Source organism: Vibrio sp. 10N.222.52.C12, assembly GCF_041474215.1.
GTDB lineage: Bacteria > Pseudomonadota > Gammaproteobacteria > Enterobacterales > Vibrionaceae > Vibrio > Vibrio crassostreae_C.
This window is the reverse complement of the sequence record NZ_JBFRTR010000028.1, coordinates 24,674-79,182: the sequence shown is the minus strand read 5'-3', so window position 1 is coordinate 79,182 and position 54,509 is coordinate 24,674. Positions and strand designations below refer to the sequence as shown.

The 54,509-nt window shown below is 44.1% G+C and carries 47 protein-coding genes and 2 pseudogenes; 28 read left to right on the top strand and 21 right to left on the bottom strand.

Annotated features, from left to right (window positions below; all coding sequences use genetic code 11):
* The first annotated feature begins 257 nt into the window (after window positions 1-257).
* The 5 genes from AB4623_RS06035 (at window position 258) to AB4623_RS06015 (ending at window position 3,022) form a co-directional block, all read left to right on the top strand.
* Entirely contained in the window at window positions 258-1,070 is an 813-nt protein-coding gene (locus AB4623_RS06035; RefSeq protein ID WP_017065382.1) for a hypothetical protein, read from the top strand.
* Window positions 1,071-1,193: 123 nt separating this feature from the next.
* Complete coding sequence (locus tag AB4623_RS06030; protein WP_017065384.1) at window positions 1,194-1,445, top strand: TIGR03643 family protein; 252 nt, start codon at window positions 1,194-1,196, stop codon at window positions 1,443-1,445.
* Window positions 1,446-1,503: 58 nt separating this feature from the next.
* A complete protein-coding gene (locus AB4623_RS06025) occupies window positions 1,504-1,899 on the top strand; it encodes a DUF3465 domain-containing protein (protein WP_017067223.1) in 396 nt (131 codons plus the stop codon).
* A 50-nt stretch (window positions 1,900-1,949) separates the two neighbouring features.
* Entirely contained in the window at window positions 1,950-2,486 is a 537-nt protein-coding gene (locus AB4623_RS06020; RefSeq protein ID WP_372145962.1) for a GNAT family N-acetyltransferase, read from the top strand.
* A gap of 2 nt (window positions 2,487-2,488) precedes the next feature.
* Complete coding sequence (locus AB4623_RS06015; RefSeq protein ID WP_372145964.1) at window positions 2,489-3,022, top strand: GNAT family N-acetyltransferase; 534 nt, start codon at window positions 2,489-2,491, stop codon at window positions 3,020-3,022.
* Between the two features lie 87 nt (window positions 3,023-3,109).
* Here AB4623_RS06015 and AB4623_RS06010 read toward each other — a convergent pair whose 3' ends face one another.
* Window positions 3,110-3,631, bottom strand: coding sequence for a type II secretion system protein (locus AB4623_RS06010; RefSeq protein ID WP_065608044.1), 522 nt, complete (start codon window positions 3,629-3,631; stop codon window positions 3,110-3,112).
* Between the two features lie 204 nt (window positions 3,632-3,835).
* Here AB4623_RS06010 and AB4623_RS06005 point away from each other — a divergent pair, with 204 nt between their 5' ends.
* From AB4623_RS06005 to AB4623_RS05995, 3 genes are all read left to right on the top strand, one after another.
* Window positions 3,836-4,498 (top strand): DNA alkylation repair protein, encoded by a 663-nt coding sequence (locus AB4623_RS06005; protein WP_372145960.1) that lies wholly within the window; start codon window positions 3,836-3,838, stop codon window positions 4,496-4,498.
* 71 nt (window positions 4,499-4,569) lie between these two features.
* The gene (locus tag AB4623_RS06000; RefSeq protein WP_372145958.1) at window positions 4,570-5,331 is read left to right on the top strand and encodes a nucleotidyltransferase domain-containing protein; all 762 of its coding nucleotides are present in this window, start codon (window positions 4,570-4,572) and stop codon (window positions 5,329-5,331) included.
* Window positions 5,332-5,392: 61 nt separating this feature from the next.
* Window positions 5,393-5,764 (top strand): NUDIX hydrolase, encoded by a 372-nt coding sequence (locus tag AB4623_RS05995; RefSeq protein WP_372145956.1) that lies wholly within the window; start codon window positions 5,393-5,395, stop codon window positions 5,762-5,764.
* 189 nt (window positions 5,765-5,953) lie between these two features.
* Here AB4623_RS05995 and rplY read toward each other — a convergent pair whose 3' ends face one another.
* Window positions 5,954-6,232: a 50S ribosomal protein L25 gene (gene rplY, locus AB4623_RS05990; RefSeq protein WP_017060373.1), complete on the bottom strand. Its 279-nt coding sequence runs from the start codon at window positions 6,230-6,232 to the stop codon at window positions 5,954-5,956.
* A 367-nt stretch (window positions 6,233-6,599) separates the two neighbouring features.
* Between rplY and AB4623_RS05985 the strand changes: the two genes are divergently transcribed.
* The 3 genes from AB4623_RS05985 to AB4623_RS05975 all read left to right on the top strand — a co-directional run bounded on the left by AB4623_RS05985 (window position 6,600) and on the right by AB4623_RS05975 (window position 9,264).
* Window positions 6,600-7,328 carry a glycosyltransferase gene (locus AB4623_RS05985; RefSeq protein WP_229647208.1) on the top strand — a complete coding sequence of 243 codons (729 nt, stop codon included), beginning with the start codon at window positions 6,600-6,602 and terminating at the stop codon, window positions 7,326-7,328.
* Between the two features lie 14 nt (window positions 7,329-7,342).
* The gene (locus AB4623_RS05980; protein ID WP_372097160.1) at window positions 7,343-8,662 is read left to right on the top strand and encodes an LssY C-terminal domain-containing protein; all 1,320 of its coding nucleotides are present in this window, start codon (window positions 7,343-7,345) and stop codon (window positions 8,660-8,662) included.
* A 221-nt stretch (window positions 8,663-8,883) separates the two neighbouring features.
* Complete coding sequence (locus tag AB4623_RS05975) at window positions 8,884-9,264, top strand: VOC family protein (RefSeq protein WP_229647210.1); 381 nt, start codon at window positions 8,884-8,886, stop codon at window positions 9,262-9,264.
* Window positions 9,265-9,358: 94 nt separating this feature from the next.
* On the opposite strand, the gene AB4623_RS05970 is transcribed toward AB4623_RS05975, so the two are convergent.
* From AB4623_RS05970 to AB4623_RS05955, 4 genes are all read right to left on the bottom strand, one after another.
* Window positions 9,359-10,705 (bottom strand): ATP-binding protein, encoded by a 1,347-nt coding sequence (locus AB4623_RS05970; RefSeq protein WP_372090616.1) that lies wholly within the window; start codon window positions 10,703-10,705, stop codon window positions 9,359-9,361.
* 104 nt (window positions 10,706-10,809) lie between these two features.
* A complete protein-coding gene (locus AB4623_RS05965; RefSeq protein WP_017060377.1) occupies window positions 10,810-11,469 on the bottom strand; it encodes a response regulator transcription factor in 660 nt (219 codons plus the stop codon).
* 61 nt (window positions 11,470-11,530) lie between these two features.
* A complete protein-coding gene (locus AB4623_RS05960) occupies window positions 11,531-11,929 on the bottom strand; it encodes a PepSY domain-containing protein (RefSeq protein WP_017066076.1) in 399 nt (132 codons plus the stop codon).
* Between the two features lie 180 nt (window positions 11,930-12,109).
* A complete protein-coding gene (locus tag AB4623_RS05955; protein ID WP_017066075.1) occupies window positions 12,110-13,852 on the bottom strand; it encodes a DEAD/DEAH box helicase in 1,743 nt (580 codons plus the stop codon).
* A gap of 97 nt (window positions 13,853-13,949) precedes the next feature.
* Between AB4623_RS05955 and rsuA the strand changes: the two genes are divergently transcribed.
* The 3 genes from rsuA to AB4623_RS05940 all read left to right on the top strand — a co-directional run bounded on the left by rsuA (window position 13,950) and on the right by AB4623_RS05940 (window position 16,722).
* On the top strand, window positions 13,950-14,645 hold the full coding sequence (rsuA, locus tag AB4623_RS05950) for a 16S rRNA pseudouridine(516) synthase RsuA (RefSeq protein WP_017060380.1): 696 nt from the start codon (window positions 13,950-13,952) through the stop codon (window positions 14,643-14,645).
* 200 nt (window positions 14,646-14,845) lie between these two features.
* Window positions 14,846-16,063 carry a Bcr/CflA family multidrug efflux MFS transporter gene (locus AB4623_RS05945; RefSeq protein ID WP_372145954.1) on the top strand — a complete coding sequence of 406 codons (1,218 nt, stop codon included), beginning with the start codon at window positions 14,846-14,848 and terminating at the stop codon, window positions 16,061-16,063.
* Window positions 16,063-16,722, top strand: coding sequence for a DUF2913 family protein (locus tag AB4623_RS05940; RefSeq protein WP_017060382.1), 660 nt, complete (start codon window positions 16,063-16,065; stop codon window positions 16,720-16,722). The genes AB4623_RS05945 and AB4623_RS05940 overlap by 1 nt, the downstream gene beginning before the upstream one ends.
* 124 nt (window positions 16,723-16,846) lie before the next feature.
* Here AB4623_RS05940 and AB4623_RS05935 read toward each other — a convergent pair whose 3' ends face one another.
* Window positions 16,847-18,277: a DUF2867 domain-containing protein gene (locus AB4623_RS05935; RefSeq protein ID WP_017065397.1), complete on the bottom strand. Its 1,431-nt coding sequence runs from the start codon at window positions 18,275-18,277 to the stop codon at window positions 16,847-16,849.
* A 98-nt stretch (window positions 18,278-18,375) separates the two neighbouring features.
* Between AB4623_RS05935 and AB4623_RS05930 the strand changes: the two genes are divergently transcribed.
* From AB4623_RS05930 to nhaA, 5 genes are all read left to right on the top strand, one after another.
* Window positions 18,376-19,749, top strand: coding sequence for an MATE family efflux transporter (locus AB4623_RS05930; protein ID WP_017060384.1), 1,374 nt, complete (start codon window positions 18,376-18,378; stop codon window positions 19,747-19,749).
* Window positions 19,750-19,871: 122 nt separating this feature from the next.
* Window positions 19,872-20,543, top strand: a complete 672-nt coding sequence (locus tag AB4623_RS05925) for an ABC transporter ATP-binding protein (protein ID WP_017060385.1) — start codon at window positions 19,872-19,874, stop codon at window positions 20,541-20,543.
* Window positions 20,524-22,977 (top strand): ABC transporter permease, encoded by a 2,454-nt coding sequence (locus AB4623_RS05920; RefSeq protein WP_372145952.1) that lies wholly within the window; start codon window positions 20,524-20,526, stop codon window positions 22,975-22,977. Before AB4623_RS05925 ends, AB4623_RS05920 begins: the two co-directional genes overlap by 20 nt.
* Complete coding sequence (locus AB4623_RS05915) at window positions 22,967-24,115, top strand: lipocalin-like domain-containing protein (RefSeq protein ID WP_017068753.1); 1,149 nt, start codon at window positions 22,967-22,969, stop codon at window positions 24,113-24,115. Before AB4623_RS05920 ends, AB4623_RS05915 begins: the two co-directional genes overlap by 11 nt.
* 275 nt (window positions 24,116-24,390) lie before the next feature.
* Entirely contained in the window at window positions 24,391-25,557 is a 1,167-nt protein-coding gene (nhaA, locus tag AB4623_RS05910; protein ID WP_010441484.1) for a Na+/H+ antiporter NhaA, read from the top strand.
* A 275-nt stretch (window positions 25,558-25,832) separates the two neighbouring features.
* On the opposite strand, the gene AB4623_RS05905 is transcribed toward nhaA, so the two are convergent.
* A complete protein-coding gene (locus AB4623_RS05905; RefSeq protein ID WP_136978082.1) occupies window positions 25,833-26,444 on the bottom strand; it encodes an OmpA family protein in 612 nt (203 codons plus the stop codon).
* Window positions 26,444-27,751 (bottom strand): TolC family outer membrane protein, encoded by a 1,308-nt coding sequence (locus AB4623_RS05900; protein ID WP_102333196.1) that lies wholly within the window; start codon window positions 27,749-27,751, stop codon window positions 26,444-26,446. Before AB4623_RS05900 ends, AB4623_RS05905 begins: the two co-directional genes overlap by 1 nt.
* A gap of 767 nt (window positions 27,752-28,518) precedes the next feature.
* Here AB4623_RS05900 and AB4623_RS05895 point away from each other — a divergent pair.
* The 3 genes from AB4623_RS05895 to fabV all read left to right on the top strand — a co-directional run bounded on the left by AB4623_RS05895 (window position 28,519) and on the right by fabV (window position 32,898).
* Window positions 28,519-29,148 carry a TetR/AcrR family transcriptional regulator gene (locus tag AB4623_RS05895; RefSeq protein WP_017065403.1) on the top strand — a complete coding sequence of 210 codons (630 nt, stop codon included), beginning with the start codon at window positions 28,519-28,521 and terminating at the stop codon, window positions 29,146-29,148.
* Window positions 29,149-29,203: 55 nt separating this feature from the next.
* Window positions 29,204-31,486, top strand: a complete 2,283-nt coding sequence (locus AB4623_RS05890; RefSeq protein WP_017071963.1) for an acyl-CoA dehydrogenase — start codon at window positions 29,204-29,206, stop codon at window positions 31,484-31,486.
* 209 nt (window positions 31,487-31,695) lie between these two features.
* Window positions 31,696-32,898 (top strand): enoyl-ACP reductase FabV, encoded by a 1,203-nt coding sequence (gene fabV / locus AB4623_RS05885; RefSeq protein WP_017060392.1) that lies wholly within the window; start codon window positions 31,696-31,698, stop codon window positions 32,896-32,898.
* Between the two features lie 306 nt (window positions 32,899-33,204).
* Here the strand turns inward: fabV and AB4623_RS05880 are convergent, their stop codons facing one another.
* On the bottom strand, window positions 33,205-34,887 hold the full coding sequence (locus tag AB4623_RS05880; RefSeq protein ID WP_017060395.1) for an aspartate:alanine antiporter: 1,683 nt from the start codon (window positions 34,885-34,887) through the stop codon (window positions 33,205-33,207).
* 249 nt (window positions 34,888-35,136) lie between these two features.
* Window positions 35,137-35,400: a GrxA family glutaredoxin gene (locus AB4623_RS05875; protein WP_009847069.1), complete on the bottom strand. Its 264-nt coding sequence runs from the start codon at window positions 35,398-35,400 to the stop codon at window positions 35,137-35,139.
* A gap of 406 nt (window positions 35,401-35,806) precedes the next feature.
* Between AB4623_RS05875 and AB4623_RS05870 the strand changes: the two genes are divergently transcribed.
* Window positions 35,807-37,099: an iron-containing alcohol dehydrogenase gene (locus AB4623_RS05870; protein WP_017060396.1), complete on the top strand. Its 1,293-nt coding sequence runs from the start codon at window positions 35,807-35,809 to the stop codon at window positions 37,097-37,099.
* Between the two features lie 124 nt (window positions 37,100-37,223).
* Here AB4623_RS05870 and AB4623_RS05865 read toward each other — a convergent pair whose 3' ends face one another.
* From AB4623_RS05865 to AB4623_RS05845, 5 genes are all read right to left on the bottom strand, one after another.
* Window positions 37,224-38,078, bottom strand: a complete 855-nt coding sequence (locus tag AB4623_RS05865; RefSeq protein WP_004734686.1) for a MurR/RpiR family transcriptional regulator — start codon at window positions 38,076-38,078, stop codon at window positions 37,224-37,226.
* Window positions 38,079-38,436: 358 nt separating this feature from the next.
* Window positions 38,437-40,080, bottom strand: coding sequence for a pyridoxal-dependent aspartate 1-decarboxylase PanP (panP, locus tag AB4623_RS05860; protein ID WP_017060397.1), 1,644 nt, complete (start codon window positions 40,078-40,080; stop codon window positions 38,437-38,439).
* Window positions 40,081-40,198: 118 nt separating this feature from the next.
* Window positions 40,199-40,726, bottom strand: coding sequence for a hypothetical protein (locus AB4623_RS05855; protein ID WP_017066066.1), 528 nt, complete (start codon window positions 40,724-40,726; stop codon window positions 40,199-40,201).
* A 174-nt stretch (window positions 40,727-40,900) separates the two neighbouring features.
* Window positions 40,901-41,806 (bottom strand): lysine exporter LysO family protein, encoded by a 906-nt coding sequence (locus AB4623_RS05850; RefSeq protein ID WP_102428575.1) that lies wholly within the window; start codon window positions 41,804-41,806, stop codon window positions 40,901-40,903.
* A gap of 54 nt (window positions 41,807-41,860) precedes the next feature.
* Window positions 41,861-42,781: an HDOD domain-containing protein gene (locus tag AB4623_RS05845; protein ID WP_017066065.1), complete on the bottom strand. Its 921-nt coding sequence runs from the start codon at window positions 42,779-42,781 to the stop codon at window positions 41,861-41,863.
* A gap of 358 nt (window positions 42,782-43,139) precedes the next feature.
* On the opposite strand from AB4623_RS05845, the gene AB4623_RS05840 reads away from it, so the two are divergent.
* Complete coding sequence (locus AB4623_RS05840) at window positions 43,140-43,721, top strand: TfoX/Sxy family DNA transformation protein (protein ID WP_017060401.1); 582 nt, start codon at window positions 43,140-43,142, stop codon at window positions 43,719-43,721.
* A gap of 161 nt (window positions 43,722-43,882) precedes the next feature.
* On the opposite strand, the gene AB4623_RS05835 is transcribed toward AB4623_RS05840, so the two are convergent.
* From AB4623_RS05835 to AB4623_RS05825, 3 genes are all read right to left on the bottom strand, one after another.
* Entirely contained in the window at window positions 43,883-44,425 is a 543-nt protein-coding gene (locus tag AB4623_RS05835) for a hypothetical protein (protein WP_017065409.1), read from the bottom strand.
* Window positions 44,426-44,711: 286 nt separating this feature from the next.
* Window positions 44,712-45,209, bottom strand: coding sequence for a response regulator (locus AB4623_RS05830; protein ID WP_017065410.1), 498 nt, complete (start codon window positions 45,207-45,209; stop codon window positions 44,712-44,714).
* Window positions 45,202-47,145, bottom strand: a complete 1,944-nt coding sequence (locus tag AB4623_RS05825; protein ID WP_017060404.1) for an ATP-binding protein — start codon at window positions 47,143-47,145, stop codon at window positions 45,202-45,204. Before AB4623_RS05825 ends, AB4623_RS05830 begins: the two co-directional genes overlap by 8 nt.
* 183 nt (window positions 47,146-47,328) lie before the next feature.
* Here AB4623_RS05825 and AB4623_RS05820 point away from each other — a divergent pair, with 183 nt between their 5' ends.
* From AB4623_RS05820 to AB4623_RS05805, 4 genes and pseudogenes are all read left to right on the top strand, one after another.
* Entirely contained in the window at window positions 47,329-48,591 is a 1,263-nt protein-coding gene (locus AB4623_RS05820; protein WP_017066064.1) for a DUF945 family protein, read from the top strand.
* 163 nt (window positions 48,592-48,754) lie between these two features.
* On the top strand, window positions 48,755-49,849 hold the full coding sequence (gene serC, locus AB4623_RS05815) for a 3-phosphoserine/phosphohydroxythreonine transaminase (RefSeq protein ID WP_017065411.1): 1,095 nt from the start codon (window positions 48,755-48,757) through the stop codon (window positions 49,847-49,849).
* A gap of 351 nt (window positions 49,850-50,200) precedes the next feature.
* Window positions 50,201-50,557 (top strand): annotated as a pseudogene (locus tag AB4623_RS05810) (maltose/maltodextrin-binding protein); the annotation flags it as partial.
* Window positions 50,544-52,268, top strand: a pseudogene (locus AB4623_RS05805) (GGDEF domain-containing protein); the annotation flags it as partial. The pseudogenes AB4623_RS05810 and AB4623_RS05805, both read left to right, overlap by 14 nt.
* A gap of 211 nt (window positions 52,269-52,479) precedes the next feature.
* Here AB4623_RS05805 and AB4623_RS05800 read toward each other — a convergent pair.
* Together AB4623_RS05800 and AB4623_RS05795 are read right to left on the bottom strand one after the other, a co-directional pair.
* Window positions 52,480-53,196 (bottom strand): 3'-5' exonuclease, encoded by a 717-nt coding sequence (locus AB4623_RS05800; protein WP_372052352.1) that lies wholly within the window; start codon window positions 53,194-53,196, stop codon window positions 52,480-52,482.
* A gap of 5 nt (window positions 53,197-53,201) precedes the next feature.
* On the bottom strand, window positions 53,202-54,509 hold a 1,308-nt coding region (locus AB4623_RS05795; protein ID WP_372145949.1), incomplete at its 5' end, for a DUF294 nucleotidyltransferase-like domain-containing protein.

The following is a 54,509-nucleotide window of genomic DNA, read 5'->3' as shown; positions in this document are numbered from 1 at the left end:
AAAAACGTTGAATTGGCTTTACGCGATCAGCTGTCTTAGTGGCTAGATCTGTTAAGGTTAAGGTCTTATAAGCGTTAAGCTCCCATAATCAACAAGGCTCGTCATTGTATGGCGAGCTTTTTATTTTCTGAAAAACACAGGTAGTGCAGGTTACTTTGAGAGGCCAATGCTTATATGTGTAATGGGGGTTGATATGAATCTTAAGTCACGGCGTTTTTGATGCTCTTTGTGGTTTTGAATATAGGGAGAGGGTGGAAATGAATACACGAGTCAGTGAGAGTTCTTTTAAAAGGCTCATCCAGTTAGTTGGTTGTGTTTTGATTATAGTGTTGAGCAATAGTCGACTCTCCAATGCTCAAAGCATCGAGTTTCCTACTTGTGTACAGAGCGAGGTTTTGAATACAGAAATCCACCTTTATGTTGATGAATCGGTGTTAGATGAATATTCCAAAGCATTTATAGCCTCTAAAATAGCGACATGGGAAAGCTATTCGAATCTGGTGTTAAAAAACTCCTGCGTCCCTATGACGAGAAAAGTCACTAAGGTGACTTATACGTCTGAAATCGACAGCCTTTGGTTTCAAGATTTGGGCGCAGCAGAGAGGTTATTAAAACTCTCGATGGAAGAACCGATTCCAGAAACAACAGAAGACGGCGTCCCCATTTTTACTGGGATAGTATTTTCTAATTATAATTTTAGCTTTGAGTCTGATTATTGTGGTATGTCTTCTTCGGTATCCTACTTTTTTTCTTTAGCGATAAACTGCCCTGATTACTTAATGGAGCATGAAATTGGCCATTTAAGTGGTGCTAATCATGACTATAAAACGTTATTGAAAGATTTTGATAGTATAGAAAGTTACATTTCTGGAACGTATCCAAGAGCTCCTCAATATTCCTTCGGTACAATTTGTGCTGACAGAGGCACAGTGATGTCTTATGAGCGAGATGTTATACCTGCATATTCCAGCCCGGACATCAGAGTAGATGGCACAAAGTGCGGGGATAGCAAATACCACAATAATGCGAGAGTGCTTAGAGAGTTCGCACAAGCTTATTTAACCCCATGATTGCCTAGCTGGTAGCCTGTTGTTTTATCGAACGTTATAACGCGTTCAATTCAAAGTGTTTGTCCTGTGATCTTTAAATTTGGAACGAGCGTATTTCTCCCAGTTTATTAAGGAAGAGTATGTATGATGTTATCTAAAGAGAATGAATCAAGAATTATCGAAATGGCGTGGGAAGACCGAACGCCATTTGAGGCAATAGAACTGCAATTTGGTTTAAATGAATCGGAAGTGATTCGTTTTATGCGTAGCCATCTCAAGCTTGGCAGTTTTAAGCTGTGGCGCTCACGTGTTTCTGGGCGCTCGACCAAGCATGTAAAACTGCGCAGTTCGGACGTTTCGAGAGGTTATTGTCCGACTCAGTACAAGCATCGTTAAAAGAGGGGATGCCCAGCCAGTATCCCAAATCAACACACAGATATGGGAAATGAAAGGAATGAAACAATTTTGCGCTCTACTTTTGGTGCTGCTTAGCTTCGGCATCAGTCATGTTCAAGCGAATGATACGCGACTTAAGCAAGCTTACGAAAATCACCAAAGCGACGTTCAGGTGCGCGGATCGGGTACGGTGTATCGAGTACTTCCTGATGATAATAAAGGCTCTCGACATCAGAAATTCATTTTGCGACTCGATAGCGGACAAACCTTGTTAGTCGCACATAATATTGACTTAGCGCCTCGTGTTCAGGGACTGGCAAAGGGCGATCGAGTTGAATTTTATGGTGAATATGAATGGAACAAGAAAGGTGGCGTAATGCACTGGACGCACAAAGACCCTCGTAATCATCACACTCATGGTTGGTTGAAGCATAACGGGAAAGTATACGAGTAAACACCTCCGAGACTTTTCCCTTCAAGGCTATAAGATAAAAAGGAATTTTGATGTTTAAGCTGGAAACTGACAGGTTAATTCTTCGAGATATGAGTATCGAAGACGAGTGTGCCTTTGTTGCGATGTCTCAAGACGCTAAGTATCAGCGTTTCTATGACGAAAGTGATTGCGAACCTAACAAATATCGAGAGCTAACCCAGCTGTTTGTTGAGCAGGCTTCAGAAGTTCCTCGACAGTCCTATCAGCTTGCAGTTGAAAACAAAGATTCGGGGAAGTTTATTGGAACCGTTTGTTTGCGCCTTGAGGGCGATAAACAAGCTTCGATGGGCTGTGCTTTCTCCAGGGAAATTCAGGGAAAAGGGCTTTCTATAGAAGCTTCTGAAGCCCTCGCTGATTTTGGTTTCTCAGAGTTAGGCATATACCGTATCTACGCTGAAACCATCAGCAAGAACTTGGCTGCGATTAAGTTATGTAAGTCACTAGGAATGAAACAAGAAGCGTGTTTTAAAGATCATCGATTCTTCAAAGGTCAATGGTGGGATACAGTTGTGTTGGCGGTTGTTCGATCTGATTGGGGAAAGGCTTAGTGATGGAAAGTGAAAGGCTCAAATTAACCTCTCCATCATTAAAATACAGCGAAGAGATGTTTGAGGTGATAAATGAGTGCAAGGCCGAGTTTTCCCCATTCTTACCTTGGGTTTCTGATTCTCTAACTAAAGAGCAGCTAGAACTTAACATTCAAGATGCTACCAATAATTTCGCCAACTTTACTGGCGAGTTCTGGTTCAATATTATTGAAAAGCAAACAGGGGCATTTATCGGGGCTATTGGCTTTATGATCAGAGACGATACTGTCCCTTACTTTGAAATCGGCTACTGGTTGCAAACATCAAAAACGGGCTTGGGTTACGTGAGTGAAGCTGTCCGAATTATCGAAGAATATGCATTCACTCAAAAAGGTGCGAAAAGAGTCGAAATTAGGATGGCAGGCTCGAATCTTAAAAGTCAGGCCGTGGCCAAACGATGTGGCTATCAACTTGAAGATCGCTTAGCCAATGATCGACGTTTGCCATCAGGAGATATGGACAGCACGCTCGTTTACGCCAAAATAAGCCAGTCTTAAATGTGTGCTGTTGATTCTTAATGTGTGGCACTTTTATTGAGAGAAACCGTAAATTCCCAAGTAATCTGAAAGACCAACATTTAGCGCTTAGTTATCTGGCTCATCGTCTACAGTGACGTCACCATTCATTGAGTTGTAGTAAATGGAGATTCCAGGCACTACTCGATAGTGGTAGATACATTGATCGGTTTGAATGTATTCAGCGATGTAGTCTGTATCTGTAGGCGAATTAAAGCTAGAAACACTAGGGGGATCAAGAAGTAGAGCGCCCCACACCGAAATGCAATCTTCGGTATTGTCCAGTCTTGGAAAGTCTTCTTCTGCGTACCATTGCTGGGCTGGATATCCCCATTCATTGAAATCGAGCTGACCTGTTGCAGATTCATCATAGATAGGTACATTCGTAGATGCACCGCCACCGTTTGAGGTTAAATTTTTTGAATAGGCAAAATCGACACCTGTTTTAAAAGAAGCGCCAGTGCCTTTCACAACTGCAATATGAGAATCAGTACTTACGTTGAGGAACCTTGGAGCAGCAGTTACGGCGAGTATTCCAAGGATCACAATAACGACAACAAGCTCAATAAGTGTAAAACCGTTCTTTTTCATTTAGCACCTCTTTTAAAGGCCGCTAGTATGCATTATAAGTTACTCTTACCAAAGGGAATATCCTTGTTTTAGTGGTAATTTAAATGCTCAATAATGAATGTTGTGATTAAGGTAACTTATATTTTATAAATCCCATGCGTATGGTTTAAGTGCTGTGTATCTCACTTTGATATTAATTTTAGTTCTATGAAGGTTTGGCAATTAATGAATATCGTTGAAACGGTAAAGCTTCATCTTTCAGACGTTGGTTATCCAGAGGCTAGTGTTAAAACAGGGCTGGTTCGATCTATATCGGCGCTCGTTTTTAAAACCATCAAAAATAAAGATATCTCTAATGTTTTGTCCCTGTGTACTCAATTGCTTGAAGAAAGGGATTGGGCGTTAGGTGTTATTGCTTACGACTGGGCTTTTAGAGTAAGAAAACAATATTCGAAAGAAACGTTTCCAATCTTTGAGCATTGGTTAATGGAGTATGTCACTGACTGGAATGATTGTGATGACTTCTGCACTCATGCGTTTGGTGAGTTACTGTCTCAATACAATGAGTTGTTCGAACTCATAACCAAATGGGTCGAGCATTCGAATTTTGCTGTACGTAGAGCTGCTGCTGTCATCTTAATTTATCCGATCAATCAGAATCGATACTCAGCGTTGGCTCCGCTTTGTGTGGCAGATCTATTGCTAGAAGATGGACATGACCTCGTGCAGAAAGGATATGGTTGGATGCTTAAAGTCCTCAGTAAAAAGGAACCTCAACAGGTTATTGGTTATTTAAACGCTAAGCATGCCGCAATACCAAGAGTTGCTTTTCGCTACGCGATTGAAAAGCTGGACGATAAAACTAAGCGAGAGTTAATGTTACTTTAACCACTGGCACTCCTCAAATCATCATCAGAATCCGGTGTGATTAATTATAACGATTAAAATAGGAACCCAAGGTGCAAGAACAAACTAGAGGACTCGATCGAGAAGGGTTCATTCAAAATCTTTATTCGCCAAAGAACATTGCGCCTGAATTTCAAGACGTGGTGTCAGCAGTCGTTGATTCGCTGCTAAGAGAGCTTCCAGGTCAAGTTGATGGTATCTACTTGTATGGAAGCGTGCCTGGAGGAACGGCCATTGTTGGTCGCTCTGATTTGGATGTTTCTATCGTACTCGCTACGCCTGTTGGTCAGAGAGAAAAGGAAGTATTTAACCTACTTTCCGACACCATACCCCAAACCTATCCGCAAGTGACTAAGCTTGATATTGATCCAGGGTATCTCTCAGAGGTTCTGCAGCCCAACGAAGAATTCCATTGGCAGTTTTGGCTCAAGCATTGCTGCTGTTGTGTTTGGGGGAATGATTTATCTAATGAGTTCCCACTATACAAACCAAGCATTGAAATCGCTCAAGATCTCAATGGTGACTTGTCTACTTTTCTTGAGCAAATGCCCTCGAGTTTCAAAACAATGACTGATGCGGATGTCGCTAAGGTGATTGGAAAGAAGTTGGTTCGAGTTGCGTATTACTTTGTGGCTGAGCAAGACGGCAGCTGGTACACCAACCTGAGCCAGTGTGCTGCAGTCGCCAAGCGCTATTACTCCAATCAAAGCGACGATATTGAGCTAGCTCATCAATACGCTCTCGGAAATTTGATATCTAAAACAGAAGCTTTTGAATTGTATGAAAGGCTGAGTAAAAAGCTTGTTGTAAATTAAGCATTAACACAAGCTAGAACAACAAACTTAACTACCTTTGTAACGGCTTTAGGAAAATTAGATGGATGTCCACGAGTGTGTTTCTTTTATCATGCTGAAGGAATCGCAGGTATTACTAGAAAAGCGTAGTGAGTCTAGGGAGACCGATCCCGGTTTAATCACTATACCTGGCGGCCATATTGAACACGGTGAAAACCAGGTTCAGGCGCTGTTTCGTGAACTTGATGAAGAGCTTAATGTTGTTCCGATTGATTACCAATACTTGTGTTCGCTTTACCATCCTACGAAGGAACTTCAGTTGATTCATTATTTTATCGTGAGTGACTGGAAAGGAGATATCACCGCTCAAGAGACTGATGATGTTAAGTGGTATTCACTAGGTTCAGCTCCTGTTGGTATAGCAGCCGATGGTATTGCTTTGAAAGAAGTATAGCGCGTGGGTAGGTATCTTTAGTTTGGATTCGATAAGATGTTTTGGACGTTTTTTGAGGGCTCAAAAACGGTGAAACCCCGATGTTGGTAGCATCGGGGTTTCGAATTTCTAGATTTCTCGACTGGTAAGATCGATTATCTTTTCTATGCAGAAGGCTGGATTAATCCAATCTTATTCCTTGGTAGGGAATTAGATGCGGATGAAGTCCATGTGCTCAACTTTTGGCTTGAACGCGTGACGTTGAACGTCTTGTGGCTTAACCTTAACTTCTGCGCCGTCAATCAGTAAAGTGATTGCTTCGTAGAATTCAGGCTTGTCCATTTGGTTGATCACGTCAGCGTGAACAAGTTCGATAGCTACAGCTTCAGCTTCACCACCGTAGATTACAGCTGGGAATTTACCAGCGTGACGTAGGCGGCGGCTCGCACCTTTACCTAGTTCAGTACGTACTACTGCTTCAAATTTCATAGTTTTACTCTCAAATTAGTAAAAATTAACTTCACACCTCAATGCGACCTTGAGTGTGTGGTAATGCTTAAACATAAAAGTTCATGCTTAAGCGAGCGCGGATACTAACATCACATTCCAATATGAGCAAGTCAGAAGCCCATCTCAAAGTGAATTTCCTTCGATAATGGGTTCGTTTGGAGATAAAACGTTCGCTAACGCTTGTTTAGCGCATTTTACTCCCTTTTACATCGCAATCCTTATCTATTTATATCACTGCTAAATCATCAAGTTAATGAACGGAAAATGAATGTTTGCCTAAGACTTGGTTAAGTCTTAGTTCGTTAATCTTAGTGTTAATTAAACAGCAGAATGAATAGGTGAAAATATGAAACCGGTAAGCATTGTCGTAATTACGCTAAACGAAGAGAAACGCATTAGCCGCTTAATGGAAGAGTTGAGCGTGCAAACCCACCAAGAGTTTGAAGTGATTGTTGTCGACTCGAACAGTGAAGATAACACCAGAGAAGTGGCGCAAGCTTATGAAAACGCGTTGCCAAAATTAACGGTGCATCACATGGAAAACCGTGGTGTGAGCTTTGGCCGAAACACGGGTGCTTCATTGGCGCAATACAACCGAATCCTTTTCTTAGATGCTGACGTGAGCTTGCCTCGAAACTTCCTTGCGAAAGCGCTTTATGAACTAGAAGAGAAGAAGCTTGAAGTGGCGGGTGTGTACATGAGCTCGAAAGGTTTGCCGCTTGTACACAAGTTTGGTTACGGGCTATTTAACGCAGGCTTGTTTACTACTCAGTTCTTTTTCCCGACGGCGATTGGCGCATGTATTTTCTCGACTAAACGGGCGCATGATGAGATCGGCGGTTTTGATGAAGAGATCGTCCTGTGTGAAGATTGTGACTACGTAAAACGTGCGAGCAAAACATGGCGATTTAGATTCCTAAATATGACTTTTGGTTTTGACCCACGTCGCTTAGACCAAGATGGCGTTGTGAAGACAGGCTCTACTTATCTTAAAGCCAATGTAAGACGCTTCTTTAAAGGAGAAATGCGTAATAACGAGATGAACTACAAGTTTGGTCACTACAAAGAACAGTAAGCGTTGAGGTTGTTATGTTTGATGGACTAGGGTTGTTTCTGGGAGCATTGGGTGATGCTCTCATTGGCCCAAACCTATTTGTACCGGGAGAGCCGTTCTTTATCGCAGCGGGCTTTCAACTGTATTCAGGTGCATGGATGGCGTTGGTTTTGGTAATGCTAGGTGGTTTGCTTGGTGACCAAATCAGTTATTTCATTGGTTATAAATATGGTGCTAAGGCGCAACGAAGGCTTATTAAGTTTCGTCCCAAAACCAAAAGGTTAATCGCGCGCTGCCGCTATTTGGTTGCTCGTAAAGGTATATACATCATTCTTTTTGCTCGCTTATTAGGGCCTATCGCTTGGGTAGTGCCATTTATAGCGGGTTCGCATCGTGTACCGTGGCGCAATTTCAGTGTGTTGGCGTTTATCGGCTTGGCCCTTGGTGGAGGGCAGTTCATTGCTTGGGGCATGTTGTTGGCGCACGGCGTTGAAAACTTTCCGTGGCTTAATAGCCTTAAGATATTTATCTCTGAGCACAATAGTTTGATCGTCGGGGTATTCGCGGTATTGGTCTTCACCATTATCGGTTACCGAATGAAGTGGCGACGCTTGGTTCTTAAGTCGAGTGCGCTGATGTTAGCGTGGGTATTGTTTGCGAACTACGCCCACTTTTTTTGGAAAGCGGATGATTTTCAGAATCAACAAGAGACGGATCAAATAAACAAAGTAGACTGGAACTCGGTTACCTATAAAGCATTCCCAGGGAAATCGTCATTCTACTCGGCGCAAGCGATCAACGTCATTTATGTTGGAGTAACCCCAAGAGACTTAATGAAACAATTAGGCTGGATAGAGAATCAAACCTTCTCTCGAAATGAGATTGAATGGGCTGGCTATCTCGCATTGCTTAGAGACAAAACGCCACCTGTATCTGATTTGTATTGGCGAGACAAGCCGCAAGATATGGCGTTTCAATTGCCGGGTAATTTGATGAAGCGCAGCCATATTCGCTGGTGGCGCGCAGGTGTTGATATTAAAACTAACCAGCCTCAGTGGTTAGGCGCAATTAGCTATGATGATGGCCTTAAAGTCACCCCTTATTCTGGCATTGTGACCGTACTTCATAACATTGACCCTAATGTTGATGAAGAGCGAGATAGGCTCGCTAATCAGATACGAGCGTCACTACCAGACATCGAGCTAGACAAGTACCCATTGGCAACGGTGGAAGTGATCAATGAGGAGCATGACTATTACACGGATGGTCGGGTATTAATGATTGGAGCAACGAACCTGAGTAATAGTTCACAAACTTTAAATGTCGCGGTGAACGATATTCAGAGTGATATATAAGGTCGACTCAACGAAGTCTTTCTTCGTAGTGCTCTGGTTTTTCTTAGATATCAACAAACTCGAGCCTTGTTTGAACCCTCAATCAAACAAGGCTTTGCACTATCTGCTTGCCATGTTTATCCAAACATCACCTTCTCTCAAGCAATGCCTCGGCTATAACTTGTTCTACTTTGACTATGCTCATTAAGGGCGAGTAAGCGGCGAAAACTAAGGACAACGTTATGCAAATGAATCCGATTGGTTGGTTTGAAATTTATGTTGATGATATGTCGAGAGCAAAAACTTTCTACGAGTCAGTATTTAAAGTGACGCTGGAAAAGTTGAACAATGAAACGGGAATCGATGTTGAGATGTGGGTATTCCCTTGCGAAATGGAGAGTTACGGTGCCACAGGTGCTTTATGTAAGATGTCCGATGTAAAAGCGGGAGGCAACAGCACCATGGTTTATTTCTCTTGTGAAGACTGTGCGACAGAAGCAAGTTTGGCTGCGGCCAATGGCGGCACGTTACAAGTGCCAAAAATGGACATTGGTGAGCATGGTTTTATTAGTGTAGTTAGCGATACAGAAGGCAATATGATTGGGCTACATTCGATGGGCTAATTATGTTGAAGTGAGCAGTGTTTCGTTGAACCGAGATAAAACTAAGCCCTAACATTACGCTAGGGCTTATTGGTTTCACTTTTACTTAGCTTGTTCAGCCTTTACTTATTTTAAGCACCAGAGAAGCTTTTAAGCCGCCCATTGAGCTCTTGCTGAGCGTTAGGCTGCCTCGGTAACTGTGTGCCATTTCATTTACGATATTAAGCCCTAAGCCTGTTCCTGGTGTGGTTTCATCAAGTCGGACGCCACGTTTGGTCACTTGCTCAAGCTTCTCTTCAGGAATGCCTTGGCCATCATCTTCAATCACCAACTCTATGTTGCCATCGTCGAGTTCATTTGCATGGACGCGAATAATGCTGCCCGCCCACTTGTAACTGTTCTCGAGTAGGTTGCCGACCATTTCATCAAGGTCGGTTTTTTCTACTGCCACTTCAATCTCAGAGTCTAGCTCGTTAATCATGGTGACTTCATTGGCAGCGTAGACTTTATCAAACGCCATTGAGATAGCTTCGACACGCTCACAAGGTGAAGACTTCACCGAAAGAATGTTCATTGCACCTGCCATACGAGCGCGGCCAAGGTGATAATCAATTTGGCTTTGAATCTGATGAATGGGCTGTTGCAGCAGTGCCTTGTCATCCTCTGGAAGTCGCTCTATCTCATTTTTTAGAACTGAAAGCGGTGTTTTCAACGCATGAGATAAGTTACCCGCGTGGTTACGAGCTCGTTCTAATAACTCTTGATAGTGAAAGAGCAGGGCATTGAGGTCAGAGACTAATGGAGAAACCTCTTTCGGGTAGTTATCGCTTAACCCTTGTTGCTCGCCGTTTCTTAGCATTACCAGTTCGCGTTGCATCTTGCTGAGCGGTAATAACGACCAACTGACTTGAATACCGATCAACATCAGCACGCCAACAAACAGCAACATTAGGATCAACCAGACTTGACCAGTAAGCTCTGTCAGTGTGGATTCTAATGGATCTTCATCAATACCAATGGTGATCGTGACAGGGTCGCTCAGTTCAGGCAGGTAGATATCTTGCTCGATGTAAATCAGCTTTTCCTTCTCTGGCCCTTTGACTGATGTGTGAATCGGTGAACGCTTGATGGTGAGGTCTTTATCCCATAGCGAGCGAGATCGAATGATCTGCTCTTGGGTAGCGGCGCGCCAATAAATACCACTGTAGGGCTGGTTGAACCTAGGATCAGACAGACGCTCTGCCATGATCAGGTTACCACTGTCATTGGTTTCGATATTGGCGGTTAACTCATCCATGGTTAAGCCAAGCTGCTGCTTCATGTCATCGACGAGGTAGTCGTTAACCAGTTTCGGAATCCCGACACCAGCCGCTAATATCATCGCACCTAGCCAAAAAGCCGCAGCAAGGAGCAAGCGGCTTTTTAAACTGATGTTTTTAAGTGTTCGTTTCTTTAGATTCATGCATTTCCAACCTGCCTTTGCTCATCGTAACTTATCGTATTGCGATGATCAGAACAGGCTGTCCACTTAATTAATGGTTGCTCTTGGCGTGATTGACGACTGAGCTATTCAGCATTCAGTTGGTAGCCAAGGCCACGAACGGTTTTGATGATCTTTGGTGCGATTTTCTTACGAATACGACCGATGAACACTTCAACCGTGTTTGAGTCTCGGTCGAAGTCTTGCTTGTAGATATGCTCAACCAACTCAGTGCGCGAGATAACCTTGTTTTGGTTATGCATGAAGTACGCGACAACTTTATATTCCAGCGCCGTGAGGCTAACTGCTTGACCTTGCCACAACACTTTAGAACTGCGTGTGTCTAGGCTTAGATCACCGATTTGAAGTATCGGAGCAGCACTGCCTGATGCTCGGCGCAGTTGAGCTCGGATACGGGCAATCAGCTCGACCATCTCAAATGGCTTAGTTAGGTAGTCATCAGCACCGGCGTTCAAGCCCTCAACACGTTGAGTTAGCGTGTCACGAGCACTTAAGATAATCACTGGCGTGTTGATGTTTTCGTCTCGAATGCCTTTTAATACCGTTAGGCCGTCAAGCTTAGGTAAACCTAAATCGAGGACAATCGCGTCCCATTCTTCTGACGTTGCACGGTAGAGTGCGTCGATACCATCTTGAGAGAGCTCTGGAACCCAGTCGGCCCCCTCAAGTGTTTCAATAATTTGTTGGCCCAAACGAGGCTCATCTTCAACGACTAAAATTTTCATAATTGTTCTTCTAATTTCTTCTAATGACTGTTCGTCGTGCTTAGCTCTTCGTCGTACGTAACTAGTCGCCGTGTTTAATTGCGTCTTTAAAGTTGCGGCCTTTGATCATAAGCATTTCTAACGTCTCAGCGTTGTATTCGACTTTGATGATGTTGTTTTGGTAATTGATTTTTAGTTCATACACCCAAATGTCGTCATCTTCTTCTAGTTCTACTTTAATGATTCTGCCATGAAGATCGTTTTCAACCGCCGCATACATTTCTGAGAAAGGGCGAATGTAGCCTTCTCGTACGGCTTCATAGACTTCGTCTTGATCTTCTTCAAATTCGATGCTGGTTCCTGCTTTATGAACGTCCTGCACTAATTCATGACCATTATGATGTGAGTCAGCCCATGCGCCAGCAGAAACAAATAAGCCTAAGCTTATAGAAAACAAAGAAATCATAGCTTTACTAAACATAGCGAATCCTAGAGAAGGTTGATAGCGTTCAGTATAAAAAAGTAATTCTGAACAGAAAGTGAACCTGATTAATAATGAGAATTTGATACCGAAAAACTTAACGCTTAAATGGCGCAGGCTTTAATACATAAGATTAATTGCCGAGTGTTAAGAACGTAAGACTTACTTTTATTCTTAACCTTAACGCTGCTGTAGTTCGTCTTCGAATATCTTGTCTCTCATTTTCCAAAAGCGTCCGACTTTACGGGCAATCACGAATTGAGGTGGGCGGAATCTATGTTGGTGAGCAACCACTTTCGTCGGTGAGGCTTCTTCGAAAGGGCGATGTCTGTCTGCAAGGTGAGGGCGAACAAACTGGTCTTTGAAGTTCTGCTTCTGCTTTTTGCTGGTTAATGACCAAAACTCATGCACTTGCGCTTGGTTTTCTCCGCGATAGGTGACCTTAAGTTGTGATTTACCTTTCTCGTCTTTAAGCACGTTGAGGTCCATTTCCAAGCATTCAAATACCAAGGCATCTTTTAGGTTCAGTGCTTCTTTTAGCTTTTTGTCTGGGTCGACTAAGGTTGCATCGCACTCATGACAAATGCGCGCAGCAATGTCATTATCAGCACCACATTCACCGCAATATTTCGCTCGGAAGCGATAATTACAGTGCTCGCGCTCGCCCGTGTCTTCATCGGTAAAGTAGCCTTGGCATTTGCGCCCAAAGTGCTCAAGCAAGAAGCCATTGCTGTCTAGCTTGCCCCAAAAGTTATTATTGAAGCCGCACGCAGGGCAAGGGATGGTGATGATTTCACTGTCTGAATCGGGTTTAGGGTCGCCAACCTCAGGTTGGTAGAGGTCGTAACTGTTGCCCGCATAGTCGAGCACCAAACACTCTTTTTTACCCGGAGATAGGCGTAAGCCACGGCCAACGATTTGTTGATACAAACTGATGGATTCTGTCGGGCGCAAAATCGCGATTAAATCGACGTGTGGCGCATCAAAACCTGTGGTTAATACCGATACGTTAACCAAAAACTTGATTTTACGTTCTTTGAAGTCGCTGATAATTTGGTCACGTTCGAGAGTTGGTGTATCACCAATCACAATTGAAGCTTCACCTTCTGGCAATAAGCCGAGGATCTCTTGCGCGTGTCGAACGGTCGCAGCGAATACCATGATGCCTAGTTTATCTTGGGCTAGGTGAATAATCTGATCGACAATCTGTGGGGTCGCTCGTTTCGATTGCTCGATCACCATGTCGAGTTCTGCTTCTTTGTAGCGACCAGTGCTCGCGGGCTTTAACTGCGAAAAGTCATAGCTCAACACGGGTGCATCAATCATGCGTGCAGGAGTTAAGAAACCTTCATCGAGCAGGTAACGAATCGGCAGCTCAAAGATACAGTCGCGGAAGAAACGTGGCTCATCTGAACGCACTTGACCGCGAGTGTGGTATTGATAAATCCAACCCATCCCAAGACGATATGGGGTCGCTGTTAATCCAAGCACCTTGATGCCCGAATTATTCTCGCGTAAGTGAGTGATGACTTTCTGATAACTACTGGTCTTTTCATCGGGAACACGGTGGCATTCGTCGATAACCAACAGCGAAAATTGGTTAGAGAATGAATCGAGATTTCGCACCACAGATTGCACCGAAGCAAACACGACTTGTTGGTCGGTCTCTTTGCGTCCTAAACCCGCAGAGAAAATCGAGCCTTTCAGCCCGTAACCTTCATACTTTTCATGGTTCTGTTCAACCAACTCTTTTACGTGAGCAAGCACCAACACTCGACCTTTCGCAAGCCTTGCTAACTCTGCAATCACAAGGCTTTTTCCTGCACCTGTCGGAAGCACGAGCACTGCCGGAGTTTGGTGTTTTCTGAAGTAATGAATCACTGATTTTACAGAATCAGCTTGGTACGGGCGGAGTGTATACATATCGCGTCTTGTAAGAAGGAAAACAAATAGTGTGAAATAGCTCAACTAATTGAGCAAAGGTGACTATAATACCCGACTTAGATTAGTTGAGGTATTCATGCGTTTAGATAAATTTCTGTGCGATGCATTAGGCGTCACTCGAAGAGAAGCAACACACTTATTAAAATCCAAGGCAGTGACAGTAAATGATGTCATTCAAAAAAGCGGTTCACTCAAGGTAACTGAAGAGTGCGTTGTCGAATGGCAAGGCAATGAACTGAATGTTCACGGCCCACGTTACATCATGCTTTATAAGCCTGAAGGCTTTGTTTGTTCGCATGAAGATGGCGCAAATCGTATCGCGTTTGAATTACTTGATGAAATCAAAATGGACAAGCTGCACTTTGCTGGTCGTCTAGATATTGATACAACAGGTCTTGTGTTGATTACAGACGATGGTAAGTGGTCTCACCGTATCACTTCGCCAAAGCACAAGTGCGAGAAGACGTACCGTGTGTGGTTGGTTGAACCTGTTGAAGACGATTACGTTGAAAAATTCAAAGAGGGCATCCAGCTTAAGAGCGAAGATGGCCTAACACTTCCTGCACACCTAGAAGTTCGTGCAGAGCGTGAAGTGCTGCTAACGATTCACGAAGGCAAATACCACCAAGTTAAACGTATGTTTGCTGCTCTTGGTAACAAGGTAGAAGCACTACACCGTGAACGTATTGGCGAAATTGAGATGGACGAATCTTTAGAGTTAGGTGAATACCGTTACCTAACGCAAGAAGAAGTCGATTCAATCTGGAAGTAGTCCTTAGCTAGAAGTTGCTCTTAACAAGAAATTGTTCTTAACAAGAGACCACTTTTGCTGGAAATAGCCCTTTCGTTGTAAAGCCGACCATGGATAGCGTCGGCTGATGATGTTGACTGGTACTAGGAAAGTCTCAGCCAATCTTTGACTCGCGTACTCACGCTAGTCCCTAGCTCTATCAGTTGAACATTCGGAGAACCATGCAAACATCGACCTCACAGAGCCAAAGCTCCCAACTAGAAACACCTCAATTAGGCTTAGTGCTGTTTTTGATTCTAGGTGCGATTGGTGCACTTACTCCGCTAGCCATTGATATGTATCTGCCAGCGATGCCGACCATTGCTAAAGATCTTGGTGTGACGGCGGGTGAGGTACAAATCACGCTAACAGCCTATACCGCAGGTTTCGCGCTGGGGCAGTTGCTGCATGGCCCGTTGGCGGATAGCTATGGTCGCAAGCCTGTACTGCTTATTGGTGTGTTCTTGTTTGCTATCGCTTCTATGGTGAGTGCGACAACTCATGGCATTGAAGCGCTGACTTACATCCGTACCGCTCAAGGTTTTGCTGGTGCTGCGGCGGCCGTTATCATCCAAGCGGTGGTAAGAGATATGTTCGATCGTGAAGATTTCGCAAGAACCATGTCTTTCGTTACTTTGGTGATGACAGTTGCGCCATTGGTTGCTCCGATGATTGGCGGTTACTTAGCGTTGTGGTTCGGTTGGCGTTCAATTTTCTGGGTTCTGGCTATTTTTGCGGTGATCGTAATTCTGGCGGTATCGATGAAGATCCCAGAAACGCTTCCTGCAGAAAACCGACAACCATTGCGCTTTAAAACCACGATTCGTAATTACGCCCGTTTATGTAAAAACCCGACCGCTATGGGCTTGATTTTCTCGGGTGCATTCTCGTTCTCTGGGATGTTTGCATTCTTAACTGCAGGCTCTTTTGTCTACATTGATGTCTATGGCGTACGTCCTGACCTGTTTGGTTACCTGTTCGGTTTGAATATTGTTGCTATGATCTTGATGACGAGCATCAACGGTCGAATCGTTAAGAAAGTGGGCTCTCACGCTATGCTCAGAGTCGGTTTAACCATTCAACTGTTTGCGGGCTTAGGTTTGTTAGTCGGTTGGATGTTAGATATCGGTTTGTGGGGTATTGTGCCATTCGTGATGCTGTTTATCGGCACACTGTCTACCATTGGTAGTAACTCAATGGCACTGCTTTTAAGCGGATACCCGAATATGGCCGGCACAGCTTCTTCGCTTGCAGGCACATTAAGATTTGGTACTGGTTCTGTAGTGGGGGCAATTGTTGCTATGCTACCAAGTGACACTGCAGGGCCAATGGCTATGATGATGGCAGCATGTGCAATACTGTCAGCATTACTATATTGGACATTAGGAAAGAAGGCATAATGTCAAAATACTATATTGAAATTCAGAAGTTAGTGAACGATGCGCTGGGCGAGCTGTATGCTCTGCATAAGTCTGGTAAAGCGATCGACGCACCTATCGCGAACAACCTTTATCTTGTTCGTTGGGTAACAAAAGCGATTAAATCTCAAGCTTATGATCGCGTGATTGTGCCTGACTTAGTTCGCTGGCAGAAACAGGGTCGCTCAAAAGGCAACAACTCTGATTTAACTTTTACCTTTAAACGTATTTCTGCGTTTTACGGACGTTTTTTCCCTGAAGGCGAAGAGCCTAAAACGCTAAAAGACAGTGATGTTGAAGCGTTCATGGACAAAATGTACGAGATGGGTTGGAGCGTATCGAGTGAAGACGAGCTAACGACTGGCGGCAAGATTCAATTCTTCACCGATGGCGAGCACTCTTTTGCTTTATGCGGTAAACAGTGTGACGACTCTTTCGACGGGGAGTTGATGGTTAAGCCAATGAACTGGTTTGTTCGTGGCAACCATGCTGAGTTCATCCAAGCGGCGATGGAAGCGGGCTTCATGCTTCACAAAGTAACGGACTATAAGTCTGCGGTGAAGTATCACGGTGAATACATCGTTTACCCTGCTAACCAAGGCAACCAACTGGCTGAGATCCCAATTAGCGTTATCGGCTAATAGCGGATTCGAGATGAGAGATACGAAGAGCGGAATTATCCGCTCTTTTTTGTCTCTCATAGCGCGTGTCGCTAATTTGCTTTTAATCTTTTCGCATCTCGTCACTCGAATCCCGCATCTGCTTTTAATCCTGTTCTTTAGCCTGCTTCTCAATTGCCTTCACCATGCCTTTAAAAATAAACAGGTGGGCTGGCATCATAGCAAACCAATACAGTAACCCTAGAAACCCCTTTGGATGCCACCAAGCCGAGATATTCAGCTCGCGAGAGTCACCGTGGTCAGAGACAGTAATCTCGAGTCGCCCTAAACCGGGGCCTTTCATACCGAAAAGCAGAGATAAAAACTGATTCTCTTCACAGCGAATGACCTTCCATGAATCGATTTTGTCACCGACTTTTAGGTTGGGCCCTTCTGGCATTTGTCGAACCGGTACACCGCCACCGAAAAGAACATCCAACCATTCGCGTGTGCGCCATAAAGTGTTAGCAAAGAAGTAACCTTGCTTCGGGCTTCCGATTTGCTGAGCAACATGCCAAAGCGATTCCAATGAAGCGCTTGAGGTGATACTTGCGCCTGTTTTCTTCGGGTAATAGCCATACCCAGCTTGCCAGCGTTTGAATGCGGTTTTATCAAAGCCCCATACATTGCTTTTGACAAAGTTTCCTTCAGCGTGAATGGCTTGTTCAACCATATTTTCGAACGAGATAAGCTTCTGAGGGTACTTTTCTCTAATGATGGTCGAACTGGCGATGAAGTCGTGCTTTAAGCCTGCAAGTAGTGCTCTACCTATGTTAGACGGTACAGAAGTCACCACACCTAACCAATATGAAGCAATCTTTGGTGTCAGTAGCGATGTCGCCCATAGTTTGAGTGGACGATCGGCGGTTTTAGCAATATGAGCAAATTGGTTTCGGTAAGAGACAATATCCGGCCCGCCAACCTCAAAGGTTTGGCTTTCGCTAGGCGTGTCTTGTGCGAGTTTTAGTAAATAGTGGTTCAGGTTCTGCAAAGCAATCGGGTTGGCTTTAGAGTCAACCCATTTTGGCGCAATCATAATCGGCAAGTTGTACACGAAATCTCGCATGATCTCGAATGCCGCAGATCCTGGGCCAATGATCACGCCAGCTTGAAGTTCGGTAACGGGTACAGGCCCTTTACGAAGCAATTCGCCGGTTTTCTTTCTCGCTTGAAGGTGCTCTGAATCACCAGTCTGAGGCTGTAAAGAACTCAGGTAGATGACGTGTTGATTTTTTGGCCCAAGAGCAGAAACAAAGTTACGGGCTAAGTTCAGCTCATAATCGATAAAGTCGTGGCCTTCCGCCATGCCATGGACGAGAAAGAAGATAAGATCAAAGTCGGGGACTAAGGCTTGTGTCGCAGCTTGATCGGCCAGATCAAGATACTCAAGCGATAAGCTTTCGTGAGGCTCGGTCCGTGCCTTTAAATAGTCGATATGCCTTGCTGCTGCCGTGACTTGATAGCCTTGCTCAAGCAGGAGAGGGAGGAGTTGCGAACCAACATATCCAGAAGCGCCTAAAACCAGTACTTTCTTCATTGTTACTCCATTTATATCTGTGGTTAAAAACCGAACATTGATATAATAGCGCGATATTTATCTTTATTCATCAATACGTTCCGTTTAGGTATCTCTCTATGTTGCTCTCTTCAATTATTCATCACACACGAGGTGATTTTGTTCGCAGGCTTATTGCGATTGCACTGCCCATCACCTTGCAGAGCATTATGTTTTCAAGCCGAGGCTTGGTGGATGTATTGATGTTGGGCCAACTTGGCGAAGCAGACATCGCAGCTGTGGGGGTGGCGAGCCGAGCGATGTTCGTGACGACCATTATGCTGGTGGGTGTTACCACGGGCGGTGCTCTTCTTACTGCTCAATATTGGGGCGCGGGTAACAGACAAGGTGTGAGAGAAAGCACTGCGCTGACGTGGCTGGTGTCGACACTGTTTGCTTTACTGACTATCGCGTTTTTCGTTTCATTTCCTGCACAAATCATGGGCGTGACGACCGACTCTCAAGAGGTCATCAACTTAGGCGTTGAATACATCGTAATTACGTCATTTAGCATGCTAGCGGTATCGTGTGTCAGCAGTATGGCTGTGGGTTTGAGAGCGATGCACAAACCCGGGCTAAGTACATTTTTCAGCGGTATCGGCATCCTGTCTAACGTGTTCTTAAACTGGGTGCTGATCTTCGGTAACTTAGGCTTTCCTGCGCTTGGAATCAAAGGTGCGGCGATTGCGACGGTACTGAGTGGCGCGATTGAAGTCGCGACTTTGTTTGGTTATCTCTATTTCTCTAAGCATTTATTAGCATTTAAGTTTTGCGATATTAAAGCGGCAGCTTCGATTGATAAGGTGGTTCGCTTCTTGAAGCTGTCTCTGCCGACCACGTTTAACTTCTTAGCATGGGCGGGTGGTTTGTTTGCTTACCACGCGATCATGGGGCAATCGGGCGTTCAAGGTCTGGCTGCGCTATCGGTCATGACGCCGGTTGAATCTATCTCATTGAGTTTATTGATTGGCCTTTCGAATGCGGCAGCTGTTTTGGTGGGTAATCAACTTGGTGCGAAAAACAATGAAGCGGTTTACTATCAAGCGCTTGGCTTAACAATTTTGTGTTTCTTAACTAGTATTGTTGTAGCCGTTTTTCTCTATTTCGTTCAAACGCCAATACTTAATGCCTTTAGCGCGCTGACGGAAGAAACCAGAGCCCTCTCAGAGAAGTTCATTCTGATCCTCTGTGTGGGTATTGTCATTCGCTCGGTGCCATTGACTGTGATCGTTGGGGTGTTGAGAGCGGGTGGTGATGTGAAGTTCTGCCTCTATCAAGATTTGATTGCTCAGTGGGTGATCGGTATCCCATTGGCAGCCATCGCGGCTATCTATTTTAAGTTTCCACCTGAGTGGGTATATCTGCTTTTCCTAACGGAAGAAGTCCTCAAGTGGGGCGGGTCGCTCTATCGCATGAAAACAAGAAAATGGATTAAAAACTTGATAGGAAGTTGAAGTAGGGCGCACCAATCGCATCACTTTATCGTTGGCGTGTGATCTATCTTTCAAAATACTTCCTCCTAACAGGGAATTAGTGTAGATTCTCCTTCCAAATTCTAACTAATGCGAGCTGTTTAATGTTAAAGCTGTCAGACCTATGTAAAGGCTATGTCGATGGGGGGGAGTTTCACCCTGTTTTGCAAGGTGCTGAATTAACATTAAACCAAGGTGACCAGCTGGCATTAATGGGAGAAAGCGGTTCAGGTAAAAGTACTTTACTGAATCTTATCGCGGGCTTAGACCTAGCGGACTCAGGTGAAATCGCTTTTCCTCACTTCAATATGCACGACTCAACCGAGCGTGACCGCACCGCTTATCGCAGAAACAACATTGGCCATATTTTTCAGCAATTCAACTTACTGCCAACGTTAAATATTGCCGATAACATCCGTTTTTGCCGCCAGTTAAAAGGCTTACCTGAAGACAAAGGTCTCTGGAGACAGATTCTCTCTGCTTTAGATCTTATGCCTTTACTTGGCCGTTACCCTGAAGAAGCGTCTGGTGGCCAACAACAACGTGCGGCCATTGCGCGTGCGCTGTATATGGAACCAAAAATATTGCTGGCCGATGAGCCGACCGGTAGTTTAGATGAGCGTAATGCAGAAGCGGTAATGCGTTTGCTGACCTCTTTGGCTCGTCAATTAGAATGTACGTTGCTGTTGGTAACACACAGTGAAAAAGTAGCTCTGCATATGGATGGTAGGATCCGTCTGCAAGGAGGGCAACTGCATGTTATGGCCCGTAGTTAAGGCACTACTCGGTCACTATCGACGTTACCCACTGCAGATTATTTTGGTATGGCTTGGTTTAACCCTCGGCGTATCACTTTTGGTTGGTGTTACTGCTATCAACCAACACGCCAAGCAAAGCTATGCGCATGGCGAAAAACTCTTTTCGAATCCTCTTCCTTACCGTATTCGACCAAAACACAACGCCAATAAAATCCCGCAAGGCTTTTATATCCAACTTCGCCGTGAAGGTTTTCAGCAGTGTTCTCCTCTTGATCACCATCGTATCACTGATGAAAATGGCGCAAACTTCATGGTTGTCGGTATAGATCCTGTTTCTATGCTTCAGCTACAACCTGGTATAGCGTTAAAAGATCTCACCGCTTTGAATCTCATGAAGCCACCATATCCAATCCTTGTCAGTGATGATCTTGCTGAACACATGGAATGGCACAACGGCGATTACATCCCTTTGATGGATGGTTCTGAACTTGGTCCTGTGGTTGTTGATCAAAATAATATGATTAATGGTACAAGGTTGATTGCGGATATCTCCTTGCTCCGAATGCTTAAACGCAGTGCTGGGCTTTCAGTGATTGCTTGTTCAGACATGCCCACTGAGAAGTTTGAACGTCTTAAAAATATGTTACCTAATGGTTTGACGATCTCTCGTAGCTCTAAGGCAGAGCTTGAGTCGCTGACCAGTGCGTTCCACTTAAACCTAAAAGCGATGGGTATGCTGTCGTTTGTGGTTGGTTTATTTATTTTCTATCAAGCGATGTCGCTTTCTTTTATTCAGCGTCAACCGTTAGTCGGGATTTTAAGACAAACGGGTGTGTCTGGTTGGCAACTGACTAAAGCGCTCTGTTTAGAGTTACTGCTATTGGTTTTACTGAGCTGGATCTGCGGCAATGTATTTGGCGTGATGCTAGCAAACCAATTGTTACCTGCCGTATCTTCAAGCTTGGGCGATTTATACGACGCTAACGTCGGCTTAACGATCGACTGGAATTGGCGTTGGAGTGGTTACAGCTTACTGATGGCATTGATTGGTGCTTTCTTAGCGTGTGCGTGGCCACTGGTTCGTTTACTTAAGTCTCAACCGATTCGTCTGTCTTCTCGTTTGTCTTTGATGCGTTTTGCGGGTACCGAGTTCACTTGGCAAGCGTTGATTGGCTGTGGCTTCTTGGTTGCTGCTGTTGCTGTGTATCAAGCCCCTCAGACTCAAGAAACGGGTTTTGCGATTATCGCGCTAATGCTGATCAGTGTGGCGCTATTTACCCCGTTTTTAATGTGGAAGTTATTTAACAGCCTCTCTTATTCGTTGCGCTGGGTTCGTGCTCGCTGGTTCTTTGCTGATGCAGCTTCCAGTATGAGCTACCGTGGCGTGGCGACGATGGCGTTTATGTTAGCCTTAACTGCCAATATTGGTGTAGAAACCATGGTCGGTAGCTTTAGAGATACCACTGATAAATGGCTAACACAGCGTTTGGCTGCCGATCTGTATATCTACCCAACCAACAATGCCGCTGCTCGTATGAGTAATTGGTTATCTGACCAACCTGAAGTGGATTCGGTTTGGTGGCGTTGGGAGAAAGATGTGGCGTCTCCAGTCGGTAGTATTCAGGTGGTCAGTACGGGGCCTTCTGAAGGTGAGCTAGAAGCGCTGACGATCAAATTAGGTATTCCGAATTACTGGTTTCACTTACATCACTCTAAAGGTGTGTTGATCAGTGAATCGATGTCTCTCAAGCTGGGGATTCGCCCTGGCGACTACATCGACCTCTATGACAGTCTCGGCTCTGGTTGGCAGGTTGTCGGTGTCTATTACGATTACGGTAACCCTTACCATCAAGTCATGATGTCGCATCGAAATTGGCTGTATGGGTTTGCAGGGCGGGGAAATGTCGGCCTTGGCGTAATACTCAAAGACGATGTGAATTCATTAGGGCTTCGCAGCCGATTAGAAAGCGTATTCAGGCTTGGCTCCGAGCGCGTTTTCGATAACAACAATATTCACAGTCAAGCAATGCGGGTGTTCGATAGGACGTTCGCGATTGCAGATACATTAGGTAACATCACCTTGGTTATCGCCGTCTTCGGTATTTTCTTTGCGACGGTTGCGGGAGAAGTGTCTCGCCAAAGGCATATTTCCTTGCAGCGCTGTTTGGGTGTCTCGGCGAAAGAGCTGATCCTGACAGGTAGTTTGCAGTTGTTTGTGTTTGGGCTTATTTCCTCCTTAATTGCGATTCCGCTCGGATTGGCGTTAGCGAGCCTAATTGTTGATATCGTGATAAAGCAGTCTTTTGGGTGGTCACTCGAGTTACAAGTGATTCCTTGGGACTATTTGCAGACATTTGCATGGGCCATGGCAGCATTGATGCTAGCTGGTGCTTTACCAGTGATGAGAATGATTCGGAACACTCCGATGAAGTCACTGAGGGATGCGCTTTAGTATGTTTTTACGGAATACTTCAACTAAGTTAAGACAACGAATTCTGTCTTCTCTGCTATTAATCAGTTTCTTCGGCATCTTTTTAAGTGTTTGGGGTTATTACTCCTATTTCATCGATCCTGGTGAAAAGGGCGTGAATGAAGTTAACTCAATATTGGTTAATGAACACTTCAATGTGTTCGAACCTGTTTTGCCAGACCGTAATGTTTCGCTACCACAAGATTTTAAGTTCCACCCAGAGTTTCAGCACGAGTGGTGGCATTACTTTGCATCTTTGAAAGGTGATGATGGTAAAGACTATTCGGTTCAGTGGAGTTTTTTTCGTATCGCAACGGACGAACGTGAAACACCGGGGTGGCAAAGCCCTCAAGTCTATATCTCAAATGTGGTGGTCTCTTCTAAGTCCAAAGTATGGAAAGAACAGCGCATGGCTCGTGGCGGTATTGGCCAAGCGGGAATGACTAATCGTCCATTCAGACTTTGGATTGATAACTGGAACTGGCGTGCACTCGGCAACACCCCATTCCCCGGGCGCCTTCAAGTGCAAACTGATACGTTTGGACTAGAACTCGACACCATTGCAAAAGGGCCCTATGTGCTCAACGGCGATAACGGTTATCAGAAAAAGCACGACTTATTACCTGTCGCGTCTTATAACTTCAGCGCTCCATTTTTATCGTTGAGCGGTGTGTTGAACCTAGACGGCGTTACCAAGGAAGTGGAAGGAACTGCGTGGGTACATAAAGAGTGGGGCAGTGGCTTACTTGGAGTGGGCCAACAAGGTTGGGATTGGTTTGTATTTAACCTCGATGACGGCACAGCGCTGAGCATTAACCGCTATCGTCATAACCAACAGTTGCCTTACATATTCGGGACATTAGCAACGCGCTCAGGCAAAGTTTACCAATTAACGGAATCCGACATTTCCATTCAACCATTGCAAAATACAACGTTGATGAATGGAAGACGGATGCCTTTGCAGTGGATCATTAACGTCCCTAAGCATGATATCAACCTCACAACGCGTATTATACGCAGGGATATGTGGCTTCCATTTGTCATACCATATTGGGAAGGGCCGATTAAGGCGAGCGGGAGCCATGAAGCGACAGGCTTTATGCAGTTAACTGGCTACTAAAAAACACCTAAGGCTATAATTTGATAGCCTTTTTTTATGCCTGCGCCTTTTAGCGTCCCCCAATGAATTGTGCATACAGGTTCGATGATCTCATCTATACTTAATTCATGGTGCATAACAACATTATGGAATATACGACGTATTGTTTAGTATTTGTAGGAAAAACCGAAGTTAAACATCCGAAGAAGTGATTATCTATCAATTAAACTTGGATATAAACTCGTGGTTATTCTTTGTTATTCGTTTATTTAAATAATAAATATAAGGGCGAAATCATGACCGACGTCATCCGTGACTTCTTTAAAATGGAATCTGCTGGCGGCATCATACTAGTCATCGCTGCGGCGATCGCAATGTTTGTAGCAAACTCACCACTGAACGAAATGTACCAAGGTGTACTTCACAGTTACGTTCTTGGTATGTCTGTGTCTCACTGGATTAACGATGGCTTAATGGCTGTCTTCTTCCTTCTAATCGGCTTAGAAGTTAAGCGCGAACTTTTAGAAGGCGCATTAAAGTCTAAAGAGACAGCAATCTTCCCAGCTATCGCAGCTGTGGGTGGTATGCTAGCTCCTGCACTTATTTACGTGCTATTTAATTCAAGTAACCCTGAAGCGCTTCAAGGTTGGGCTATCCCAGCAGCGACTGATATCGCATTCGCATTGGGTATTATGGCTCTTCTTGGTAACCGTGTACCGGTTAGCTTGAAGGTGTTCCTATTGGCTTTAGCAATTATCGATGACCTTGGCGTTGTTGTTATCATTGCACTGTTCTACTCAGGCGACCTATCAACGCTTGCGTTAACGGTTGGTTTCATCGCAACTGGTGTGCTGTTCATGCTAAACAACAAGCATGTAACTAAGCTGAGTGTGTATCTCATTGTTGGTGCAATTCTGTGGTTTGCAGTATTGAAGTCTGGTGTTCATGCAACGCTGGCTGGTGTAGTGATTGGTTTTGCTATCCCACTGAAAGGCAATAAAGGTGAACATTCTCCGCTGAAGCATCTAGAACATGCTCTGCACCCATACGTCGCTTTTGCAATCTTGCCAGTCTTTGCTTTTGCAAACGCAGGTATTTCATTGGAAGGTATCTCAATCTCAAGCCTAACAGGTATGCTACCGCTTGGTATCGCTATGGGTCTATTGATTGGTAAGCCTCTTGGTATCTTTGCATTCAGCTGGGGTGCGGTGAAATTGGGTGTTGCTAAGCTCCCTGAAGGTGTGAACTTTATGAACATCTTCGCAGTATCTGTCCTGTGTGGTATTGGTTTTACAATGTCTATCTTTATTTCATCACTAGCATTTGGCCCAACGAATGTAGAGTTTGACACACTAGCTCGACTAGGCATCCTGATGGGATCTACAACAGCTGCAATTCTAGGTTACTTCCTGCTAAGCGTTTCTTTACCGAAAACAGCAAAGCAACAAGAAGTAAAACTATAATCAGCGGTAGGCTCGTTTAACGGCGAGCCTATTCACTGATTAACAAGCTAACTTCTGAGTAGCAAGACGAGTCACAGAATCATCCTCCCCGATTCATGTGACAGCAAAGAACAAAAAAGCCGTGATAGGGTTTCCTATCTCGGCTTTATTGATCCTAACTGCTAGTATTTTTAGTTTGGTTAGTTATTGATGATCTAAAACTCCTAGATTCAACTCATTATTTTGATCGGCATGAATTGCGGATCGTTTTGGATGACCAGAGTGACAGTGTCATGTTATTTTTCTAGCGTGGTAAATATGGTCCACTCCTCGACGATCTGCTCATTCAGCCCGACAACCGTTGCTGTTACTCGACGGTTCAGTGCATGAGAAGTAGCATCGTTGCCATCGCTCTCTAAGCGGTTTTCACCGTAACCGACAACTCTTACTCGGCTCGGGTCTATACCATTCGACAATAATTCATCTTCAACGTGGTGAGCGCGCTTCTTTGATAACTCTAAGTTGTATTCACTCGCGCCGACTTTACTGGCGTAACCTTGAATCTCTATCGATGCACTTTGGTAGGTTTCTAAGAACTCAGCCATAGTGGTGATTTGATCTGAGAAGATAGGGTTAACTTCATAGGAGTCATTGGCGAAAAGGATGTTCAGCCGTCTGACTTCTTGCGAGCTAACCGTCTCTCCACAGCCTTCGTTGTCTACCAGAGACGACTCTGGTGTGCCAGGACAGGTGTCTCGTGCATTGACCACACCATCGTTATCATCGTCTTGCAGGTCAGAAATTTGCTCCGCTTCTGGCGTTTCTATGTAGGGCTCTTCATTTTGGCTAGAGCATGCACATAGCGTTATCGTTAATGCGGAAAGTAATAAATAAGGTCTCTTCATCATTAATACTCCACTGCCGTTGTCCACTCGTCTGGAATGTCGACCAGTAGAGCGTTCAATAGAGAGCCTGTCGCGTTCATTACACGGTATTTAGCGTACTGTTCAGAGTAATGCGCATCTAAGTAATCTTTGCGGGCTTCAAACAATTCGTTTTCAGTGTTAAGCAGATCAAGTAGCGTACGTTTGCCGATTCGATATTGTTTCTCATAAGCGATAACGGTTTCTGACGCCGAATCCACGTGATCAGACAAGAAGTTCTTTTGTTGTAACGTCAGATCCAATGCACTCCAAGAGAGGCGAAGGCCTTCTTCAACTTGTCGATAAGCACGATCTCTTAGATCTTTTGCTTTATTGAGTTGGTAAGCTGCAGCTTCTGAATTAGCACTATCGGTACCACCGTTGTAGAGGTTGTATCGCATTCTCAACATTGCCAAAGTCTCTTGGCTCGAACCTTCATCGCCTCCAGCATCATCTCGCCATGATTGAGATGCCTCGATAGAGAACGTCGGGTAGTTAACCCCTTTTGATTGTTTGTACTGGAAGTGCGCTGAATCGACATCTGCAGTCGCGACTTTGATGACTGGGTGTTGGTCCAGAGCATCAACAAGCGCGTCTGATAATGACAGAGGAATCATAGAAATATCGGCTCTTGGGTAGACTAAGCCAAGCGGTTCTTGACCCACTATTCTTCTAAATTGGGTGTGGGTATCAATTAGGTTGTTCTGTGCGGCTAATAAGTTGCCGTGAGCTTTTGCAATCCTTGCTTCTACCTGAGATACATCTGCGGTTGAGCCTATGCCTGAGACTGCACGCTTTTTGATGTCTTTATAGATTTTCTTGTGGATAGCGAGGTTACTTTCCGAAAGGGCTAAAACTTCAGTTGCTTTGACTGCGTCTAAGTAGATCTGTGTGACCTCTAGCGCTTTGTCTTCGGCATCCGCGAGCAATTGCAAACGAACCGATTCTGCTTCTGCGGCAGTACGATCAATATCATTGAGAGTCGACGAACCATCCCACAACAACTGAGTGAGGGATATGGTGGCTTCCTTTCGTGTGAGATCGGTATCAGGACCGTTGTTTGGCGCAGGGTTTATGCCTTCATAGCCAATACCAGCATCAAGATCGATACTCGGCCTATAAGCACCACCTGCGGCATCGTTTCGTTTTTGTACACTCACAAACTCATTAAAAATACTTTTTATCTCAGGATTGGTAGCCAAGGTAATGGCAACAGCCTGTTCTAAAGTCTGAGCAGAGAGTGGGGTTGCAATAGCTAAGCAACAGATGATGGGTAATTTAAACAGTCTCAAAGTAGGTCTCCTTCTACTTTTAAAAGCTCCCGCCTCCTCCCAACTAGCGTTTAACTACTTAATTGAGAAGGGTATTAAACGAAGCTTAGGACATCTGCTAGAAATTGCTAAGTTTGTTGGCTTTATTTCGACTGTAAGTCTCTATCGCTATTGATTAATTTACCAGTTGTGACAGGTGGCAAGCTTCGAGTAGATGTGTTGAAAATAAATGCAAGGCTAGAATTCGGCTTGGGCAGAGATTGGTAAACGTTGGTTAGGAGGTTGTTTGAAATACGTATCTCAGTGATAGCAATGTGCCAAGCGTGGTAGTTCGATTTTTAGTAAAAAATGACAATATAAAAAGAATCGATCGCGCTGTTTAGTTTGTAGCTGTAGCTGTAGCTGTAGCTGTGAAGAAGGGTAAGTAAGGTTTCACCCTAAACAACAAACAAAAAAAAGCCCAAACCAACGTGGTTTGGGCGGATACAAGTATAGGAGTTAATAAGGAAAATGCAGTAATTAAGAAAGCAGTGAGAAGAACAAGTTTGACGGCCTGTTAAACTTCTAAATACGCTGTTTTCTACCTAATTTAGGACTCTCCATTTCCATTTCAGTTCCAAGAAAATTCATTATTTTTTTCTTTTTTTATAAACACACAGCGATTCAATCGTTTAGTGCTGAGTTTTATTAACTGGTACGACCAATTTGTGAAAATGTGATGTTGCTTGCTTGTTAAATAAATGTACTAAGCGTATATTTCAAACAGTTGTTTAATACGAGTGATTGAAATGGCACCAAGAAGTACAACCAAAGACAAAATCTTAGATGTGGCTGAAGGCTTATTTGCTGAGCACGGTTTTAATGACACCTCTTTACGTACGATTACGAGTAAAGCGAATGTCAACTTAGCTTCAGTGAACTATCACTTTGGCGATAAGAAGACTCTGGTTCGTGCGGTACTCAATCGTTACTTAGAAGCATTTATGCCAGCACTGCAAGATGCATTAGTGAACTTAAACTTGAACGAAACGTATTCTATGAGTGACGTGTTTGAGTCGTTGAGACAGCCACTAAGAGCACTTAATGATGTTAGGCCAAATGGTACAAGCCGATTCATGTTACTTATCGGCAGAGGCTATACGGATGTGCAAGGACACTTGCGTTGGTTCATTACTACTCGCTACAGCGAAGTACTTTCTTTGTTTACGACATCTGTAATGAAGGCGAATCCGAACCTCACTCAAGAACAGTTATTTTGGCGATTACACTTCACCCTAGGGACTTGTGTATTCACCATGGCATCAAGTCAGGCTCTGGTAGAAATTGCAGAGAATGACTATGACAGAAAGATAGATGCTAAGGCAGTGGTCGATATTCTTATTCCATATTTAGCCGCAGGCATGTCAGCAGAAGAATAAAACAATAAAAAGCGAAACATTCACAACCAATATAGTGAACAAAAGGATCTGAACTATGAGCTCTCTAAGACAAAAATGGGTAAGTGACCCAGCTTTTAAACTCTTTAAAAAAGTACTACCACCACTATCTAGCACCGAGAAAGAAGCGATGGAAGCGGGTAGCGTGTGGTGGGACGGAGAGCTGTTTTCTGGTAAACCAGATTTCACTAAGCTGCACCAATACCCAAAACCTCAGCTGACAGCAGAAGAGCAATCGTTCATGGATAATGAGCTTGAAACCTTGCTCGCTATGCTTGATGACCACCAAATTGTAAAAGAAGATCGAGACCTTCCTGAAGAGGTGTGGAACTTCTTACGCAAAGAGCGTTTCTTTTCGCTAATTATTGCGAAAGAGTATGGCGGTCGTGAATTCTCAGCACACGCTAACTCAACTATCGTAACTAAGATTGCGACTCGCAGTATCAGTACTGCGGTTTCAGTAATGGTTCCAAACTCTCTTGGTCCTGGTGAGCTGCTGTCTCACTACGGCACTCAAGACCAAAAAGACTACTGGCTACCTCGTCTTGCTGACGGTACAGATATCCCATGTTTCGCACTAACAGGCCCAGAAGCGGGTTCTGATGCGGGTGGTATCCCTGATGTCGGTACTGTGTGCATGGGCATGCACGAAGGTAAAGAGACGCTAGGTATCAAGCTTAACTGGAACAAACGCTACATTACACTAGCACCAGTGGCGACGGTACTTGGTCTGGCTTTCAAACTGCACGATCCAGAAAAGCTACTGGGTGACAAAGAAGACATTGGCATCACTTGTGCGCTAATCCCGGCTGACCACGAAGGTGTTGTGATTGGTGAGCGTCATGACCCACTTGGTCTTGCGTTTATGAATGGTCCAACACGCGGTCACGATGTATTTATTCCTATGGAATGGTTAATCGGTGGTGCCGATTACGCAGGTAAAGGCTGGCGTATGCTGGTGGAATGTCTGTCTGCAGGTCGTGGTATCTCATTACCCGCACTTGGCACGGCGATGGGCCACCTAACGGCGAAAACGACCGGCGCATACGCTTATGTTCGTAAGCAGTTCGGTATGTCGATTGGTAAGTTTGAAGGAGTTGCAGAGAGTTTAGGTCGTATTGGTGGCTTAACGTATCTACTAGAAGCGACTCGTACACTAACAACTACTTCACTCGATATGAAAGAGAAGCCGGGTATCGTTACGGCTATCGCGAAATATCACATGACAGAAATGGCGCGTACTATCCTGAATGATTCAATGGATATCCACTCTGGTCGTGCAATTCAAGATGGTCCAATGAACTACTTAGCTGCGCCTTACCTAGGTATTCCAGTTGCTATCACAGTAGAAGGTGCGAACATCTTAACTCGCAACCTGATGATCTTCGGTCAAGGTGCGACACGTTGTCACCCATACGTGCTAAGCGAAATGGAAGCGGCAGCAAACCCAGATGAGAAGCAAGGTGCGAAGGATTTCGATAACTTGTTGTTCAAGCATATCTCTCACGCAACTAAGAACACGTTTGGTGCGTTCGGTGCGGCATTGACAGGCTCTAAGTTCATTAAAGCGGATATGAGCGGTCCAACGAAGCCTTACTACCAAGACTTAACTCGCTTGAGCCGTGCGCTTGCAGTGAGTGCGGATTTCGCAATGCTTACACTAGGTGGCGAACTGAAACGTAAAGAGCTTATCTCTGCACGTCTAGGTGATGGTCTAAGTTACCTATACATGGCGTCTGCAGCGCTTAAGAAGTATGAAGATGAAGGTCGTCAACAAGCTGACCTAGACTACGTACACTACGCGGTTCAACACTGTTTCCATAACGCGGCTAAATCGCTACAAGAAGCGTACAGAAACTTCCCGAACAAGATGGTAGGTAAAGTACTTAAAGGTCTAGTTTTCCCTGTCGGTAACCACTTTGAAAAACCAAGTGATAATCTAACGGTACAACTGGCAGAAAGCTTGATGACTCCGGGTGCACACCGTGAACGTCTAACTCACCTTTGCTACATAGGCAAAGAAGAAGAGGATAGTGTTGGCCTAATGGAGAATGCGTTCAATGCGATGTACAGCATCAAGCCTCTCGAACGTAAGATCTTCAAAGCAGTGAAAGAGGGCAAAGTGGCTCGTAAAGGTCTATTGCAAGATAAACTTGCTCAAGCACTGGCGGCAGATGTTCTTACTCAAGACGAAGTTGACCAAATCATTGCAGCAGACAAACTTCGCTACGCAGCGATTCAAGTTGACCACTTCAGTCATGATTACAGTGAAACTTTGACGCGAAAAGAGTTAAAACCTAAGCTAAATAGCGTTGCTTAGATAAAGAAATGACAAAAGGCACCTTATTAGGTGCCTTTTTTGTTTTTGTCGTAGAAGTTGCAATAGAGGCGTTAACAAATGGTGACTTAGTCAGCAAATATTCACTGAGTGCTCCAACCACTTGCATTTTCACCACATTTTTACAGAAATTAGATGCCATTTGCGTACGAAACTTTTATCCTTAACCTGATTTTTTAAGGAAGTTGAATATGATCATCAAACCTCGAATTCGCGGATTCATCTGTACTACAACACATCCAGTCGGTTGTGAAGCTAATGTAAAAGAACAAATTGCTTACACAAAAGCTCAAGGCCCAATCGCAAACGCACCTAAACGTGTACTAGTTGTTGGCTCTTCAAGTGGCTACGGCTTGTCTTCACGTATTGCGGCTGCATTTGGTGGCGGCGCTTCAACTATCGGTGTTTTCTTCGAGAAAGCCGGTACTGAGAAAAAGCCGGGCACAGCTGGTTTCTACAACTCAGCAGCGTTCGACAAGCTAGCTAAAGAAGAAGGCCTGTATTCAAAAAGCCTGAACGGTGATGCTTTCTCTAACGAAGCGAAACAGAAAACAATTGACCTGATCAAAGAAGATCTAGGCCAAATCGATATGGTTGTATACTCACTGGCGTCTCCAGTGCGTAAAATGCCAGAGACTGGCGAAGTAATTCGTTCATCTCTAAAGCCTATCGGTGAAACGTACACGTCAACTGCGGTTGATACGAACAAAGACACAATCATCGAAGCAAGCGTAGAGCCTGCAACTGAAGAAGAGATCAAAGACACTGTTACTGTAATGGGCGGTGAAGATTGGGAACTTTGGATCAATGCTCTTTCTGAAGCTGGTGTTCTAGCGGACGGTTGTAAGACGGTTGCTTACAGCTACATCGGTACTGAACTAACGTGGCCAATCTACTGGGATGGCGCACTAGGTAAAGCTAAGATGGATCTAGACCGTGCAGCGACAGCGCTGAACGAGAAGCTAGGCCAAACTGGCGGTACTGCAAACGTTGCTGTTCTTAAGTCTGTAGTGACTCAAGCAAGTTCTGCAATCCCTGTAATGCCTCTTTACATCGCTATGGTGTTCAAGAAGATGCGTGAAGAAGGTATTCACGAAGGTTGTATGGAACAGATCTTCCGTATGTTCAGCCAACGTCTATACAAAGAAGACGGCAGCGCGCCAGAAGTGGATGAAGTGAACCGTCTACGTCTAGATGACCTTGAGCTTCGCGAAGACATTCAAGATCACTGTCGTAACCTATGGCCTCAAATCACAACTGAGAACCTAAAAGAACTGACTGACTACGTAGAGTACAAAGAAGAGTTCTTGAAGCTATTTGGTTTCGGTGTTGAAGGTGTTGATTACGAAGCTGACGTTAACCCAGCTGTTGAATTTGATGTAGCTGACATCTAATTCAAGTTATCGAATCTAAACGAAATAGGCGCTCATTGAGCGCCTATTTTTTTGTCTGCTATTTGGTTCAAGAGATTAAGAGCAGATATGGGATTCGAGTGGCGGGATGCGAAGAGATTTAAGAGCGGATACGGCTACCGCGATTCGAAGGGGGACAAGAGTAGAAATAAGGGATGAAGAGAGTTAAGAGCAGGAGTGGGGAAGAAGGCTTGAACCGCTTAAAACAGGTTATAAAAAATGCACTAACCCAAAGTGAATTAGTGCATTCGAAATATCTAAGCTTGGCTGCTTTTAATGCAGCAGATGCTAGCTAATTATGATGATGAAAGTACCTGCTAAGGTCATCAATATATTGGCTATCGCATAAGTACCCGCATAACCCAGAGCCGGAATCGTTGAGCGAGCGTGGTCATTTACGATGTCCATCGCTGGAGCGCAAGTTCGCGCGCCAATGATTGCACCGAACAACAAAGCTCGGTTCATCTTCAATACGTAAGCGCCAACCAAGTAAGCGAAGAATACTGGCAGCACACTCACTACTAGGGCAATACCTATTACCTGTGGGCCAACTTGGGTTAAGTGCTCAAATATCTTACCACCGGCGCTCAAGCCGATACCGACCATAAAGAACATCAAACCGAGGTCTTTGACCATGTTCAGAGCACCTTGAGGCACATAACCGAAAGTAGGGTGGTTCGCTCGTAGGAAACCAAGCATGATGCCCGATAGAAGCAGGCCAACCGCGTTACCTAGCCCAAACGATACCTGACCGAATGTCATGGTGATCAAACCAAACAAAATACCCAAAATGAAGAAGCTACAGAAGGCCATCAAATCCGCCATTTGGCTGTGGATTGAGATGAAACCAATTTTCTCAGCTAGGCCGTGCACTCGACTCTTTTCACCACTCACCTGTAGGACGTCACCTTTAGAAAGCACGATGTTTAAGTCCATCGGCATTTCAATCTGAGCACGTACTACGCGGTTAAGGAAACAGCCGTATTCAGACAGGTTTAAGTCTGATAGGCGCTTACCTGCGATACTGTCACTCTTAACGACGATCTCTTCTTCCACGATACGCAGATCGAGAAGGTTACGGTCGAAAACTTCTTTACCGTTACGGAAGCTTGGGTCTAGACGAGCGTGGCTATCTGGGAAACCAACCAATGCGATCTCATCGCCTTCTTGCAGAATTGCATCACCATCTGGATGGGCAAGAATACCATTACGTCGAATACGCTCGATGTAACAGCCTGTTTGGCGATAGATGCCCAGTTCACGCAGATTCTTACCGTCAGTCCAAGAGATGAGCTCTGGTCCCACTCGATAAGCACGAATAATGGGCAAGTAAACCTTACGCTGACCTGAAGCGCCTAACCCACGTTCTTGGGCGATTTGCTCTGCCGAGTCGTGTAGGTTCACTTTTTGAAGTTTTGGAATCAAGCGAGCAAACATAATCATACTGATTAAGCCAACCAAGTAAGCCATCGCGTAACCGACTGAAAGGTTTTCGATAATCAGGCTCAAGTCCATGTTTCTTGGTAATTCTGCAAGCCCAGAATTCAGAGCATCTTGAGCACCTACCAATATCGGCGTTGCTGTTAAGGCACCTGCCATCATGCCTGCAGATAAACCAAAGCCTAGGCCAAGGTAATGACTACTGAAATAGGTTAGGGCAATTGCGGTAGAAAGTACCACAAGGCTCAGAATGAGGTAGTGCTTACCGTCTCTGAAGAAGATACCGAAGAAGTTTGGTCCAGCTTCAATGCCAACACAGTAGATGAACAGCATGAAACCAATGGTGAGCGCATCTGCGTTAAAAGAAAAGCCAAGATGTCCCATGATAAGGGAAGTAATCAAAACACCGATTGAATTACCAAGTTGGAGGCTACCGAAACGAATTTTACCAATGGCTAATCCAATCGATAAAACAACAAAGATGAGGAGAATGGGGTTTTGTTCTAACAGAAAAACAACGTCGATATTCACGGTGGTCGCTCAATAATTGGCGTGGAACACAGGGTAAGTTTGAGAGGTGAATTGTATCTAAATATAAATAAATTATAAGCAATATTTTGTTAATTTACTTGATTTTGACCTTATTCTTATTCCGTATGAAAACTGGTCATAAAAAAGCCCGCTACAGTGAGCGGGCTTTCTATAAATCGTACAGTCTAACGCCTAAATGGGTCAGCTGTTTAAGGCTTTAGCCCTGATTCTCGTTTGAGAAATCCTAGCTTAGTCGAAAAGACCTAGGTTTTCTTTTGCGTATGCTTCAAATTCTGTGCAGCCGCCGATGTGGTCTTGGTCGATGAAGATTTGTGGAACTGTATCGACAGGTTTACCAACAGTCTTCTCTAGATCAGCTTTGCTGATACCTTCAGCGTGGATGTCAACGTAACGGTAGTTGAAGTCATCGCGTTTAGCTTTAAGAGTTTCAGCATGCTCTTTTGCACGAACACAGAATGGGCAAGCAGGGCGACCAAAAATAACTACAAACATTTAATTTCTCCTAAATACGGGATGAGGCTCGTTAACTCGATTATGTTAACTATTCTTTAGTGAATGCCACTCAAAATTTCATAAAACCAACTATGCCTCAATGCCATGGGGAAATAAAGATGGAATTACCTCTTAATACAATAGGTTTTGTCTATCAGAGCAAATAATGGTCACAAAAAGGATCCATGCTGATTTCTGATGGGTATTCAGATTGATTACCCTTAATTTAAGAGTGTGAATTACCCCTAAGAATACGACATTAATCCATCTTTAATGCGACAAGTTGCACCTCGTCAAAAAAAGCGCATACAGAACGAGGCATCTTAATACTGATGCACTATATAAAGGCTAAATTCCAATAACCAAGAGTTCGCAGTTTTGTTCGGTCATAGGCGCAGGAGGCACCATGTTTCAATTTATGACATCTACAAAGATCATCTTTGGTGATGGAGCACTTTCCGCTTCATTGTCTCTCTTTAATCAATATGGCTACAGCGTGCTATTGGTTACAGGCAATACATTAGAGCGCACTTCAATTGTTACTGACTATCTTGATGCGCAGAGTATGCGTTATCAGCACATTGCCGTTTCCGGTGAACCTAATATCAAAATGGTTGAAGAGGCGGCTATTTCTGCTCGTCGATTTAAGCCAGATATGGTTGTCGCCATGGGGGGCGGTAGCGCCATCGATATGGGCAAAGCGTTGGCTGCGGTTTTACCTAATCAAGGCAATTTATATGACTATGTTGAAGTGGTCGGGCGTAATGTTCCTCTTAAAACCAAACCACTTCCGTTTATCGCAATTCCAACCACAGCGAGTACCGGCGCCGAGGTCACTAAAAACGCGGTGCTGAAATCAGGCCAAGACCAAGTAAAAATCAGCCTGAGAAGCCCAGACATGCTGGCCGACGTTGCGATTGTCGACCCAACCCTAACTCATGGAACCAATCTATATCTATCTGGGCGAGGTGCGATGGATGCCTTTACTCATCTAATGGAAGCCTACGTGTGTGGTGAACCGAATCCGTTAACCGATATGATTTGTGAAGAAGGGCTGCGTAAGTTGAGTGGTTCTGTGGTTAAAGCGTGTGTTTATGATGAGCCTCAAGCGCGTTCTGATCTTGCTTTCGCTTCTATGCTCGGTGGTATGGCGATAACTAATGCCAAGCTTGGCGCAGCCCATGGTTTAGCCTCCGCACTAGGAGGTAAGATTTCTGCGCCTCATAGTGTGATTACCGCGCGTTTAGCGCCGTTTGTGATGTTGGAGAACATAGCCGTTGCAAAAGAGCAGCAAAGAAGCGACATCCTAGCGCGTTATCAGCGAATCGCTCAGATAGTAACAGGTAACGTAGAAGCAATAGAAGAGGAGGCAATTTCTTGGTTATCGGAAGTGCTTGATACGCTTAAGTTACCCAACTTGTTGGAATTTGGTGTCTGTGAAGCCCAGTTTGATGAGGTGTCTGCCGACGCGCTCAAATCAGTGGCGATTAAAGGAAACCCTTTGCCGCTTAACCAAGAGAGGCTCGTGCATATTTTGAAGCAAGTATGCGAGAAGTGCAGTTGTAGAGAAGGGCATCATGAGGGAGCTTCAATGAATCAAATTGGGCAAGAGCCAGCTGTCGAGTCGAGCTTTACCATTATCAATTCTTATGCGTCCGAAAACAGCGTGGTTGAGAAGGGCAATAGTTGGACTATCTAACGGTCTTAAACTTGTTCGTTGTATAAGTCATTTTATACAGACAAATAAAAACGGAGCTCTAGGCTCCGTTTTTTTAATTCAACTTGTTCTCTGGTCATCTGTTTTCAGTTCATGACTAAGCAGATTAGAACTGAGAGTACTTCTCGTAACGTGAATCACGAAGTGACTCTTTGACGCGCTTTAGGTTCTCTCTGAAACCAGAACCACGACGTAGCGTAAAGCCTGTCGCTAGCACATCGATAACCGTCATCTGAACAACGCGACTTGCCATTGGCATGTAAACGTCAGTGTCTTCTGGAACATCCAGAGAAATAGACAACGAGCTCGCTTTATCCAGTGGAGAATCTTTTGCTGTGATAGCAATAACTGTCGCACCGTTTTCACGCGCTAAGTTTGCAATCTCAACTTGGCTTTTAGTGCGGCCAGTATGAGAGATAAGAACAATAACGTCGTTATCACTGCAGTTAATGCAGCTCATTCGTTGCATCACGATGTCTTCGAAACATGTGATTGGGATATTAAAACGAATAAACTTGTTTTGAGCATCTTTGGCGACAGCAGAAGAGGCACCCAGTCCGAAGAACGAAATGCGTTTTGCTTGAGTCAGCAAGTCAACAGCACGGTTTACTTGCATCGCGTCTAGACTGTTTTTAGCAACGTCTAGACAAGCCATAGTTGATTCGAAAATCTTATGCGTATAAGCATCTGGACCATCATCTTCTTCAACATTACGGTTCACGTAAGGTGTACCGTTTGCCAAGCTTTGAGCTAGGTGAAGTTTGAAGTCAGGGAAGCCCTTTGTGTCTAATCGACGACAGAAGCGGTTAACTGTAGGCTCACTCACGTCAGCCATTTTAGCTAAGGTAGCAATGCTAGAATGAATTGCAGTTTGAGGGGAAGCCATAATTACTTCGGCTACCTTGCGCTCAGACTTGCTGAAATTTTCCAGGTTTTTTTGTATTTTTTCTAATGTATTCATAGTGTTCACAAGGGTATAGAGAACAACTTGCTAGTTAATATCTTTTACCAGGGGGTATGGCTGAAGCAAATATCAGTAAACACAAAGCCGATGTATATTCGGTTTCGTAAATACTGCTGCGTCAAATAGATATCAAGCTAACTAGCACCATAGAGTTAGTATAAACCCAACATACTATTTACTAATACAAAAACAGGGCATGAATGCTTAAGAATATGACAAACCTCAACAAAATTTTAGAAAACTACAGAATTGGAAGAGAGTTTGAGCAAAAAGAATGCAAAATGGGTATGAACTGACAGCTTAGTTACATCAAAAAGAAAGAAATTTTCAATTTGATGCAACTAAAATTGAATGACTATGCGTTGATTTGCGTAACCAGTTTGTTGATTTTGCCCATCAAGTTTGGTGCTAGTTTAGAGATCTCACGCTGTTCTTCAAGCACTGACGAAAGAATGTCATTGCCTGTTAGTGGGTTTGCTAATACCACGCGGAAAACGATGATTGGCTGATGTACCCATGCTTCAGGGTTTAAGCGTGTACGTGACACGAAAGACTTACCTGTTTCACGCTGCTTCTTCTGAATAAACTTAGTCAGCTCATTGAGCAATTCATTCAGTTCGACACGATGTTCAGGCTCAGCTTTAAGCAGTGCCGCTTTGACTGACTCAGGGACATAGCGATAAGTCAGTAGGCAAAGCTCAGGTTCTGAAACCAGCTCGAAGTCGCTCTGATCTTTAATTAGGTCGGCAAAGTAGCGCGCTTTGTTGATGCTTTGGTCGATCAGCAGTTCATAACCTGGGCGGCTAATGATGTGCATTGCGGCGTAAACCAGCATTGCCATACCTGAACGAGAACCTTCTAACGTATGGCTGCCTAAATCTTTTGAGCCTTTACGAAGAATGTATTGAGCATGATGTTCAATCGCAGTCATCGCATCTGGCTTCTTAAACAGAACCATACCCGCACCCATAGGGATATAAAGCTGTTTATGCGCATCAATCGTGACTGAATCCGCCAGTTCAATACCATCAAGTAGGTGACGATGATTGTTAGACATCAGAGTCGCACCGCCCCAAGCTGCATCAACGTGGAAATGACAATCGGATTCGGCACACACCTCAGCAATGTCTCTTAGCGGGTCGATATTACCGGTTTCGGTTGTACCAGCCACACCAATGACGGCGAAAGGTTTGATCTTGTTCTGCTTGAGCTGCTCGATCTTGAGTCTTAAATCATCAGTACAAATACGGTTGTCGTTATCTGTTTTAACAGACACTAGACCTTCTTGACCAATACCAAGGACATCCGCGGCTTTTTTCAGAGAGTAGTGGCCACGTTCAGAGACTAAGATGGCAAGTCCTTCGTAGTCGTAGTGCTTCATGGCTTTAAACAGGCCTTCTTTTTCTACACCTTTGAACGAACCTTGCGCTTTTAGTGCGTTGTTACGTGCAACCCAGAGCGCTGTAATGTTCGCGATGGTACCGCCAGAACAAAACGCACCTAAAGAGTGGTTTGCGCTGTGCATCCAACGAGAATAAAACTGGTCACTATCTTGATAAATCAGGCGATGTAACATGCCCAGAACTTGACGTTCTAGGGGAGTGAAAGCTTTTGAGGTCTCGATTTTTACTAGATTCTGATTCAACGCAATCATGATTTTTGAAAGCGGCATCAGGAAGTACGGCAACGCAGAGGTCATATGGCCAATAAAACTTGGCGAAGACGTGTGAACCGAATGAGACACAAGAGAATCGAGGAGATGCTCAGTATGTTCAGAAACAAACTCAGGCTGCTCTGGGATATGAGCATTTGAAAAATCTTTCTCAATTTCACGTAGCGGCTTTTCTTCAGCCACAATATGTTCACGTAAGAATTGATTCAGGTTTCGTGAAAGTTTGTCTTCAATTTGAGTGAGTGTTGAATCTGGGCCTTCAGGTACCGTGAAGATACGTAGAAGACTGTCGAAGCTAACATCTGCTGTTTTTTGTTCCGTAACCATAGCAAGCGAGTTATTTTTCTAATATTGACGCGAGCGGGACAATCTAAACGAAAACGGGAACAATGTCCCGTCTTAATTATGAAATCCAACTTCTCAAAAAAGCATATTAAATGCGGGGTTATTTACACTTAATCGCTTCAAGTTTACTGATCGACTGGTTGTAACGCTGCAGCGCTGAGTCGATTTGCTTAGGGTGACTAAGCAGCTCTGCAAAGGCAGAACGTAGTTCGTAGTTTTGAGCGTGAGGCGTTGATTGGCGGTCATCGAATGTTGTTTTCGCGATTTTACCAAGCTCATCATCACGTGTTGATAGCGTTTTAATGTCGTGTTGCTCAAGTTGCAACCAACCTTCTACAGGTTGCTCTGTTGCCACTTTGCTTGAGTCGTTTACTAAGTAGTAGTGAACCGCAGCACGGTTAAGCTCAAAGTGGTGCTTACGACCTTCTAGGAACCACTCACTCACTTCTGTTAGCTCTGGATATTGCTCAGAGGTTAATGCAGCAAGGTCGGCATACCAATTCAAAGAAGCGTCGATGTACGCATCATATTTTTTTGCTTGGCACTGGTTTGTCTCAGACATTGAATCTGCTGCAAAAGAGAAAGTAGAAGTTGAAGCTAGCAGTAATGCGACGCAAAGGCGTTTCATAGTGGTTCCTTTTGTAAGTTTATTCTTTTTATAACTTTGTCGTTACAGGTTACCGTGATCGTTATTTGTTGAGCAATGACACTTAGTGTCTTTTTATTTCGGTAACTGTATCGGTGTCTTGGGCATTGGTATTCGAGTTGCATTCTAATCTAAAACAAACGCTATTCCTGCGATCTAGTTAGCAAGAGATACAAAGAACAACATCAATATCGGAACAAGCAAGCTGAGGATAAAGCCACTGACGATAGCGATAGGCACACATCTAACGCCGCCTGTTGTTTGAATGACCGGTAAGGTGAAGTCCATCGCAGTCGCACCAGCATAACCAATGGAAGTGCATGGGTAGCTGCGAATTAGCACTGGAATCAGTACCAAGGCAACTAACTCTCTTAACAGCTCAAGCATGAAAGAAGCGCCACCATAGACAGGACCAAAGGCGTCACCCATTAAGATACCAGCCAGAGAGTACCAACCAAATCCAGAAGACATTGCCAAGGCTTTGAACAGAGGGATATCTAGGATGTAAGCCGCGATTACACCACCTAACATTGAGGTGATGATAATGGTGATTGCGATAACCATACCGTGCTTGTTGAGTAAGATCTGACGAAGTGTGAGTCCGCTATTACGCAGCTGAATGCCGATAAAGAATAGAAGAACAAACAGAATCCATTCGCTTGCGGTATCAACCCAATCAAGGCCAATAGGCAGCACTAAGCCAGCGATTAGCCCTGAACCTACCACTAAGATGAGTTTTGCAGATTCCATCGCCATAGAAGAGAGGGGAAGCTTATTCTTGCTACTGTCGGTTTTGAGTGGCAATAACTTATCAATAGCGGGCAGTGCCATTAGGTTACATACGCTTAAGCAGACAAAGAAAGTGACGGTATATAGAAGGATTGTCTGCAGGTTACTGCCTAGGTTATCGAGGGCGGCTAAGCTTAGTCCCATTAACGCCAGAATCACGTAGATCAACCGCGATGTTGAGCGGTTGATAAATTCTAATGTCTGAGCGTTCGAAATTGCAAAAAGATACCCCACGACGAGTGGCGCAAATATAAAGATCATCCCTGTAAACATGCTTTCCCCATTGCATTTACTTCATATTACACTTACTTGTAATTTAACAGTGACTTAGAAGCCGCTAGTATTGATCACGTCGCTTAGCTTTGCATTAAAATCATGCTTGCTCAAGTTGCTTAATTTATAAAGCACCTCTGCACCTGTCACGTTAAGTTCAACTTCGTGATCATCGATGTTCTCATCCTTGTTTCTGAACATCAGCAGGTGGTTAGCGATTCGAGCGATATCTAAGTAAGAGACTTCACGCTGTTCGTGGTTATTGATGGTATTGCTGCACACATCAATAAAGTCGCTGTCGAAGCCCCAACGGTTAAGCACCAATTTACTGGTAGCAGAACATTGGCCTTGGAAGATTTGTAGAGCGATGTCGTGATCTAGGTAATTGCCATTTTCGAGGTAGAGGTGGTATTCGCTAACCAAACAGAACAAACCAATATCAGCCAGTAATCCAACAAGCAGCGATTTTTCATGCTCAAGGTAACGGTATTCAGTAGGGGAGAGCTCTTTGAAGCTGTTGGTAACAAGCACCATAGTAGCGCCCAGCTCTTTTGATACAGAAGCGCTCTGAACCAATACCTTATTACATTCTTTACTGAGGTTGACTGAGTGTTTGAGTTGCTCAATAGCCTGAGCCGTCACGATGTCACGTACTCTTAATATGCCAAGGCGCGACACCGCCGTCATAATATCAACACAAGTAATATTACGTCGGTTAAAGACGACAGAGTTAGCCACACGAATGACAATAGCAGCGAGGCCTGGGTCTTCGAGTAAGCACTCGGCAACGTCAGCAATCCCAGTTGATTCAAGGGTACAAAGCGATTGAATCTTCAGTACAACGTTAGGGATAGGAGGAAGTGTTATTTTTCCCGCTGAGATAGAATGTCCAACAAGTTGGGCAAACTCTGATTCTAGACCCTTTAAGAGAAGAGTCTTATTTTGAGGTAGCCAGAAAAACGATAAATGATTCATATAAAAAGTAAAAACAGGTCTGTCCTGCCATTTTACAAGCCACGATGCTGCGAGGCAATACTCACCCGTCTACATAACCTTTAATAATTTGAACCGGTGTATCACTAGGTGTCCAAATTCAAGCATGGTTTGATAGTTTACTGTGAAGTCAATCATGAAAAACCGGAATACTCAATTGATTGATGTGAACTAAGTCCAGACTTATTTTTCTTTTCGAAGTATCATTTATTTAAAGGTGGAAAACGAAACCATAATATTCACCTATAGAATAAAAAAATAGATTTAAAATTTTTCGCATAACAAGCTGCTTGTCTGGTGATCAACCTAATCGGGGTAATTTGATTAAGGATCAACGGATATGACCGAGACAGCATTTATTAATTACGTGAATCAATTTGGTGAGCATCAAAAACGTTCTATGTTCGGAGGTATTGGCCTCTTTCAAAATGACGCTATGTTCGCTTTATTGAGTGAAGGTTGTTTATTCATTAGAGGTGGAAAATCATTAGATAAAAAACTGACCGATCTTGATTGTGAAAAGTATCGTCATGTAAAGAAGCAGACAACAGCAACCGTAAACTATTACGACATTACGGATCTGTTTACCTGTGAACATCCTGAATTGGATAGTATTATTCGTACTTCAATCGATAATTCAATTCAGCAGCGTAGCTTCAAGAAGTCATCAGCTAGCCGTAGATTAAGAGATCTACCAAACATGCAGCTTACGTTAGAGCGCATGGTTAAAAAGGCGGGTGTGGATGATGTTTCAATGTTTATGCAGTTGGGCGCACCTGAAGTGTTTAATAAGGTTCGCGAAGCGTACGGAAACGATGTTGACCTAAAACTACTTTGGAAATTTGCGGGTGCAATTGATGGTATTCACTGGAAACTATTACAAGAGCCACGCAAGCAGCAATTACTAAAGAGCTGCCACTAAAGAAGTTTACCTTATATGCTTAAGATTACTGTTAATAAATAAAAACCGAGGAATGTCCTCGGTTTTTTTGTTTCTGTCTTAGCCGGATTTCTTAAAAGACTAAGTATCAAAAGGCTAAGTGCTCATAGAGAGCTTATTTGCTAGGGCTTGAGCTTTAAGTATTAGTACTTGAAGCGAGCAGTGAACATAAGTTGGTCACCGTAGAAGTCGTTAATACGAGCTTCAGCACCTAAAGAGAAAAGCTCTGTAGAGTGGAAACGCGCGTAAACAGAACCTGTCCAATCATCGTTGTCATCGATAGAAACGTAACCACCTTTACCACCAACTTCTAGTTGTGGACCAAGCCATTGGCGAACACCAATGTTGATTTCCATACCGATATCAGTAGAGCTTGAGTTCTCAGGTTGAACGATACGAGCTAGCATTTCACCTGTTAGGTCTGCCCAGTTGTTTAATGGAGCGTGGAAACCAAGACCTACAGCTGAGTCGTAATCGCTTTCAAATTCTGAATCGATACGTGCTATAGCGTGAGCGTTCGGGTGAATGGACTTACTGAACGCACCACCAAATGTTACTGGGCTAGCACCGATACGTGCTTCAAAGTAATCATAGTTAAAGTTGCTCATTACCTGTGGTTGTTCATCAACAGCTAGTGCTTGACCAGAAGCCAATAGCATAGCGGTAGTAAGTAGAATTTTGCGCATAACGACCGTAAACCTATATTAGTGTTAATTCCTTTGGTTTGAGACAAATCGGCAAACCATAAACATTGAGACAGTTTAATCTAACTCACGGAAAAGTAATCCTTTAAAATGTAAAACCTTACTCATTTAGTTAAAAAACAAGCAAATTAAGGATCAGTATGTAACGGAGATCTCATGTTTAGGGCGAATGAGAAAAATAGACGAGCGAATTATCCAAAATTTGTATACATTCGGAAGGTTTTTATATCGGATGACGCTATTCTCAGTATCCATTAACCAATCAGTGCTATTCACCAAAACTGGTGCGTTTATCCGCCATTGAAGTCAGTATGCGCTCGGTATCTAAGATGGAAGTCCAGTTTAGCAATTGCTTGTCGTTGGCAATGACATAGTCAGTCAATTGTTGAGTAATCGTGTCTCTCAGTTGGTCGCCTTGCCAAGGTTTTGAAATATAGAAATCAAGTGCTGCGTTGTTAATGGCTGTGACGGTATCTTCTAGCCCAGCTTGCCCGGTGAGCAACAGCTTACGCGTTGGTTTAGTAGCGTCGTGTTGGTTGAGTTCGATCAGAAAATCAATGCCGGTTTCTTCTGGCATGATGTGGTCGCATAAGATTAACGCGAGCTTAATACCATCTTGTCCCATTTCTTTGATTACTTGCTTGGCTTCATCGACCGACTCTGCACCTTCAACCAGAAAGTTCTCTTCAAATATCGCCAAGTCCTGAAGGACACTATTGAGAACTTCAGGTTCATCATCGACACATAAAATTAGGTACTTATTCATGAGGTGCTCCTTCTTGTTTGAATGGAAGCCACACTTGCATGTTTGTATGGCTGCCTACCTCTGACTCCACCAAAATAAACCCTTGATGAGCCGAAACGATTTGTTGAGAAATGGATAACCCAATCCCTAAACCAAAGTTGCCTTCTTTTTTAGTCGTGAAATTTGGGTTGAAAATGGTGTTGATGTCTTCTTTGGCAATGCCGTGGCCAGTATCGGAGATTTGCACCACAAGAAACGCGTCGTCGCCTTTTGTCTGTTGAGAAGTGGTGATGGTCACTTTTCCTCGTTCAGATAGGGCATCGAGCGCATTGGAGATAAGGTTGGTCCACACTTGTTGCAGCGAGAGCGACTGGCACAATAAAGGCGGTAAGTCGGTATCGTAATGCTTTTCGAGTTGGTGGTGTTTAAGCCTGTTTTCGAAGATCACTAAGGTATCTTCAAGCCCTTCGTGGATATCTGTGTAGTGGCGAACTTCTTCATCTTCTCTAGCATAGCTTTTTAAGCTTTTGACCATATCGGCAATACGCTTGCTGCACACTTGAATTGAGCGGATAGAGTTTCCAACATAATGGTAATGCTCTAAGTCATTGAGCAGCTCTTTGCCTGCGACAGGGGACGCCTTTAATGTGTTTAGAACCGTAGAGTCTTGGCTTAGGTTTAGTCTCACGGCTTTTTTTGCTAAAGCACGGTCATTAATCGTCGACGTAAGATGCTTTACGAGCTGTCTTTCTTGGGCTGTTGATAGTGGCTTAGCTAACTTTGAATGTGCCAGTACGTCAGTCCCTTTATTGGACTCTGGAACGGATAGGTTTGCCAATATTTGGTCGAGATGGTCTGACAGAGTTTCGATGCTTCTTAATATGGCAGCAATCGGGTTATTCAGCTCATGTGCGACTCCCGCGACTAGCTGCCCGAGCATCGCCATTTTCTCTTTCTCGATCAGTTGTTGATGTGCAGACTCTAATGATTCTAGTGTCTGCTGCAGTTTGATCTTATTGGTGATGCTGCGTTGCAAACGTCGATTAAAATGACGGAGCAATAGATTGGTAAATAAAGGCAGCAGGGTATTGTTTGAATGCATCACCTGAGCAAAGCTATCTTTATCCAGTTTGATAACGCGAGTCTGCGTTAGGGTGATCGCCGTAGAAAACGAAGGCTCGCCTGTTACAAATGACATCCCGCCAACAATGTTCCCTTTGGAGTGACGTACCACTTCCCGCTGTTGCCCAAGTTCATCTTTCTTATAAAGAGCTGCTTCACCCTCAATGATCAGCCATAAAAAGCGATTGTCTTCGCCTTCCACAGTGAGTAGATGCTCGGGGGAATAGTCACGAATGGCCTTAGTTTTGTCATCTTTTGAAAACACATCTTGTAAGGCACTGACGACACGTTCTGCAAGGGCATTATCAGAAAGCTGGTGGTAGTCGTGAATGAAACCCGATTGGAAAGAGTGAATCTTTTGCTCAATGTGCGCTCTGAGTAAGCGTTGTTGATCCAATGCATCGCTGTAAGAGAGCAGGTTTTCTGAGTCGTATTGGATAACAAAAGAGGTCAGCTCTTTTTGCGCTGATTTGAACAGAACCTGATCTTGAACCGGTTTGGTTAAACAGTGGTTGAGCCTACCTTCATTCACAGCGGTTAAAATGGATTGAATGTCTGACGAAGCGCTGACTAATATCGTTCTTGCGGTATTACTATGGGGCAGCTGTTGAAGTTCAATCAGGAATTGCACGCCATTAAATTCAGAATGATGATGAGTGATCACCAAAGCAACGGTTTGGTTGTGATCATGAATATCTTCTAATGCGTGATGTGCGTCTTCTATGTTCTCGGCAGTATAAATATCGAATACAGAAGCCAACGGAGCCAGCTCCGAACGTATTCTTTCAATGCTAACCGGATTATTGTCCAAACAGATAACAGCGTATTGATTCACAGCTCAACCTTAATAGTAGCGACGTCTTTAGCCTAGCAAGAACCGCCGAATAAGGATGAGAGCTAGCCGTTAATTTATTGAGGCAATCGAAGTATCGAGCAATAGACTGATTTAACTCAATGTTTCTTGTTTGCTACTGATGGGTTAGACTAAAAAAAATAGACACGTGTAGAAAGAGAACTCATGGAACAGTTAAGAAAAATTGGTGCTATTGGCGGAGCAATCTCACTGGCACTTTGTTGGCCGCTAGCGGTTGGGCAAATTGGACAAAATGCGATTACCGATGGCGTTGCAAAGCTTAACAATTCAAGCATTCAAGCTGAGATCGTGGAATACGATAGAGGTTACTTGTCTTCCAACGTAACCACTCGTTTAACTGTGATGGATGAAAACCTGAAAGAGCAACTTGCGATTGATGGGTTGCCGAGTGAGTTTGTCATAAATAGTGCGGTTAGCCATGGTTTGGTGAGTCTAAATGCACTGTCGACGTTTGAGAATACCGATATTCTGCCTTTAACTCTGACCACTAGTACTGAGCTAAACGGCAACACTGACTTTAACTTTGAGTTAAGCCAGTTCAATCACCAAGGTTCTGATGAGAATGGGACTTCGGTCTCGATCACTAAATCGAATCTTTCTGGCCATGCGACTGTTTTAGGCCAAGTTGATTACGAGCTTTCAATCCCTTCAGTTCAAATTGATTTTGAAACCGGTGAAGAGGTAACGCTGTCTAATCTGAAAGGTGTGGGTTCAGGCCAACAAGCGAAAGGCTACTGGTTAGGTACTCAGAATTTTACTATCGATAGCTTCTTGGTTTCAGATTCTGCAATGCAGCCTTTCATGACCATTGAAAATTCTAAGTACGATTTTGAATCACATCTAGATGAAGCAACTAAGCGTCTGCGCAGCAACCTCAAGCTGGATATCGCAAACATCGAGACCAGTGAAGGCCAGTTGAACAACCTAAACGTCGATTTTGAAATGTCGAAGTTGGATAGCGAGTCGTTTGAGAAAATCTTTGAGATTTACCAATCTAATCCTGTGATGACGCAAGAAGACGTTGCAGAGATCATTCCATTTATCGATATCCTGTTTGCTAAAGGTTTCGACCTTTCAATGAACAACATGTCGTTAGAGTTAGGTAAGGGACAGTTCGAATCTAAGTGGTTGGTGAGCGTGCCGGAAGGGACCGAAAACATCAGCAGCAACCCTTCGATGATCATGCCTGCATTAACGGGCAACGTTCACTCTAGCTTCTCAAATGAACTTGTTGAAGAGTATCCATTCATCCGTGAAGGTATCGATGAATTGCTTGTGATGGAAATGATCAAGGAAACAGACAGTGGTTATGAAATCAGCGCTGACTTAGAAAATGGAAACCTAGTGTTCGAAAATGGACAAGAAATTCCATTAATCGCTCTACTTATGCCGGTTTTTGTTCAATAAACAGAGCAGGCGTGAATACTGATAGGGTGATTTAGCAGGTTAAGCTTAAACATTTTATACGGTACAAAACAAAAGAGGTCTTAAGACCTCTTTTGTTGTTTTTATGTTGGGTAAAACATGGTATTACTTGCATAGTTATTATTTAGCAGGAGCAATCATCCCCATGGAACTTACATTAGATAACGTATTCAACTTCAGTGCTGGCCCAGCTGCACTGCCTAAACCGGTAATGAAACAAGCGCAAGCGGACTTTATTGATTGGAATGGTTTAGGGACTTCCGTGATGGAAATCAGCCATCGCAGCAAGGAATTTATTCAAGTTGCTGACGAGTCCGAACAGGACCTACGTGATCTTCTGAACATCCCAGACAACTACAAAGTTCTTTTCTGTCAGGGGGGCGCTCGTGCTCAATTCGCTGCTGTTCCTCTAAACCTTTTAGGTGATGCGACGAAAGCGACTTACATTGATGCGGGTTACTGGGCAGAAAGTGCAGTGACTGAAGCGAGCAAATATTGCGAAATCGATGTATTCAACGCGAAGACGTCAATTGATGGTAAAGCAGCGGTTGTTCCAGCTAAAGATTGGAAAATTGACCCGGAAGCTGCGTATGTACATTTCTGTCCGAATGAAACCATCGATGGTATTGAAATCAGCGAGCTTCCTCAAACGGATAAGCCAATCGTAGCGGATATGTCATCTAACATTCTGTCTCGTAAGATTGATGTGTCTCAGTACGGTGTTATCTACGCGGGCGCGCAAAAGAATATCGGCCCTGCGGGTATCTGCATTGCAATCGTACGTGATGATCTACTCGAACTCGCAAACGACGTGTTGCCGAGTATTCTGAACTACAAAGTACTTGCTGAAAAAGACTCAATGTTCAACACACCACCAACGTACGCTTGGTACCTATCAGGCCTTGTGTTCAAGTGGCTGAAAGCTCAAGGTGGCGTTGAAGCGATGGAGCTGGTGAACAAAGAGAAAGCAGCGCTGCTTTACGATGCAATCGATAGCTCAGCTTTCTACAAAAACGATGTTCACACTGCAAACCGTTCTAGAATGAACGTGCCGTTCCAACTGGCGAAACCTGAGTTAGATGGCAAGTTCCTAGAATTGGCTGATGCTGCAGGTCTGAAATCACTGAAAGGGCATAGAGCAGTAGGTGGAATGAGAGCTTCACTTTACAACGCAATGTCTCTGGAAGGCGTTCAAGCGCTGGTTAGCTTCATGAAAGATTTCGAAGAGAAATACGCTTAATCGATGATAGGGCTTTGACTGATAAATTGCTTATTTGATTTTTATTGTGTCGAATGCACCGAACGAGACAGATGCCGCTTTTGCGGCATTTTTTTTGTCGTTAATAATAAAGGGTATGGTATGTTGATTTATTGTAAGAACAGTCATTCAGAGATATGACGGATGTATCAGAATGAGCAGACCTTTCTCTTAAAGCGAGAGTATCAACTGTTATTTAGGCACTTTTTACTATATAACGTGTCGCCCAAAGCTAGGTCTCTAATCATGAGCAGTGAGCGATAAGCCGCATCGCCCGGTTTATTGATGGGCGATTAAAATCCAACGTCTAATTTTTACCACAAGGAACCAAGTGTGAGGTTATTGAGTCTATTTGCGATGCTATTTCCGGCCGTTGCTTGTTCATCCACACTTGAAATATGGGCTGGTATTAATTATGAAACGGCCGATTATGTAAAAGAACATATCGAAGCGATGACTGATCATCGTGTAGAAATTCGTTCGTTTGACGTCAACAGTATTCGTTCTGAACTGCTTGTTGCTGATCCTAGAGACAATACCTTTCCCGACGCCATCTGGGTTCCTTCTGACTTCTTAGGTCTAACTGAATATATCGATTTAGCGACGCTTCCTGATGCTTGGGTCGATACCCAACGCTATGAGAAAAAAGCGCTTGATGCAGTGGTCATCAACGGTGAGCTTAACTCAATGGTATTCGCATGACCGATCATTGATTAAAGCGGGTGGTAATATCTTTTTCTCGAGTGTTGTTTGGGACAAGATGGATAGCTTCAATGCGCTAGCGGAGAGTGTGTCCGCGACTTATATTCTGGACCAAAACTGGAAGCCCATTTATGACAGCAAAGGCAGCTTGTACCATTTTGAGCAGAGCCAGTTATTAGAAAGCTTGAAGCGTCCTCAATCGGTTTATGGGCAAGGGAAATTGTTCCACACCGAGTTTACCGAAACTGAAGTGGCGGATAATGCCGCTGCAGGTATCGCTTTTGTCGCGCCGATTTTACCTTATCTTTTGATAGAAGGTTCTACATACACGCCGCAGGGTTATCTTGTGGTTCTTATGGGGTATGACAGACTTAAGACTAAAGTGACGCCTTTCCTTTATCAAAATGAGTCGGTTGAGTTTAACTATATTGGTTCAACGGATGCTCAATCTTCTGAACAAAGTGCGAACATTATCTCTATCGACAGCACATTCTTTACCGACAAATTGGTACTGAACGTCAAACATCATATTTCCGACAGTGAGCGTTTATTAGAGATGCAACAAGCTCAGGTGGTCTTTGTCAGAATATTGGTGGCGACGCTTGCCATCTCGATTGTGTTTGCTCTGTTCCTAAGCCGCTGGTTCTCAGGGCAGTTAAACTTGTTGGCTGAATCTGTTACGTCGTATTCGCATAACCAGTCACCGACTCATAGTGTGGATGAACATCGTTTTACAGAGTTCGTCACGCTGAGTCGTTTATTGGAAACCTTGTGGGGTCGCATACAATATCAAGTCCGTGAGCTTACCGAAAGTAACGATAAACTCGAAAGATTTAATGTTCAGCTAGAGGACTTAGTCGAAGAGAAAACCAGCAAGTTAACTAATTCGCTCGCGCGTGAAGAATCCCAGAAGCATCGTATTTTGAAGATCGTTCAGTTTGCATCATCAAGACACGCGGCTGAATATCGGTTGATTCCTCAAATGGTCGATCAAGAGTTAAAGACATTACTTGTTCAACATTCGATTCAGTTTCATTTTAACCGGACTGGCGAGGCTGACCTGATACTCTGTGACTCACAGGGGACGGCGATCGGGTATTTTTGTTCAAGTTCATTTGATGTCCTCAGTGAAGAAGATCTTCTGATTTTTGACATGTACCAAAAACAGTTAGCTGGTTGGCTAGAGCTCGAAAATATTACACGGATTAACATGCCGACTGGCTGTTTGAATCGTAAAGCTTTTAATGAAGATCTCGAATTCAGTAAACGCAGCATTAACGACAATCAAAATCAGATTTCTTTGATCATTATTGATATCAATGGCTTGAAAACGACCAATGATGTTCATGGGCATGAGACCGGGGATGAGCTGATACAGCGCTGCGTAGACGTAATCAGCCACGAATTGACACCTGCCAGTAATCTATACCGTTTGGGTGGAGATGAATTTGCGGTGCTTACCTTAACGTCTGGTGAGTCGAGTTCGCTCAATGTCGCAAAGATGACTGAGCAGTTGTACATTGCTCAGGAGCAACAGGCAATCGAGACTAAAGCGGGTATCTCTATTCCTGTCAGATTCTCGATTGGTGCAGCCTCTAGTGATTCAACAGACGTTGAGCAATTGTTCTCAGTCGCTGATGAGAATATGTATCAGCAAAAGCGTCTTTATTACCAAACGTTGTCTGTGGTTGGGAAGTAATAATGCCAATCGCGCTGACAAATAGCGATCACGATTTTCGACGTCCATTAGAGCGGAACTGCTGCGGTGTGACGCTATAATATGTTTAAACGCTTATGGGAAATGCGCTTAGTCGGGCCAACCGTTGCTTAAACACAGACGATAAAAATGAAAAAGCCCACCAATGGAAAGTTGATGGGCTTTGTGTTTGTATTTAGCTTACGTAACTCAGCTAGAGCCAGAAACTCTTCAGAGGCATCTCAGAGTCAAAGTGATGAGCAATTTGCGCTTGGAGTAGCTCAGCGGTCGCAATAGCGTCAGTTAATGCATGATGCGGCGTGTAGTCGGGCAGATGGTATCGACGACGACTCTGACCCAGTCTCACTGAAGCTGGCTTCTTACCTTTCAGCTTATTCCACAAGCCGCCAGCCAGTTTATTTTGGATCTGAGATTCAATCTCCAGCGTGTCGAGGACTGGGAACTCAATGCCTTCACCGAGTCGCACTTTCAATGCATTGTCCAAAAAGTCACGTTCGATACGACGATAGTGAACCACAGGGATATGCCCCGCCATTGATTCTAAGATCTCGCCCAACACTTCGCTAAGGTCTGGCGCATCAATGATGTCATTGTGAGTGATGCCATGAATCACGACAGACTCTTCTTCTAACTTCTGTTTTGGTCTCAGCGTCCAGTGTTTGGCTTGTCGCAAGTAGATGCGATTGAGCGTAAATGGCACTAAACCAATGGTAATGATGCCGTCTTTGTTTGGGTTTAACCCCGTCGTTTCAAAGTCGACAGCCAAGAACATCACTTCTGAAAGTGGCGTATCAGGCGCAGGAAGAGGCTGGCTGTAAAAGTACTTTAAGCGCTCGTCTCTCGCTCGTTCTAGCTTCTGAGCAAACTTAAATGGCCAATCGACCGCAGGTGATCTGAATAGTTTGTTCATAGGCCCTACTTAAACTTGTTGCTGGCTTGATAACGGAACTTAAGGAAGTTTTGTGCATTACTTAATATTTGGAATGCATCCTTTAGGTTACGTCGTTCGAAGTCAGACAGGTTCTCTGGCTCGATGTTGTTATCGGGCTCGATGTTGTTGTCGACATCGTGTGCTTGGTGGCGAATACGAACCAGAGAGATAAACTCCATCGCATCTTTCAAATCTTGAGCTCGGCCTTTCGGCAGAATACCAGCGTCGATAATGTCATCTAAACGTTCGAACGAGTTTTTAGAACGAGAGGCTACCGCCAGTGAGTGAACACGAATCAAATCGGCCAGTGGCGCAGTACCACGACGCTTAAGATTGATTGAGTTGTTGTGGCGGCCATCTTTCTCCATCACGAAATCTTTGAAGAAGCCGAGTGGCGGTGTGCGGTTAAGAGCATTACGTGCAAGACACGCCAAGAAGCGGTTGTTCTTACGTGCGCGTCGAACAATAAAGCTATTCAATTGCTCAGCCCATTTCAGGCGACCATAAACGCCATCTAAGTCGAAGAAGATTGAAGCATTTAACAGTGCTTTCGGGTTTGGATCATCAATCCAATCGGCAAAGCACTCTTCCCATTGTCGACGAGTCATACGCCACGTTGGGTTAGTCGCCATGATATCGCCAGTACAATACACATAGCCACACTGATCTAAGCCATCACAAATAAAGGTCGACAGCTCCTCAAAGTATTTACCGTGCTTTTTCTCGTCGTAGGTATCATCAAGAATGATTGCGTTATCTTGGTCGGTAACCAGCAGCTGCTCATCACGCCCCATAGAGCCCAGTGCGAGGAAACAGTAAGGAATAGGCGACTTGCCCAATTTCTCTTCGCCCAGTTCGATAATTCGCTGCTTAAAGCTACGACCAATTACCGACATTGCAGTACCCACCATGTGGGCGTTGGCATCTTCGTTAACTAAGCGCACAAAGCTGTCTTTTACTTGCTCGGAAAGCACCTTCAGATCTTCGATACTTTGTTGCTGGAAGATACTACTTACCAATAACAGCGAGTTTTGAGACTCATAACGAACAATATCGGTCGCTTCGATAATACCAATCGGCTTCTTATCTTTAAGCACTGGTAAATGATGCACGTTATAGCGAAGCATGGTCATCATAGCTTCGTATACGTAAGCATTGTGATCGAGAGAGATAACCTCAGGTGTCATTACGCTAGAGACTTCATCCGATGGGTCAAGCCCTTCAGCTAAAACGCGAGTACATAAATCTCGGTCGGTGATGATGCCAATCACGGGTGTTGAGTCATCTTCATC

Bases quoted from the DNA above. Each gene is read 5' to 3' on its own strand.
- AB4623_RS05915 (WP_017068753.1), top strand. From the start codon at position 22,967: ATGCGCTTTAGTATGTTTTTACGGAATACTTCAACTAAGTTAAGACAA.
- AB4623_RS05995 (WP_372145956.1), top strand. From the start codon at position 5,393: ATGGATGTCCACGAGTGTGTTTCTTTTATCATGCTGAAGGAATCGCAG.
- AB4623_RS05830 (WP_017065410.1), bottom strand. From the start codon at position 45,209: ATGAATAAGTACCTAATTTTATGTGTCGATGATGAACCTGAAGTTCTC.
- AB4623_RS05980 (WP_372097160.1), top strand. From the start codon at position 7,343: ATGTTTGATGGACTAGGGTTGTTTCTGGGAGCATTGGGTGATGCTCTC.
- AB4623_RS06020 (WP_372145962.1), top strand. From the start codon at position 1,950: ATGTTTAAGCTGGAAACTGACAGGTTAATTCTTCGAGATATGAGTATC.
- AB4623_RS05820 (WP_017066064.1), top strand. From the start codon at position 47,329: ATGGAACAGTTAAGAAAAATTGGTGCTATTGGCGGAGCAATCTCACTG.
- nhaA (WP_010441484.1), top strand. From the start codon at position 24,391: ATGACCGACGTCATCCGTGACTTCTTTAAAATGGAATCTGCTGGCGGC.
- AB4623_RS05945 (WP_372145954.1), top strand. From the start codon at position 14,846: ATGCAAACATCGACCTCACAGAGCCAAAGCTCCCAACTAGAAACACCT.
- AB4623_RS05870 (WP_017060396.1), top strand. From the start codon at position 35,807: ATGTTTCAATTTATGACATCTACAAAGATCATCTTTGGTGATGGAGCA.
- AB4623_RS06030 (WP_017065384.1), top strand. From the start codon at position 1,194: ATGATGTTATCTAAAGAGAATGAATCAAGAATTATCGAAATGGCGTGG.
- AB4623_RS05920 (WP_372145952.1), top strand. From the start codon at position 20,524: ATGTTATGGCCCGTAGTTAAGGCACTACTCGGTCACTATCGACGTTAC.
- AB4623_RS05840 (WP_017060401.1), top strand. From the start codon at position 43,140: ATGACCGAGACAGCATTTATTAATTACGTGAATCAATTTGGTGAGCAT.
- fabV (WP_017060392.1), top strand. From the start codon at position 31,696: ATGATCATCAAACCTCGAATTCGCGGATTCATCTGTACTACAACACAT.
- AB4623_RS05955 (WP_017066075.1), bottom strand. From the start codon at position 13,852: ATGTATACACTCCGCCCGTACCAAGCTGATTCTGTAAAATCAGTGATT.
- AB4623_RS05970 (WP_372090616.1), bottom strand. From the start codon at position 10,705: ATGAATCTAAAGAAACGAACACTTAAAAACATCAGTTTAAAAAGCCGC.
- AB4623_RS05845 (WP_017066065.1), bottom strand. From the start codon at position 42,781: ATGAATCATTTATCGTTTTTCTGGCTACCTCAAAATAAGACTCTTCTC.
- rsuA (WP_017060380.1), top strand. From the start codon at position 13,950: ATGCGTTTAGATAAATTTCTGTGCGATGCATTAGGCGTCACTCGAAGA.
- AB4623_RS05800 (WP_372052352.1), bottom strand. From the start codon at position 53,196: ATGAACAAACTATTCAGATCACCTGCGGTCGATTGGCCATTTAAGTTT.
- AB4623_RS05965 (WP_017060377.1), bottom strand. From the start codon at position 11,469: ATGAAAATTTTAGTCGTTGAAGATGAGCCTCGTTTGGGCCAACAAATT.
- AB4623_RS06010 (WP_065608044.1), bottom strand. From the start codon at position 3,631: ATGAAAAAGAACGGTTTTACACTTATTGAGCTTGTTGTCGTTATTGTG.
- AB4623_RS05935 (WP_017065397.1), bottom strand. From the start codon at position 18,277: ATGAAGAAAGTACTGGTTTTAGGCGCTTCTGGATATGTTGGTTCGCAA.
- AB4623_RS06005 (WP_372145960.1), top strand. From the start codon at position 3,836: ATGAATATCGTTGAAACGGTAAAGCTTCATCTTTCAGACGTTGGTTAT.
- AB4623_RS05975 (WP_229647210.1), top strand. From the start codon at position 8,884: ATGCAAATGAATCCGATTGGTTGGTTTGAAATTTATGTTGATGATATG.
- AB4623_RS05875 (WP_009847069.1), bottom strand. From the start codon at position 35,400: ATGTTTGTAGTTATTTTTGGTCGCCCTGCTTGCCCATTCTGTGTTCGT.
- AB4623_RS05930 (WP_017060384.1), top strand. From the start codon at position 18,376: ATGTTGCTCTCTTCAATTATTCATCACACACGAGGTGATTTTGTTCGC.
- AB4623_RS05890 (WP_017071963.1), top strand. From the start codon at position 29,204: ATGAGCTCTCTAAGACAAAAATGGGTAAGTGACCCAGCTTTTAAACTC.
- serC (WP_017065411.1), top strand. From the start codon at position 48,755: ATGGAACTTACATTAGATAACGTATTCAACTTCAGTGCTGGCCCAGCT.
- AB4623_RS05940 (WP_017060382.1), top strand. From the start codon at position 16,063: ATGTCAAAATACTATATTGAAATTCAGAAGTTAGTGAACGATGCGCTG.
- AB4623_RS05925 (WP_017060385.1), top strand. From the start codon at position 19,872: ATGTTAAAGCTGTCAGACCTATGTAAAGGCTATGTCGATGGGGGGGAG.
- AB4623_RS05850 (WP_102428575.1), bottom strand. From the start codon at position 41,806: ATGTTTACAGGGATGATCTTTATATTTGCGCCACTCGTCGTGGGGTAT.
- AB4623_RS05905 (WP_136978082.1), bottom strand. From the start codon at position 26,444: ATGATGAAGAGACCTTATTTATTACTTTCCGCATTAACGATAACGCTA.
- panP (WP_017060397.1), bottom strand. From the start codon at position 40,080: ATGGTTACGGAACAAAAAACAGCAGATGTTAGCTTCGACAGTCTTCTA.
- AB4623_RS05960 (WP_017066076.1), bottom strand. From the start codon at position 11,929: ATGTTTAGTAAAGCTATGATTTCTTTGTTTTCTATAAGCTTAGGCTTA.
- AB4623_RS05835 (WP_017065409.1), bottom strand. From the start codon at position 44,425: ATGCGCAAAATTCTACTTACTACCGCTATGCTATTGGCTTCTGGTCAA.
- AB4623_RS06025 (WP_017067223.1), top strand. From the start codon at position 1,504: ATGAAACAATTTTGCGCTCTACTTTTGGTGCTGCTTAGCTTCGGCATC.
- AB4623_RS05855 (WP_017066066.1), bottom strand. From the start codon at position 40,726: ATGAAACGCCTTTGCGTCGCATTACTGCTAGCTTCAACTTCTACTTTC.
- AB4623_RS05895 (WP_017065403.1), top strand. From the start codon at position 28,519: ATGGCACCAAGAAGTACAACCAAAGACAAAATCTTAGATGTGGCTGAA.
- AB4623_RS05985 (WP_229647208.1), top strand. From the start codon at position 6,600: ATGAAACCGGTAAGCATTGTCGTAATTACGCTAAACGAAGAGAAACGC.
- AB4623_RS05865 (WP_004734686.1), bottom strand. From the start codon at position 38,078: ATGAATACATTAGAAAAAATACAAAAAAACCTGGAAAATTTCAGCAAG.
- AB4623_RS06035 (WP_017065382.1), top strand. From the start codon at position 258: ATGAATACACGAGTCAGTGAGAGTTCTTTTAAAAGGCTCATCCAGTTA.
- rplY (WP_017060373.1), bottom strand. From the start codon at position 6,232: ATGAAATTTGAAGCAGTAGTACGTACTGAACTAGGTAAAGGTGCGAGC.
- AB4623_RS06015 (WP_372145964.1), top strand. From the start codon at position 2,489: ATGGAAAGTGAAAGGCTCAAATTAACCTCTCCATCATTAAAATACAGC.